This window comes from Stenotrophomonas sp. STEN056, assembly GCF_056759635.1.
This window is the reverse complement of record NZ_JBRRDL010000001.1, coordinates 219,039-275,526: the sequence shown is the minus strand read 5'-3', so window position 1 is coordinate 275,526 and position 56,488 is coordinate 219,039. Positions and strand designations below refer to the sequence as shown.

The following is a 56,488-nucleotide window of genomic DNA, read 5'->3' as shown; positions in this document are numbered from 1 at the left end:
GCGCGCGACGGCCGTGCAGGCCGCACATCAGGTGCAGGTTTTCCAGGGTCCCCAGGTCCTGCTTGAGTGCGGTGAGGTGGCTCAGGTAGGCCATGAAACGGGAGCGTTCGTGGCTGTTGGCAGGGCGGCCGTCAATGTCGATCTGGCCCTCGTCCGGCCGCAGCAACCCGGCCAGCACGCGCAGCAGTGTGGTTTTGCCTGCGCCGTTGCCGCCTTGTACCAGCAGTGCCTCGCCGGCATCCACGTGCAGATCCAGCGGGCCGAACACCGGGTCGTCGTTGCGGGTGAAGCGCAGGGCGCGCGCGGCGAGCAGCGGCGGCGTGTTCGGGGAATCAATCATCGGATCGGCGCTTCCGTCCTTGGGAGTGGCAGCGCAGGCGGGCTGGCGCATGGGACGGCGCATTATAGACCGGGCGTTGCCGGCTTCATGGCAGCAGGCGCGCTGCCCCCTTGTTGCCTGCTTTGCGTACACTCGCCGGTCTCCTCCCCCGCGTGTAGATGCCGATGCAACCGCAGACCAAGCTGCCCAAGGTGGGCACCACCATTTTCACCGTGATGTCGCAGATGGCCGCCGAGCATGGCGCCGTGAATCTGGGGCAGGGTTTTCCGGATTTCCCCGCGCCGCAGCGCCTGATCGACGAAACCGCCAAGGCCATGCGCGAGGGGTTCAATCAGTACGCGCCGATGACCGGCGTTGCCCCCTTGCGGCAGGCCATCGCGCAGAAGGCGCTGGACTGTTACGGCGCGCAGGTGGATGCGGACAGCGAAATCACCGTCACCTCCGGTGGCACCGAGGCCATCTTCAACGCGATCCATGCCGTGGTACGCGCCGGTGATGAAGTGATCGTGCTCGACCCGGCCTACGACTGCTACGAGCCGGCCATCGACCTGGCCGGCGCGCGCGCGGTGCATGTCGCGCTGGACCCGCAGACCTTCGCGGTGGACTGGGACAAGGTACGCGCGGCAATCACGCCCAGGACCCGCATGTTGATGGTCAACACACCGCACAACCCGTCCGGCGCGATGCTGTCGGCGCAGGACATGCAGGCGCTGATCGAGGTGCTGCGTGGCACCGACATCTATCTGATTTCCGATGAGGTGTACGAGCACATCATCTATGACGGCGTGCGTCATGAGTCGGCGCTGCGCTACCCGGAACTGCGCGAGCGCGCCTTCGTCATTTCCAGCTTCGGCAAGACTTACCACTGCACCGGATGGAAGATTGGCTACGCCATCGCACCGTCGGCGATGACCGCCGAGTTCCGCAAGGTGCACCAGTACAACACCTTCACCACTTACAGCCCGGCGCAATATGGCTTTGCCGCAATGATCCGCGACGAACCCGAGCACCACCTGGAGCTGGGCGCGTTCTACCAGGCCAAGCGCGACCGCTTCCGCGAGCAGCTGCTGACCACGCGGCTGAAGCCGCTGCCGGTGCCGGGCGGCTATTTCCAGTTGGTGGACTACTCGGCGATCAGTGACCTGCCGGATCACGAATTCGTGAAGTGGCTGACCATCGAAAAGGGCGTCACTGCCATCCCGCTGTCGCCGTTCTACGAAACCCCGCCGGCCGGGCAGCGTCTGGTGCGGCTGTGCTTTGCCAAGAACGATGCCACGCTGGACGCGGCCATCGAGCGCCTGCAAAAGCTCTGATGGCACGCTGTCGATGAGCACGAGCCAGTTGTGTCTGGGCATCGCGCTGGCAGGTTTTGCGGTTGCCCTGGCGGCCAAGGTCTGGTTGTTTTTCTCGGTGGTGCAGGAGGGGCTGCGCCATCGGGGTGTTTCGGTGGACGATGGCCACTTTGCATTGCGTGGCAGCTTCGGCCGCTATACCCGCATGTACCTGGCGCTGCTTGATGCTGACGAGCGGCGCCAGCCCCGCAATCGATGGGTCGCACGCCTGCAATGGCTGGTGCCGTTGCTGGGTGCCGGCATAGCACTCAGTGTGATCCTCGCCAACTTGCTTACAGGACAATGAAACCCATGCAGGACCTTCGCATTTCTCTGGTTCAGGGTGACACCCGCTGGCATGACCCGGCCGGCAATCGCGAGCACTACGGCGCCCTGCTGGCGCCGCTGGCCGGCACGACCGACCTGGTGATCCTGCCGGAGACCTTCACCAGCGGTTTCTCCAACGACGCCATCGACAAGGCCGAGGGCATGGATGGCCCCACCGTTGCCTGGATTCGCGAGCAGGCGCGCGCGCTGGGCGCGGTGGTGACCGGCAGCGTGCAGCTGCGCGTGGGCGAGGGCGTCTACAACCGCCTGCTGTGGGCCACGCCGGACGGAGAGCTGCAGCACTACGACAAGCGCCATCTGTTCCGTTTCGCGGGTGAGCACAAACGCTATGCCGCAGGAGAGGAACGCCTGTGTGTCGAGCTGAAGGGTTGGCGTATCAATCCGCAGATCTGCTATGACCTGCGCTTCCCGGTGTTCTGCCGCAACCGCTTCGATGTGGAACGGCCCGGACAGATGGACTTCGACCTGCAGATATTCGTTGCCAACTGGCCCTCGGCACGCACCTATGCCTGGCAGACGCTGGCACGCGCACGCGCCATCGAAAACCTCTGCTATGTGGCCATCGTCAACCGCGTTGGCGTGGACGGGAACGGCCTGCATTACTCCGGCGACAGTGCGGTGATTGATTTCCTTGGCCAGCCGCAACTGGAAGTCCGGGAGCGCGAGCAGGTGGTCACCACCACCATTTCAGCGGCGGCACTGGCGGCGCACCGGGAGCGCTTCCCGGCCATGCTGGACGCCGATGCATTCACGCTTTCCGGGCCGGTAGTAGCTCGCTGAACCTCAGCCCGGTGTGACGCGGGCAATGGCGTTGCAAGCCCGTGCCGGGCTGTTAGGCTCGGCATCGGTTTCCCTGCGCAGGAGGTTGTAACCATGAAATCCATGAGGATCATGTGGGGCGTGCTGGCGGCGATGGCGCTGGTGCCGTCCGCACAGGCGGCAGGCAACATCGATTGCGAACTGCGCTACAACCTTTCCGGCTGGTCGGCGTTCTACAAGACCGCCGAAGGTAGCGGCACGATCACCTGCGACAACGGCGCCAGCATTCCGGTCAAGATCACCGCCAAAGGCGGCGGCCTGACGGTTGGCCGCACCACCATCACCGATGGGCACGGCAAGTTCAGCGGTGCATATTCGACCAATGACCTGCTCGGTACCTATGCCGCGGCCGAAGTGCATGCCAGCGCCTCGCGCGCCAGTGGTGCGCAGGTGATGACCAAGGGCGATGTGTCGCTGGCACTTGCAGGCACCGGCCGTGGCTGGAGCCTGGGCGTGGGTTTCGGCAACTTCGTGATCGAGCGGCGCTGAAGCAAGGCGTGAGATTGAAAGCCTTGGATTTGGAGTTTTGGATTTAAAGCCCCTCTCCCGCTTGCGGGAGAGGGGTTGGGGTGAGGGCGCTTTTAAAGACGGGAATAGTCAAAAGCGAAAGCTCCCCTCATTCGCCCCAGCAACAACAGCAACAGCAACAGCAACAGCAACAGCTGCCCCGTCACTCCCCCGCGACGACCGGGAACGCTTCCAACGCTGCCCACACGATTGGCTTTGCCCACTCCGGCACCTGTGCAAATTCCTCCTGCGTGGCCGGGCAGAGAATCCGCCCCCGCTCCAATTCCAACACCAGCAACGGTTCCACTTGTCCGTCAGCATCGGCGGGAAGGCTGTTGTCGTAGACGTGTAGCGTCGTCAGGTGGGGCAGCAGTTCGATCAGGTTGAGTCGCGAGCTGTCAAAGCGCTGGCGGATCTTTGTCTCGGGGATGTCGTGGCCGCCTGTGGCAACGCGCTCGGCGACACGCTGCAGATGCAGCTCGACGTTCTCCAATCCGCAGAACCAGATACTGACTTCGTGCTGCTGGCAGGCGTCGCGCAGCAGCGCGGGAATCGTGTTCGCGCCCAGCGTGGTTTCAAAGGCGTAATCATGGTTTTCGATCATGGCTTCGCGCAGGCGGCGGGTGCCTTCCTGCCAGGCGGCCGCGTTGGCTTCTTCAAGCGGCCAGCCGTGTTCCACCAGTTGCCGGGTGAAAGCGTCGGGGTTGAACCAGGTAGCACCGTCTTCGCGCAGCATCATGCCGAGCAGCGAACTTTTACCGGCACCGTTGACGCCGGCCAGCACCAGAATCTGTGCCATCGCTTACAGCGACGGGCCGAGTGAGATTTTTTTGCCGCGCCGGGCAGGGCGGCTCAAGACCTTGGACAAGCCATCGTTCTTCAACGAAACAAGATGTGCATCAAACGCATCCTGCAGTGCCTTGAGTGACTGCGCGCGCTGTGCCGCCGTCGAGGTGCTGTTGGCCTGCGCGACCAGGCGCTCGTATTCCTCGGCCGAGACCACGACCGCCTGCGGATGGTTGTGGTTGGTCACCACCACCGCGCCACTCCGGGCCACCTTGCGCATCAGCTCCGGCCAACCCTTGGCCTTGACGTCGCTGGCGGGCGTCCGCTCCAGGTCAAGCAGGTTCAACGAAAAGTCCATGGCAGGTCTCCGGTGGCAAGTTGTATCGAACGCTACTCCAAAATTCCCATTTTGGGAAATTTGTCCATTATTTACATTTTTATGAGCGCAAAAAAACGCCCGGTATTGCACCGGGCGTTGGGGTTTCAGCGTGTGGCCGGGTGATCAGCCGCCACGTGGGCCGCGGTTGCCGCCGCCACCGGGACGGCCACCGCCGCCGGGACGACCTGCACCACCGGGGCGATTGCCGCCGGGGCGTGGGCCACCGGAAGGACGGCCGCCCGGGCCACGGTTGCCGCCACTCGGGCGGCTGGCCGGACGTGCGCCATACGGGCTGAAGCTCGGGGTGGCGTGGTCAGACGGGAAGGTCGGGGCATTGCCCGGGTGACCGTACGGGTGCTTGCGCTGGCCCTGGCCGGCACCTGCGCCGCCGGTGCCCTGCGAACGGCCCTGGCCGCCTGCACCGTAGCCACCGCCCTGCGAACGGCCGTGGCCCGGGCCGCCGCGGCCTGCGCCAGCAGCGCCGCCGGGCCGCGGCTTGCCGTACGGGCGAGCCTGGCCTTCACCGCCGGGGCCACGGCCTGCGCCACGGTTGCCACCCGGGCCGGCGTTGCGGTGGCCGCTCGGGCCGGTGCTCACGCCGTCGGGCACATACCAGGTGCGGAATGCGGCGGGGTTGCCATCGGGCAGGCTGCGGTCGCCGGCCGGCTTGCGCTGCTTGAACGGCTTTTGCGACTGCTTGGCCGCGGCTTCACCGCTGACCGTCAGGCCACCCTTGAAGCCGCCGCCCTTGCCGCCGCGACCACGGCCGCGGTCTTCGCGCACATTGTCGAAACGACGCAGTTCGCGGCCTTCGTCAGCGGTGTTGTGGCCGTTGACGTATGCATTGCCACGGCCGCCATCACGCGAGACACGCACGGTGGTCTTGGCGGCCTTGCGCTGGCCGATCACCGGCTGCAGGGTCAGGGCCGAGGGGGTGCCTTCTTCCAGCTTCAGCTGGGCGCGCAGCGCCTCGACCTGCGGGCTGGTCAGTTCCACCGACTTGCCACGAACCAGTTCGCGCGGCAGTTCGATCTTGCCGTAACGGGTGCGCTTCAGGCGGCTGACCTGGCAGCCCTGTGATTCCCACAGGCGGCGCACTTCGCGGTTGCGGCCTTCCTTGACGACCACGCGGAACCAGTCGTGCGAATCGGTGCCGCCGATGCGTTCGATTTCATCGAACTTGGCGCCGCCGTCTTCCAGCAACACGCCACGGCTGAGCCGCTCGATGATGGCGTCGGAGACTTTTTCCTCGCCTTCCGGGGCGCGCACGCGCACCACGTACTCGCGCTCGACTTCGAAGGACGGATGCATCATGGCGTTGGCCAGTTCACCGTCGGTGGTTGCCAGCAGCAGGCCGGTGGTGTTGATGTCCAGGCGGCCGATGGCGATCCAGCGCGCGCCCTTGAGCGGCGGCAGCGCTTCAAACACGGTCGGGCGGCCTTCAGGGTCGTCACGCGTGGTGACTTCGCCTTCGGGCTTGTTGTAGATCAGTACGCGCGAGGGGTCGGTCAGGGCGCTGGCCACAAAGCTGCGGCCGTCCAGGTCGATCTTGTCGCCACTCTTGACCGACATGCCGACCTGCGCGGTTTCACCATTGACCTTGACCAGGCCGTCGGCGATGCGCTGTTCCAGCGCGCGGCGCGAGCCCAGTCCGGCCTGGGCCAGGACCTTGTGCAGGCGCTCTTCAAGCTTGGGCTGCTCGGTGTTGCCGGCTTCGCGCTTGAGCGAGAGCTTGTTCAACGACAGCTTGCGAGGGGTGTCACTCATCTGTTTTGCTCCGGCCGGCGTTTTCCGCGTCGGCCTCATGGTCGGAATCGGCTACGTCAACAGCCACGGTCGTCGTCGCGACGGCGTTGTTTTCGGTTTGTTCCACTTCCGCCGCGCGCTCTCCCGGCGCGGCGTCGGGTTCGCCCGTGAGGACGGTGTTGGGTGCAGGGGCTTGCGAATCCGTGGATTCTTCGCCTGCTGCGGTATCTGTGTTGCCTGCTTCGCCCGGCTCGGTGCCAGCATCGGCTGTGCCGACGCCAGCGGTCAGCGGGGCTGCGGGTTGGCCGTCGCCATCCAGCGGCAGTTGTGGTTCCAGCTCGCCGATGTCACGCAGTTCGGACAGTGGCGGCAGTTCGTCCAGGCGCTTGAGCCCGAAGTAATCCAGAAAGCCCTTGGTGGTGCCGAACAGGGCCGGCTTGCCCGGTACGTCGCGGTGGCCGATGACCCGGATCCACTCGCGCTCTTCCAGTGCTTGGATGATGTTGCTGCTGACCGCCACGCCGCGTACCTGCTCGATCTCGCCGCGGGTGATGGGCTGGCGATAGGCGATCAGCGCCAGGGTTTCCAGCGTGGCGCGGGTGTAGCGGGTCTTGCGCTCGGTCCAGAGCCGGGACACCCAGCCGTGGACTTCGCCGGTGATCTGGTAACGGAAGCCGGAAGCCACCTCGACCAGTTCCACGCCGCGCCCGGTGCAGGCTTCGCGCAGCAGTTCCAGTGCGCGCTCCACGCTGCCGGGGGGCGCGGGCTCGTCTTCCGGAAACAGGCCCTGCAACTGCGACAGCGTCAGCGGCTGGCTGGACGCCAGCAGGGCACCTTCGACAATCCGGTTGATCAGCGGTTGATCCATGCGTTGGTCTGGTTGCTCAGGCGGGGTCGGTTGCGTCGGCGTCATCGAACTCGCTGGAGAACGCCAGCGGTGCGTTGGTGTTGCCGGCTGCCAGGGATTTCACGTAGATCGGGGCGAGCGGGGCTTCCTGCACGAGGTCCAGCAGTTGCTCCTTGGCCAGTTCCAGCATGGCCAGGAAGGTCACCAGGACGCCGAGCTTGCCTTCTTCGGCGCTGAACAACGTTTCAAAACGATAGAACTTGCCGTCTTCCAGCTGGCCAAGAATGTCACCCATGCGCTGGCGCACACTCAGCGCCTCGCGTTTGATGGCATGGCCGCTGAACAGCTCGGCGCGCTTGAGTACGTCATGCAGCGCCAGCAGCATTTCCTTCAGGTCTACCGGCGGCGGCAGTTTGATGGCTGCGCGTTCCGGCACGAATGCATGGGCCAGGCTGGTGTCGCGGTCCTGCCGGGGCAGGGTGTCGATGTCCTCGGCGGCCTGCTTGAAGCGTTCGTATTCCTGCAGCCGGCGTACCAGTTCGGCGCGTGGATCGGCTTCATCGCCTTCCACCGTGGCCGGGCGTGGCAGCAGCATGCGCGATTTGATCTCGGCAAGCATGGCCGCCATGACCAGGTATTCGGCTGCCAGCTCGAAGCGCAGCTCCTGCATCACGTTGATGTACTGGACGTATTGCTTGGTGATCTCGGCAACCGGGATGTCCAGGATGTCCAGGTTCTGCCGGCGGATCAGGTACAGCAGCAGGTCCAGTGGGCCTTCGAAGGCGTCCAAAATGACTTCCAGCGCGTCCGGCGGGATGTACAGATCCTGTGGGATCTGCAGCACCGGCTGGCCATGCACCATCGCCAGCGGCATTTCCTGCTGCTGCGGTACGTGGGGCGGCATTGGCGGGTTCGCGTCGTGCGCGAGTTCGGAAGTCATCAGGTCGACATCAGGTATTGCGAGCCGTACGCGTCCCGGTTTGCCAACCGGGTAGGGTTCTGCCCTGGTATTGCGATCCATGCGCACTTGTCAGGCGCGCTTCTTCCACACATGAACAACACAACGCGCCGCGAGGGGGCGGCAGCGTCAGTACGAGGAGGTCGTCTACGCGGTCCGGGAAGTGATGGGCTTCGGTGAACCGGCGGGGCCTGGGCCTGCCGCCGAACCGAGCCGCTACAGGCCGGCTGCGTGCAATGGTGCAAAGAGTAATGGCCCGAACCGGGCGATGTCCAGCCTTGTGCGGCTAGACTTGTCGCCCATCCATTCAGCGGACAAGGAGAAATCGGCCCGTGTGGTACGTGATTGAAGGCTATGACGGCGCACAGGCGCTGGCTGCGCGCATGCAGGCCAGGGCGGCGCACCTGGACCGGCTGAAGGCATTGCTTGACCAGGGAAGGCTGCTTTTGGCCGGCCCTTGTCCTGCCATTGACGCTGAAGACCCGGGCGAGGCCGGATTCAGCGGCAGCGTGGTGATTGCCCAGTTCCAGGACCTGGCTGCGGCCCGCGCCTGGGCCGAGGCCGACCCCTATGTGGCCGCCGGCGTATATGAACGCGTGGATGTGCGGCCGTTCCGCAAGGTCCTGCCATGAGCCGGGTGGAGCGGATCCGCGAGGCGCTGCAGGCGGTGCTTGCGCCGCAGTTGCTGGAAGTGGAGGACGACAGCCATCGCCATGTTGGCCACGCCGGTGCCCGCGATGGGCGCGGCCACTTCAATGTGACCGTGGTCAGCGATGCGTTCGCCGGCAAGGCTCCTTTGGCCCGTCACCGTGCCGTGTATGCAGCGCTCGGGACGATGATGGAGACCGACATCCACGCGCTGTCGATCAAGGCGCTGACCCCTGCGGAGCATGCGGGCGGGCGCTAAGCCGACTGCCTGTCCGCTGTTCAACGGGGACAGGCGATGTCCGGTCATGGCTCAGTGCAGCATGACAAGCGGTTTACAGATGTATTTGAAAACGTTTACATTCCGCGCAACCGTGCTGCGGAGGGCATGACGGTGGCAAAAGCGGCAATCACCATCAAGGATGTTGCCCGTGAGGCGAACGTCTCCGTTGCTACCGTTTCCCGTGCCCTCAATGGGCATCACAACGTCGCCGAGGCAGTGCGTGCCCGGGTGCTGGAAGTGGCCAACCGGCTGCGCTACACGCCCCACGCTGCCGCCCGCAGCCTGAGCAGCCGCAGTACCCAGACCATTGGCGTGGTGCTGCCGGACCTGCACGGCGAATTCTTTTCCGAATTGATGCGTGGCATTGACGGCGTGGCCAGCGCCCATCGTCGGCATCTTCTGGTGTCCAGTTATCACGGAGACCTGCAACAGCAGCGTGCTGTATTGCAGGCCATGCGCGGGCGCGTGGATGGCCTGTTGCTGCTCTCGCCGTATGCCGGCGATGCCGACCATCTGCTCGAAAGCCTGCCTGCGGCCATTCCAACGGTGCTGATCAACACACCACTGGCCGCCAGCCCGCATCCGGTGTTCAGCATTGATGACCATGCCGGCGCGGTGGTGATGACCGAGCATCTGCTGGCGCAGGGGCATCGCCGCATTGCCTTCATCGGTGGCCCGGCCCAGAACCACGATGCCCAGGAGCGCCTGCGTGGCTTCCGTGATGCCATGGCGGCGCAGGCCGGTGGCAGCGAGGGTATCGAGCTGCCCGGCGAGTTCGATGAGGCCAGTGGCCACCGTGCCGGCAAGGCCCTGCTCAAACGTGAGCACCTGCCCGATGCGGTGTTTGCCGCCAACGACATGATGGCGCTGGGCTGCCTGTATGCGTTTGCGCAGGTAGGCATACGCGTGCCTGACCACATTGCGCTTGCCGGCTTCGATGACATTCCACTGGCACGCTTTGTTCACCCCTCTTTGACGACGATGCAGGTGAGCATCGCGGAGCTGGGAGAACGGGCAATGCAGCAACTGCTACAGCAGATCGACGACGAAGCGGCCGGCCAGAGCTCTGGCATCACCTTGACTCCCAGCCTGGTCGTGCGTGATTCGACCGCAGCGCGTGGTACTTCCTGAGCCTGAGAACGTACCGGGGAACACATCAAATTCCTGGCAGTCCCTGATTGCCGTCGTGGAGAGAGTTGAACTATGAGAATTACCCCCCTGAAGAACGCACCCCCGCGCACCTTGCTCTGCTGCGCGCTGGCTGGCTGCCTGTTGCTGGGCGCCGCTCCGGTTTTTGCACAAAGCACGGGTGCCACCATCCGTGGCCAGGTGACCGCCGATTCGACGCCTGCGGCGCAGGCCAGGGTCACGGCGACCAATACCGCCACCGGCCTGAGCCGCAGCGTGCAGAGCACTGACAACGGCAGTTACTCGCTGGCCGGCTTGCCGCCGGGCACCTATCGCGTTGACGTTGATGCGGCCGGCAAGACCAGTACCCAGAACATCACCGTGCAGGTTGGCCAGACCGCCACCGTGAACCTGGGTGTCGGTGGCGTGGCTGAAACCGCCGGTGGTGCGGCGACCACCCTGGATGCGGTGCAGGTCACCGCGCAGGCGGTGGTGGAAACCAAGACCTCGGAGATCGCCACCTACATCACCCCGCAGCAGATTCAGGCGCTGCCACAGGGCACGCGCAACTTCCTGGCCTTTGCCGACACCGTGCCCGGCATGGCCTTCGAGCAGAATCCGGGCAACGGCTCGACCAAGCTGCGTGGTGGCGTGCAAAGCGCCAACAACGTCAATGTGTACATCGATGGCGTAGGCCAGAAGAACTACGTTACCCAGGGCGGCATCACCGGCCAGGATGCGAGCCGCGGCAATCCGTTCCCGCAGTTGGCCATCGGTGAGTACAAGGTCATCACTTCCAACTACAAGGCCGAGTACGACCAGATCAGTTCGGCGGCGGTCACTGCAGTGACCAGGTCGGGCACCAATGAGTTCAAGGGCTCGTTCTTCTGGGATTACACCAACCAGGACTGGCGCGAGCCGCGCGAGAGCGAGAAGAATGGCGTCGGCAAGACCCGTTCCGGCGACAAGCAGTACGGCGCATCGTTCGGTGGCCCGATCGTCCAGGACAAGGCGCACTTCTTCGTCACCTACGAGGGCAAGGAATACAGCGCGCCGCGTGACCTGAAGCCTGGCGAAGGGCGCCTGCCCGGCGACCTGCCGCAGGCCTGGCGGGATGAACTGGGTGCGACGGCCACGCCGTTTAAGGAAGACTTGTATTTCGGCAAGTTGGACTGGTCGATCAACGAAGAGAATCTGCTTGAGTTGACTTACAAGCGTCGCGAGGAAAGCGAGATCGGCAACGTCGGCGACCAGAGTGCGCGTAGCTACGGCACTGATACCGGCGTGGAAGAAGACCGCTATGACCTGCGCTGGCAGTACTCCAATGCCAATTGGCTGAATGACGCCCACCTTACCTACGAAAAGGCGTTCTGGACCAAGGCGCCGATCAATTTTGGCAACGGCCGTGTACTGACCGATGGCAGCGGTGATGACGGCAAGCAGATCTACCGTATCGGTGGCGGTGACGGTGGCCTGCAGGACAAGGGGCAAAAGGGCTGGTCGTTCCAGAACGACACCACGTTCTTTGGCTGGGAAGGCCACACCCTCAAGTTTGGTGTGAAGTACAAGCAGGTTGATCTGGATACGGTTGAGCAGCAGCCTTACAACCCGCAGTTCTACTACGACATCCATCAAGGCGGCGATGTGCCGTACTTTGTGCGCTTCGGCAGTCCGGCCGTGGGCACCGGCGGTGGTTCGGTCACGTCAAAGAACAAGCAGTTCGGCATCTATATCCAGGACGACTGGGATGTCACCGATCGTTTGACGCTGAACCTGGGCCTGCGCTGGGACTACGAAAAGACCCCGTCGTACCTGGACTACACCACCGCCCCTGACGTGCTGGCGTCGCTGGCGAGCGTGGATACCAATCCCGGGGCTGCGCCGGGCCAGACCTATGCGCAGACGCTTGCGCTGGGCGGTATCGATATCAATCGCTATATCAGCACCGGCGGCAACCGTAAGGCTTTCAAGGACGCCATCCAGCCACGCATCGGTTTTTCCTATGACCTGACGGGCGACGAGCGGCATGTGATTTTTGGCGGCATTGGCCGGTCCTATGACCGCAACCTGTTCGACTATCTGCAGCTTGAGCGCAGCAAGGCTTCGTTCCCGACTCGCCGCTTCAAGATCAATTCGCCGGGCCACGCCTGTGCGGTGGGCGGCGATTGCCTGGATTGGACGCCGCAGTTGCTGGACCGCGATTACCTGATGTCATTGGTCAACTCGACCGAAGCGGGCCGCGAAGTGTGGATGTTCGACAATGAACTGAAGACGCCGTATTCCGATCAGATCAGCCTGGGCATCCGCAATAGCTTCAACCTGGGTGGGCTGGACTGGAACAGCTCCACAACTCTCCAGCACACCCGTTACAAGGATGGGTTGTTGATCAACCGCGGCAACCGCTATGGCGATGGTGGGATCTATGCGCCGAACGGCAGTCCATGGAATGCGCCGGGACTGCCGAACCTGGGCGCGCTGATCGTGGCGACCAATGGGTTTGAATCCAAGAACACGGCCTTGTTGCTGAGCCTGGACAAGCCGTATACCGCCGAAAGCCCGTGGAACCTCAACGTGGCTTACACGCTCACCGACGCCAAGCAGAACATCCATGAGAAAGACCCGGTGTTTGGCTGGTACTTCCATCGTGGTGGTTGGTACGACGGCGCATGGGCGCCACGGCATCGTCTGGTGGTCAGCGGTTTCACCGACCTGCCGTGGGGCATGAGCGTCTCCGGCAAGTTGACCCTGGCCAGCATGATCAAACGCTGGGATATCGATGGCACCGCTGCCTACGGTGGCTATGAGCGCCCCCACAGCTGGAAGCCAGATGGTTCGCTGGGCTTCAAGCAATTCGACATGTCCTTGACCAAGACCTGGGATACCGGAACCGACCTCAAGCTGAAAGTGCGGGCCGACGTGCTCAATGTTTTCAACTGGACCAACTGGGAAGGCTACGGCATCAACTGGGACACCAACGTTGTCAACAGTTGGAGCCAGTACCAGACCCGTACCTTCAAGCTGTCCTTCGGTCTTGATTGGTAAGTGTGATGCCCCGGCCGCCGGCAACGCGGCCGGGGCATGGCTATGCAATGTTCCTTGTCACCTAGTGGTGGCAGTCTGATTTCTTACCCATGGATCTCGCCTTGAGCAAGTCACGTACCCCCCAGTTGTTGGCCTGTGTCCTTGCCGGTTTTGGGCTGGCGCTGTTGGCGGGCTGCGGCAAGGCGCCAGAGCCGCCGATGCCCAAGGTGCTGCCACAGGTGATCCTGATCGAAGCGGACCTGCCGCCACGGCCGATGAAGCCGGAACTGCCGCCGTTGTTCGATGACATCGAACGGCGCACATTCCAGTTTTTCTGGGACACCACCAACGAACAGAACGGGCTGACCCCGGACCGCTACCCATCGCGGCCGTTTGCCAGCATCGCCTCGGTGGGTTTTGCGTTGACTGCCTATCCGATTGGTATCGAGAACGGTTGGGTGAGCCGCAACCAGGCGGTGGAGCGCACGCTGACCACGCTGCGCTTCTTCCGCGACCTGCCGAGCGGGCCGCAGCGCACGGGCAAGGGCGCGTACAAGGGCTTCTACTACCACTTCCTGGACATGCAGGAAGGGCGTCGTTACGACAGCTGGGTGGAGCTCTCCAGCGTGGATACCGCGCTGCTGTTGATGGGTGTGCTGTTTGCACAGAGTTATTACGACCAGGACGATCCGCGCGAGAAGGAAATCCGGCAGATCGCCGACACCATCTACAAGCGCACCGACTGGCAGTGGCTGCAACGCAACAAGCCATTGGTGTCGATGGGCTGGTTCCCGGAGAGTGGCTTCATCCAGCACGATTGGATGGGCTACAACGAGGCCATGATGTTGTACATCCTCGCCCTGGGCTCGCCCACCCATCCGGTGGAGCCGGACGCGTGGACGGTATGGACACGCACCTACGACAACGACTGGGGCGTGTACGAAGGGCAGGAATACCTGGCGTTCGGGCCCTTGTTTGGCCACCAGTACAGCCATGTCTGGATCGACTTCCGTGACATCCAGGACCCTTACATGCGCGAGCGCGGCATCGATTACTTCCTCAACAGCCGCCGCGCCACGCTCGCCCAGCGCGAGTACGCCATCGAAAACCCGATGCAGTGGCGCGAATACAGCGCCAACGTCTGGGGCCTGACCGCAGGCGACGGCCCGCAGAACACCACCCAGGAATACCGCGGTGAGCAGCGACAGTTCCGCCACTATTCGGCGCGCGGCGCCGGCCTGCGCGAGAATTTTGACGACGGCACCATCGTGCCGTCGGCGGCCATTTCCTCATTGCCGTTCGCGCCCGAAGTGGTGATCCCGGCCACGGTGGAGATGCACAAGCGCTTCGGCGATTACCTGTATTCCAGCTACGGCTTCCTGGATTCATTCAACCCCAGCTTCAATTACGACATCCCGCTCAAGACCGGCCGCCTGATTCCCGAGCGTGGCTGGGTGGCCAGCGATTACATCGCCATCGACCAGGGCCCGATCCTCACTGGCATTGCCAACTACCGCAATGAATTTGTGTGGGACGTGATGAAGAAGAACCCGTACATCCGCAAGGGCCTGGAGCGCGCCGGTTTCACCGGCGGCTGGCTGGCACCGGAAGACAGTTTCCAGCCGCTGCAGAAGGACGAGAAAGCCGCCGCCGCACGTGCCGCCGGCATCGCCGAATCGCGTGCGGCAGCGGCTGCCGAGCAGAAGGCGGCGACCGTCGTGCCGCCTGCTTCCAAGCCGAAGCAGTGAGCGCCTGATGATCCGCGCGCTGGCCACCGTGGTGTTGTTGCTGGTGTTGGCCGGCTGCGCCAAACCGCAGGAAGGCACCACGCTGCGTTTCTGGGCGATGGGGCGTGAAGCCGAGGTGGTGGGTGAACTGATCCGCGAGTTCGAGGCGGAGAACCCGGGCATCCGTGTCGAAGTCCAGAACATTCCGTGGACGGCCGCGCACGAGAAACTGCTCACTGCCTATGCGGCCGATGGGCTGCCCGATGTCTGCCAACTGGGCAATACGTGGATCGCCGAGTTCGCCACGCTGCAAGCGCTCACGCCGCTGCAGCCGTATGTGGATGCGTCGTCGGTGGTGAAGCCGCTGGATTATTTCCCGGGCATCTGGGCCACCAACGTGGTGGATGGGCAGTTGGTGGGCGTGCCGTGGTACGTGGACACGCGCTTGCTGTTCTATCGCAAGGATCTACTGCGGCAAGCCGGCTTCGATCACCCGCCGCGTACCTGGGCCGAATGGGAACAGATGAACGCCGCATTGAAGGAGTTGATGGGGCCGAACCGTTACCCGGTGCTGTTGCCCCTCAACGAATTCGAGCCGCAGTTGTCCTTCGCGCTGCAGCAGAGTGATCCCCTGCTGCGCGAGCAGGACACGCGGGGTAATTTCCGCAGCCCCGGTTTCCGCCGCACGCTGGCCTTCTACGACAACATGTTCGAGCAGGGCTGGGCGCCGAAGATGTCCGAGACGCAGATATCCAATGTCTGGGACGAATTCTTCCGTGGCTTCACTGCGTTCTATCTGTCCGGCCCGTGGAATATCCGCGAGTTCCGCCAGCGCCAGCCGGCCAGCCTGGAAGGCGAGTGGGGCACCACCGCATTGCCGGGCCCCAATGGCCCGGGTGCGGGCATTGCCGGTGGTACCAGCCTGGTGGTGATGCGCTCTTCGCAGAAGAAAGAAGCGGCCTGGAAGCTGATTGAGTTCCTGTCGCGGCCGGCCATCCAGCAGCGCTTCTACGCCATCATCGGCGACCTGCCACCGCGCCGCAGTGCCTGGGATTCGCCGGAGTTGACCCGCGATCCACTGACGGCCGCGTTCGCCGACCAGCTGGAGCGGGTCAAGCCCACGCCCAAGGTGCTGGAGTGGGAGCGGATTGCCCAGCAGATGCGCATCGTCACCGAACAGGTGGTGCGGGGAGGGTTGCCGCAGGACACGGCGGTAGAGCAGTTGGACCAGCAGGTCGATGACATTCTCGCCAAGCGGCGCTGGATGGTCGAACGACGCATCGAGGCAGCAGAGGCTGCATCGGCGGAGGGTGAGCAATGAAACAGCGCTCGCTCGCCGGCTGGTTGTTCGCGGCCCCGGCCTTGATTGTGATTGGCGTGTTCTTCGGCCTGCCGGTGCTGTCGGCGCTGGCGCTGAGCCTGACCGACTTCGACCTTTACGCGCTGGCCGATTCGCACAACCTGCGCTTTGCTGGCCTGGGCAATTACATCGACCTGCTGCAAACGCCGATGTTCTGGAAGGCGCTGGGCAATACCGCGTATTTCGTTGCGGTGGGCGTGCCGCTTTCCGTCGGTTTGTCGCTGGGCGCGGCGATGCTGCTCAATGCGCCGGCTGCCCGTTTCAAGGCCTTGTTCCGCACGGCCTTGTTCGCGCCGGTGGTGACCACGCTGGTCGCGGTGGCGGTGATCTGGCGCTACCTGTTCCACACCCGCTACGGGCTGGTGAACTGGGGGCTGGGGCAGGTGGGCATTGATCCGGTGGATTGGCTGGGCGATCCGCACTGGGCAATGCCGACCATCATTGGCTTCGCCGTGTGGAAGAATTTTGGCTACAACATGGTGATCTTCCTGGCCGGGTTGCAGGCCATTCCAAAGGATCTGTACGAAGCCGCACGCATTGACGGTGCCTCGCGCTGGCAGCAGTTCCTGCACATCACCTTGCCGATGCTGGGGCCGGTGTTGCTGGTGGTCGGCGTGATTACCGTGTCCGGTTATTTCCAGTTGTTTGCCGAGCCGTACGTGATGACGCGCGGCGACCCGCTGCAAAGCACGGTAAGCGTGCTGTATTTCATGTTCGAGGAAGGCTTCAAGTGGTGGAACCTGGGGCGTGCCTCCGCGGTGGCGTTTCTGTTGTTCCTGATCATCCTGGCGGTGACCACGCTGATGTTGCGCTTCGGCAAGCGCAAGGAACTGGTATGAAAACGCGTTCACGCTCCTGCTGCGCTCACCCTGCGACCCGCGTGCGGTGCTCGCAATGCTCACGTATCGCCCATACGCTGCGCTTGCTCCGCTCCGCCACGGGCCGCAGGCCATCGCTCGCGACGGAACGTGAAAGCGTTTCACGCCGTGAGATCGGACAATCGCGTTGGCATGCGTGGTGGGTGAACGGTGGCCTGGGCCTGTTGGCGCTGGTCAGCCTGGCGCCGCTGCTGTGGATGGTGTCGGTGTCGTTCATGCCCAGCGGGCAGGCCTCGCAGTTTCCGCCGCCGCTGCTGCCGGCGCAGACCACACTTGCCAACTATCAGGCGCTGTTCGCGCGCACGGGCATGGGCGCCAACTTCATCAACAGCGTGTTGGTGTCGGTGGGCATCACCCTGGGCTCGTTGCTGTTCAACACGCTGGCCGGTTATGCCTTCGCCAAGCTGCGCTTTGCCGGCCGCGAACGGCTGTTCCAGGTGCTGCTGGCAGCCCTGGTGATTCCGGCACAGGTGGCGATGTTGCCGCTGTTCCTGCTGATGAAGCAGATGGGCCTGGTCAACAGCTTTGGCGGCGTGGTGATTCCGGCCTTGGCCAGCGTGTTCGGCATTTTCCTGGTGCGCCAGTACGCGCGTTCCATTCCCGATGAACTGCTGGAGGCGGCGCGTATCGACGGTGCCAGCGAGGCACGCATCTTCTTCCAGATCGTGCTGCCGATGCTCAAGCCGGTGCTGGTGACCCTGGCCATCTTCACTTTCATGGGCGCATGGAATGACTTCATGTGGCCGTTGATCGTGTTGACCGACCAGGAGCATTACACCTTGCCGGTGGCGCTGGCCAGCCTGTCGCGTGAGCACATCATGGATGTGGAAATGATGATGGCCGGCGCGGTGGTTACGGTGTTGCCGGTGCTGCTGCTGTTCCTGTTGTTGCAGCGTTACTACATCCAGGGTTTGCTGCTGGGCAGCGTCAAGGGATGAATGGGCCAGGTTGCATCGGTGTGGCCGTGGTCTGTTGTCCGCACGATCAAACAACCGCTACGCAGGGCGCCGTTCTCTGCGAAAATCCGGCCCGGGTTGTTGGGCATGAATCGAGATGCTGGTGATGAGCAAGCGCGTTGTCTGTCTGCTTTTTTCTGTGTTGCTGAGCATGGCCTTGCCGGCGACGGCGGCGGTCCTGGCGAAGTTCGATGACGTCAGTGCGTGGCAGCTGGTCACCTCGCCGCAGGTCAGCGGTTCGCTGCGGCCGGTCAGTGGCAACAGCGGGCGTGCGCTGTGCCTGGACTATGACTTCCACGAGGTGTCCGGCTATGTCGGCATCCGTCGTCAGATGGATATCACCTGGCCGGAGAACTACCAGGTCTCTTTCGAGCTGCGTGGCGATTCGCCGGCCAATGACCTGCAGTTCAAGTTGATCGATGCCAGCGGTGACAACGTGTGGTGGGTCAACCGCACCGGCTATCAGTTTCCCAAGCGCTGGACGCGCGTGGACTACCGCAAGCGCCATATCGAAAAGGCGTGGGGCCCGGGTGAGGACAAGACGCTGCGGCGCAGTGCGGCGGTGGAGTTCACCATCTACAGCAAGGTTGGCGGCCGTGGCACGGTCTGCTTTGACCAGCTGACCCTGCAGCCGCTGCCGAAAGAGGACACCACCGCGCTGACCACCGCGGTCATCGCCGACACCGCCACCGCCCTGCAGCAGCGCATCGCCGACGGCAAGCCGGATACGTTCTGGATCAGTGGCGGCGTCAAGCAGCAGACCATCAGCCTGGATCTGGGCAAGGTGCGTGAATTCGGTGGCGCCGTGGTGCAATGGGTGCCGGGCCTGGAAGCGTCACACTATGTGGTGAAAGCCTCACACGATGGCCGTGATTGGCAGAAGCTGCGCGAAATCACCACCGGCAGCGGTGGGCGGGATTGGCTGGCGCTGCCGGAGACCGAGGCGCGCTACCTGCGCTTCGATCTGGTGGATGGCCCCAGCTGGCGCTATGGCATCCGTGACATCAGCCTCAAGCCGCTTTCGTTTGCCAATACGCCCAACGACTTCATCCGCTCGGTCGGGGCCGACCTCCCGCGCGGTTCATTGCCACGCGGCTTCAGCGGCGAACAGCCGTACTGGACGCTGCTCGGCCTGGATGGTGGCCGTGAACAGGCATTGATGAGCGAGGATGGCGCACTGGAAGTGGCCAAGGCCAGCTTCAGTGTCGAACCGTTCGTGGTACTCGACGGCAAGGTGCTGGGGTGGGCCGATGTGCGCACCACGCAGTCGTTGCAGGATGGTTATCTGCCGATTCCTTCGGTTGACTGGAAACACGACCAGTTCGGCCTGCAGGTGACCGGCTTTGTGCAGGGGCAGCCGGATCAGGCGCAGTTGGTTGCACGCTATCGACTGACCAACACCGACAAGGTGGCGCACGAATACACGCTGGCCCTGGCCGTGCGTCCGTTCCAGGTCAACCCGCCCAGTCAGTTCCTCAACACCGTGGGCGGCGTCAGCCGCATCGAGCGGTTGGCGATGCAGGACGGGCGTGTAGCGGTGAACGGCCAGCCGCGTGCGTTCGCACTCACCCGGCCAGACCAGACCTTCGCCAGCACCTTCGACAGCAAGCTGGAGGTCACGCACCTGACCGACAAACAGTTGCCCGGCACGCATGAAGTAAGCGACCCCACCGGGCTGGCATCCGGCGCGATGCTGTACACGCTGAAGCTCGACCCGGGGCAGAGCAGGGAAGTGGCGCTGGTGCTGCCGCAGACGGGGGAATGGCGCATGCCAGCCGCGTTCGATGCAGCCAAGGCGCAGCAGCAGGTTGCAGCGATGTGGCGGCAGAAGCTGGGGCAAGTGCAGTTGCAGGTGCCTGATGCCGGCAAGCCGCTGGCCGACACGCTGCGCACGGCGCTGGCGCACATGCTGATCTCGCGCGTCGGCCCCAGCCTGCAGCCGGGTACACGTTCCTACGCGCGCAGCTGGATCCGCGACGGCGCGATGATTTCAGAAGGCCTGCTGCGGATGGGCCGTGACGATGCGGTGCGCCAGTACGTGGACTGGTACGCGCCGTACCAGTTCGAGAGCGGCATGGTGCCGTGCTGCGTGGATGCCCGCGGCAGCGATCCGGTGCCGGAGAACGACAGCCACGGTGAACTGATCTACACCATCGCCGAGTACTGGCGGCATACCGGCGACCTGGCGTTCCTGCAGCAGATGTGGCCGCATGTGCAGGGCGCATGGAAGTACATGGAAGCGCTGCGTTTGAGCGAGCGCACCGAGGAGAACCGCGCGCGTCACCCGGGTTTCTACGGAATGATGCCGGTGTCGATCAGCCACGAAGGCTATTCGGCCAAGCCGGTGCATTCGTACTGGGATGATTTCTGGGCGTTGCGTGGTTACAAGGACGCGGCCGACATCGCCGCCGCCCTGGAGCTGGAAGAAGAAGCATTGGCGATGGCGGCATCGCGCGACGAGTTCCGCCAGGATCTGAATGACTCGCTGTTGGCGACCATGCGTTCGCACAAGATCGATTTCCTGCCCGGCTCGGTGGAACTGGGCGACTTCGACGCCACCTCAACCACGATTGCCCTGGCGCCGGGCGGTGAGCAGGGGCGTCTGCCGCAGCCTGCGTTGAACAACACCTTCGAGCGGTACTGGGCGCACTTCGTAGAGCGTCGCGATGGCAAGCGCCCGTGGAAGGACTACACGCCTTACGAATGGCGCAATGTCGCTGCCTTCGTGCGCCTGGGCTGGCGCGCACGCGCCAATGAAGCCAGCGATTACTTCTTCAAGGATCGCGCCCCGCAGGGCTGGAACCAGTGGGCTGAAGTGGTGTCTTCAACACCGCGTAAACCGTTCTTTGTCGGCGACCTGCCACACGCCTGGGTGGCATCGGATTTCGTCCGCTCGGCACTGGACATGTTTGCCTACGAGCGCGAAGTGGACAGTGCCATCGTGTTGGCGGCTGGCGTACCCGCGGCATGGTTGACCGGCAAGGGCATCGCCATTGATGGCCTGCATACCGCGCACGGGACAGTGAAGTACAGCCTGGTACGCAGCGACAAGCAGCTGACTTTGCAGGTTCCGGAAGGCCTGCAACTGCAGGCCGGAGGACTGGTGCTGCCGTGGCCGTACGAAGGTGCGCCGGGTGCGGCAACCGTCAACGGCGAGCCGGCCGAATGGATGGCCAACGAGCTGCGCATCACGACCTTGCCGGCCAGGGTGGAGATCGAGATTCCGTCTGAACTGCGGCGCAGCGAGCGGGGCAGGCGCTGATAGGGCGGTCTGGCCCCCTCTCCCCAACCCCTCTCCCGCGAGGGGAGAGGGGCTCTTGATCCTGGCAAGTTGAAACGGTGCTCGCAATTGCAGCTTCCAGAGCCCCTCTCCCCTCGCGGGAGAGGGGTTGGGGAGAGGGGGCTGGCAAGCAGCACCCACCAACAAAGCCCCAAATAAAAACTGCGCCTCGAACTTCGAGGCGCAGCAAGGTAGACGCAGGGGGAGGTTATCTGTCGTCGTACTTGGGAAAACTCAGCCCGCGCGGGCCTGGCGGACGATGGCTGCGGCGGTGGCAGCGGACTGCTTCACCGCGTTCCAGTCGCCGGCCTTGATCCAGGCGTCCTGCACCATCCACGAGCCGCCGATGCACAGCACGTTTTTCTGCGACAGATAGTCGCCTGCAGTTGCTTCGGTGATGCCGCCGGTGGGGCACAGCTTCAATTCCGGAATCGGCCCAGCAACGCCCTTGATCATTGCCAGCCCGCCCACGGCAGTGGCCGGGAACAACTTGCAGATGCGGAAACCGCGCGCGACCAGTGCCAACAGCTCGGTCGGCGTGGCAGCGCCGGGGACCACCGGCAGCGGCGCGTTGGCCAGTGCGTCGGCCATGTGAGCGGGCGTGCCCGGCGTCACCAGGAAATCCGCGCCGGCATCGATGGCGCGCTGCATCTGCTCGACGGTCAGCACCGTGCCAGCACCGACCACCACGTCCGGCAGTTCGCGCTTGAGCATGGCCAGTGCTTCCATCGCCACCGGCGTGCGCAGGGTCAGCTCGATGGCCGGCAAGCCACCTTCCAGCAAGGCACTGCTGACCGCGCGGGCCTGGTCCAGCGTGTGCACGGTGACCACCGGCAGGATGCCTGCGGCGGTGAGAAGCTGCTCGGCGCGGTCCTGGTGTTGGGCAATGCTCATGGTGTTCCTCTGTTGATGCAGTAAGCGCGCCGCGCTGGGCGGCGCGCGGGGATCATGCGTCGTTTGCTTCGTGCGGTGCGCCAGCGGCGGCCGCATCGTGGCCGAGTTCGTACTCGGCGTCGTATTCCCACACGCTGCCGTCCGGGCGCGCCGGGCCGCAGGAAATGGACACTGCACCCTGGTCGGCCGGGCCGACCATGCGGCGGTTCATGGCGAACAGGTTGCGGCCCATGTCGTTGCCGGCCGGCGCGGTGTTGGCGGCGATGCCGCGCGATGCCCATTCGGCGGGGTCGACCAGCACTTCCAGGGTGCCGGCTTCACCGTCCAGGCGAATGATGTCGCCTTCGCGCACGCGGGCGATGGAGCCGCCGCGCGCCGCTTCCGGAGTGACGTGGATGGCGGCCGGGATCTTGCCCGATGCGCCGGACAGGCGGCCATCGGTGACCAGCGCCACGCGCCGGCCCTGGTTCTGCAGCAGGCCCAGCAGCGGTGCGAGTGAATGCAGTTCCGGCATGCCGTTGGCGCGCGGGCCCTGGTAACGCACCACGGCCACGAAGTCGTGCGGAAGGGCGCCGGCTGCGTGCAGCTTGTTCAACACCTGCGGCGCATCCACCACCACGGCCGGGGCCTCGATGGTGCGGTACTGCGGCTTCACTGCCGACAGCTTGATCAGCGAGTTGCCGATGTTGCCCTTGAGCAGGCGCAGGCCGCCCTGTGCCTCGAACGGGTTGGAGGCCGGGCGCACCACGTCCTCGTCGGCGCTCTCGGCCACGGCGGGCACGTAGCTCACCTTGCCGTCGATCAGGCGCGGCTCCTGTGCGAAGGCGCGCATGCCGCCTTCGGCGATGGTGACCAGGTCGTCATGCATCAGCCCGGCGTCCATCAGCTCGCGGAACACGAAGCCCGGGCCGCCGGCAGCGGCAAAGCGGTTCACGTCGGCCTCGCCGTTCGGGTAGACGCGGGCCAGCAATGGCACGATCTGCGACAGCTCGTCCATGTCGTCCCAAGTCAAGACGATGCCAGCGGCGCGCGCGACAGCGATCCAGTGGATGGTGTGGTTGGTGGAGCCGCCGGTGGCCATCAGTGCGACCACCGCGTTGACGATGGCGCGTTCGTCGATCAGGTGGCCGAACGGGCGGAAGTCGTCACCCAGCGCGCAGATTTCCAGTGCGCGCACTGTGGCGGCGCGGGTCAGCGCATCGCGCAGCGGCATTTCCGGGTTGACGAACGACGAGCCCGGCAACTGCACGCCCATCGCTTCCAGCAACACCTGGTTGGAGTTGGCGGTGCCGTAGAAGGTGCAGGTGCCCGGGCCGTGGTAGGAGGCCGATTCGGCTTCCAGCAGTTCTTCGCGGGTAGCTTCGCCGGCGGCGTAGCGCTCGCGCACTTCGGCTTTTTTCTTGTTGGGGATGCCCGGCGTCATCGGCCCGGCCGGCACGAACACCGCCGGCAGGTGGCCAAAGGCCAGTGCGCCGATCAGCAGGCCCGGCACGATCTTGTCGCACACGCCCAGGTAGACGGTGGCGTCGAACATGTCGTGGCTAAGACCAATCGCGGTGGCCTGGGCAATGATGTCGCGCGAGAACAGCGACAGCTCCATGCCGCCGCGGCCCTGGGTGACGCCATCACACATGGCCGGCACGGCGCCGGCGACCTGTGCGGTGGCGCCCACTTCGCGTGCGGCCTGGCGCATCAATTCGGGGTAGTGCTCGAACGGCTGGTGCGCCGACAGCATGTCGTTGTAGGCGGTAATGATGCCCAGGTTCGGGGTGACGTCACCGCGCAGCCGGCCCTTGTCGGTTGGCCCGCACGCGGCGAAGCCATGGGCGAGGTTGCCGCAGCTCAGGCGCGAGCGGAACGGACCCTCGCGCAGGGCGGCATCAATGCCCGCCAGATAAGCCGCGCGCGACGGCGCGCTACGCTGGCGGATGCGTTCGGTGATGACGTGGATCTTCGGATGCAGGTTCATTGGCTTTCAGGCTGGGAACGGGGAGTAGGGAACCGGAAAACACGGTTCATGCATGCTGCGGGCGTTGCTGCTGGCTTGGCGTTGATCTGCCGGTAAAAGGGAACGGCAGGCGTCTTCCATTCCCCGTTCCCGATTCTCCAGTCCCGGCTTTTCAAGGTGCCCAGTGCACGCGGAGTTTGCTTCCTGGTGCGTTGACTGCAGCCAATACCGGGTAGGTATGCACGTCGCCGGAGTCGAGCGCGGCGTTGAGTATGTCCAGTTTCTGGTGGCCGCGCAGCAACAGCAGGCGGTTGCTGATGGGGGCAAGACCATGCGGCGTCAGGGTGATGCGCAGGTGCCAGTCCTTGGCCACCGGGCAGCCAGTGGCATCCAATGATGCATAAGGCTGGTTGCTCTGCAGCACGCGGTCCAGGTCGCGCGAGCCCGGGAACAGCGATGCGGTGTGGCCATCGTTGCCCATGCCCAGCACCACCAGGCATGCCGGCTGCGAGTGTGCGGCCAGCAGGTTGGCGTTGTGCACGCACTCGGCAATGGGCAGGCCCACGCGTACCAGCGGATCGAAGTGCGCACCTTCGGCCAGGTTCATGAAGCTGTTGCGCACCAGCCAGGCATTGCTGTCCTGGTCCTGGGGCGACAACCAGCGCTCGTCGGCCAGGCCCACTTCGATGCGTGCCCACTCCAGTGGTTGCTCGGCAAGCCGCTCATAGATGTGCGCAGGGGTGGTGCCGCCGGAGAGCAGCATGCGCGCGCGACCACGCTCCTGGATTTCCCGGGTGAGGATCGTCTCCATCTCCTTGGTCACGTCTTCGATCCATTCGGCCTCGTTGGCGTGGCGAATGAGCGTGATGCGGTCGGATACGGCGGCGGTCATTGGGTTACTCCAGAGGCGACCCGCTGCATGTCCACCGCGTAGGCGGCGGCACCGAGCAGTCCGGGGCAGGGGTGGATGATGGCCATGGACGGAATCTGCGACATGGTCGCGGAGAACCGGCCCTTGCTCTCGAAACGTTGGCGGAAGCCGGAATGCTGCAGCTCATGCAGCAGGCGCGGGACCAGCCCGCCGGTCAGGAATACGCCGTCCCAGGCGCCCTGCACCAGTACGGCGTCGCCGGCGACGGCGCCGAATACTTCCAGGAACACTTCCACGGCGCGTGTGGCCACTGCATCGCCCTGCGATGCGCGGGCGGTGACATCGGCCGGCTGCAGGTGCCCCGGGTCAGTGCCTGCGATTTCGCTCAGGGCGCGGTGGATGTTGACCAGGCCGGGGCCGCAGACCAGCCGCTCGTTGGAGACGCGGCCGAACTGCGCCGAGAGGATTTCCAGAATGCGGATCTGCTCCGGCGAGGCCGGCGCGAAGCTGGCGTGGCCGCCTTCGGTGGCCAGCGGATAATTGCGGCCATCACGCGCCACCAGGCCGCCAACGCCAAGGCCGGTGCCCGGGCCGAGCACGCAGTAATTGCGCGGCTCGCCGTGGGGCGCAGGTGCCCAGCTGGCGCCGCCGATCTGCACCACATCCTCCGTCCCGAGCAGGGCAATGGACATGGCCTGGGCAACGAAATCGTTGATCAGGTACAGCTGCTCGAAACCCAGCTGCGCGGCGGTGCGTGAGCGCGAAATAACCCACGGATGATTGGTGATGCGAGCCTCGTCGCCCTCCACCCGGCCAGCCACGGCAAAGACGCCACCGCTGGCGGTTGCGCCTTGTTGTTGCAGGTAATGCGCGGCGGCATCGGCCAGTGAGGCGAACTCGGTGACCGGGTATTTTTCGATGCTGCCCTGGTCCAGCGGAACACTGGCGGCAAGGTCCGCCAGTGCAAAGCGTGCGTTGGTGCCGCCGATATCGGCGACCAACACCGTGTTCGCCGCTTGCTTCACGGCGTGGATTCCGCGCGGTTATCCGCCACGATGGCGGCGGGCAGGAACTGGTGGGCCTGCGACGGGCCCCAGCCACCGGCCGGGTAGGGTTCCATCGGCAGGCTGCTGGCCTTCCATGCGTCGCTGACGCTGTCGATCCAGGCCCAGGCCGCGCGCACTTCGTCATCGCGGACGAACAGCGCGTGGTTGCCGTTGAAGGCATCCAGGAACAGGCGCTCGTAGGCAATGCGGCGGTGCAGGCCGGTGGGTACCGACAGCTCCAGCTCCAGCGGCTGCAGCTCCAGCGCGCCCCATTCCGGGCCGGCCAGCGAACTCATCAGGCCGAGCTGGATGTTCTCCTGCGGCTGCAGCTGGAAGGTCAGACGGTTGGGCGTGGCAGCCTTGCGGTCGGGCCGCTCGAACAGCCAATGCGTCACCGGCTTGAGGTTGACCTCGATGCGCGTGGTGCGCTCGGGCAGGCGCTTGCCGGTGACCAGGTGGAACGGCACCCCGGCCCAGCGCCAGTTGTCGATATGCGCGGTGACGCCGACAAAGGTTTCGGCCTCGCTGCCTTCCGGCGGCTGGTAAGCCTGTGCCGGCTGGCCGTTGATGGTGCCGGCGGTGTAGCGGCCGCGCACCGAATCCTTGGCCGCATGCTTGGCGTCGAGCGGGCGCAGTGCGCGCAGCACCTTCACCTTTTCATCGCGGATGCGGTCGGCCTCCAGCGAAGCCGGCGGCTCCATTGCCACCAGACACAGCAGCTGCAGGATGTGGCTCTGCACCATGTCACGCAGCGCGCCGGAGCGGGAGTAGTAGGAGTCGCGGCCGTCCACGCCATCGCTCTCGGCCACCATGATGTGCACCGACTCGATGAAGTTGCGGTTCCAGACCGCCTCCAGCAGCGTGTTGCCGAAGCGCAGCGCCATCAGGTTCTGCACCGCGGCCTTGCCCAGGTAGTGATCCAGACGGAACACGCGGTCCTCGTCGACCAGCTTGCCGATGGACTGCAGGATCTCCTCGGCACTGTCGCTGTCCGAGCCGATCGGCTTTTCCAGCATCAGGCGGTTGGGAGCGGTCAGCGCGCCGCCCAGGGCCAGGCCTTCACAGGTGGAGATGTACAGGCCCGGCGGGATCGCCAGGTAGCTCACGCAGCGGCGGTGCACCAGGTCCTTGACCGCTTCGGCCACCGATTCGGCATTGCGCAGGTCCACCGAGCGGTAGTCGATGCGGCGCAGCAGGTTGTTGATGTCTTCCTGGCTGGCCTGCGGCATGGCCTGTTCAAGCCGGGGCCGCAGCAGGTCGCGGAACTTGTCGGTGTCATGCGGCGACAACGCCAGCGCACGCACGCGGAAGTCTTCCGGAAGCAGGCCATCGCCGAGCAGGCGCAACAGGGAGGGGAACAGATAGCGCTGGGCCAGATCACCTGTGGCACCGAACAGGAAGAGGGTGTCGTGCATGGTTCGAGTTTCGTGTGCTGGTGACATCGTTGTCAATTGCTCGTCATCGGGCGCAAAGCCAGTGGGCGGCGTATGTTCGGGTAGTGGCGGGGCCGGGTGCCGCCTCGGTAGGTGTCTGCAGTTCGCAAGGCGGCAGCGCGGGGAGCTTTCGACTGTCCCCGGCCGCTTGGGCCATCTTTAGAATGCAAGGGCGATGGTGCCATATGAATATGCTTACCGTGCACTCGGTTTCCGATGTATACGATTGCAGTGTTTCGATGACAGTCGCCAGATCATTGCAATGACGGCAATTGCGGGTCGGTGTCGCGCGATGTTGAAGAGGTGAAGATGGCTAAGGTTCGTTTTGACGGGGTGCGCAAGGTCTACGACAACGGCCAGGTCGCCGTGCAGGGGGCAAGTTTCGACATCGCCGACGGCGAGCTGGTAGTGCTGGTGGGGCCCTCCGGCTGCGGCAAGTCCACGCTGCTGCGCATGGTGGCCGGGCTGGAGGAGATCAGTGCGGGCACGCTGAGCATCGGCGACCAGGTGGTCAATGACGTGGCGCCGAAGGACCGCGACATTGCCATGGTGTTCCAGAACTACGCGCTGTATCCGCATATGACCGTTGCCGGCAACCTTGCCTTTGGCCTGAAGCTGCGTGGCCTGGGCAAGGCCGAAGTGCAGCGACGGGTGCACGATGCTGCCGAGGCGCTGGGGCTGACCTCCATGCTCGACAAGCTGCCGCGCGCCATGTCCGGCGGCCAGCGTCAGCGCGTTGCCCTGGGCCGGGCGCTGGTGCGTGAGCCGGAGGTGTTCCTGCTGGACGAACCGCTGTCAAACCTGGACGCGAAACTGCGGCACTCGGTGCGTACCGAAATCGCGCAACTGCACCGCAAACTCGGCACCACCATGATCTACGTCACCCACGACCAGGTCGAGGCAATGACCCTGGGCCAGCGCATCGTGGTGCTCAACGAGGGTGTGATCCAGCAGATCGACACACCGATGGCGCTTTATGACCGGCCTGCGAATCTGTTCGTTGCCGGTTTTCTGGGCAGCCCGGCGATGAACATGCTGCGCGGTGTCGCCCGGCGCGGCGATGACGGCGAAGTGTTGTTGCGGCTGGAGGGCGGCCAGGATGTCCCGCTGGGCCCTGCTGCGGTGCCGGAGCACGGGTTGGGGCGCGAGCTGGTGGTCGGCGTGCGTCCGGAACACCTGCAACCTAGCGTCGGCAATGCATCGTTCCGCGCACGGATTGAAGGGCTGGAGCCGGTGGGTAATGAGATCTTCGTGAATCTGAGCCTGGCCGGGCAGGCGCTGGTGATGCGGGTGCCGCCGCAGGCCTTGCCGGCACTGGGGCAGGAGATTGCCGTCGCCGTTGCACCTGCCGCCCTGCATTTCTTCGATCCGGCCAGCGGGCAGCGGCTGGAGGGCTGAGTACCCGGAGGGCGGGGCGGTGCCCCGCCAGTGCATCAGCGGCTCAGCGGGCCAGTCCGTCCAACAGCGGTTCGATCCGCGCAGGATTGCCATCCACCTGCAGTTCGGCTTCGGCCAGTTCCAGCGGCAGCACGGCAAGTGCGAGGCCGCCGGCGCTGCTTGCGATGGTGCCGATGTTGCTGCCGTTCTGGGTGACTGAGGTGCCCGCTACCGGCTCCCCGGGCATGTGCAGCAGCGCAACCGAACGCTTGGCCTTGCCTAGGAAGTGGGTGCGGGCAACGATTTCCTGCCCGGGGTAGCAGCCCTTCTTGACGCTGTATGCCGCGAGCCGGTCCAGCCCCAACTGCTGCGGTGTCCACGCCTCGCGCTGGTCTTCCACCAGGCGGGGCAGGCCGAAGCGGAGGTCGCTCTGGCGCCAGGCAAGGTCAGTGGCCGGATCGTGAGCCTCATCCGCTGCCGGGCCGATGTGGAGCGTGCGTGCAAGCGCGGGGCTGCCGACGTCCAGCTCGATTACGCCACCTTCCAGCACGTGCATGGTTGCGCCACGCGCAGTGGTTGGCGCAACAAAGGCGCCGCGTGCCACCAGCGCGGTGGCGTGGCTGACGCTGAGCTTGCGCCGGAACACAAAGCGTCGCAGTTGCTCGGCCATGGCCTCCGCGCCGCCATCGTGGCAGACCAGCAGCAGGTTCTGCGCGTCCACCCGCAACAGCTGGAAGATAGACAGCACGCGGCCCTTGGCGTTGAGCCAGGTGCTCCATTGCCAATGATTGTCAGCCAGGCCCGGCACGTCGTTGGAGAACTGCGCCTGCGCGAATGCGACGCAATCCGGCCCGGAAAGGCTCACCAGCTGCGGTGAGGACAATGTGCGGAAACCGCTGAAAGCAGGGGCGAGGTTGTCAGACACGAGTGTGAGGACTAAAATTTGTGCGTTGCGAGACCGACAATGATAGGACAAACAACCCCCACTCCCGAGACCGAAGCTGAAGCCCCGCTGGCCCCCGAGAAGCAACCGCTTCCCGAGGCCGGAACGGTGCCGGAGGAATTCGGTGGTCGCGGCGGACTCGATCCGGTGCGATATGGCGATTGGGAGAAAAACGGGCGCTGCATCGATTTTTGAGCAGCGTTGAGCCAACGCGGCGTCGTGCCGCCCAGCCGAGATAACGAGTCAGCGAATGGCGAACAGACCCCGCCCCCTTTCTCCGCACCTGCAGGTGTACCGCTGGCAGATCCAGATGGCCACCTCGATCCTGCATCGAGCCACCGGCATCATTCTGGCTGTCGGCGCCCTGATCATCGCGGGCGGTTTGCTCGCCCTGATGATGGGCCCTGAGTCCTGGAACTGCTTCACCACCCACGCCAGCGCCTGGTACGGGAAGGTGATCCTGTTCGGTTGGACCTGGTGCTTCGCCTACCACCTGTGCAATGGCATCCGCCACATCGTGCAGGACTTCGCCATTGGCTACGCCAAGGCTACCTTCATCCGCAGCAGCTGGATGTCGGTGATTGCCTCGCTGGTCATCACCGCGCTGATCTGGGCCTATGTCTGCATGGGAGCGACCGCATGAGCAAGTTCCGTACCCCGCTCAAGAATGCACGCGGCCTGGGCAGCTCCAAGTCCGGTACCGAGCATTTCATCCACCAGCGCCTGACCGCCACCGCGCTGGTCGCACTGACCATCTGGTTCCTGTGTCTGGTGCTGAGCCTGATCGGCGCCAATTACGTCACCGCCGTGGACACCCTTTCCAAGCCGTGGAACGCAATCCTGCTGGTTGGCTTCCTGGTCGCCATGTTCTGGCACGCCCAGCTTGGCCTGCAGGTGGTCCTTGAGGACTACATCCACAATTCGCTGATGGCCCTGGCCCTGCAGACCACGGTCAAGTTCATTGCCGTGCTCGGCGCCATCGTCAGCATCTTTGCGGTCGCCCGCATCGTGTTTGGGAACTGATACATGTCCGCTTACAACATCACTGAACACAAGGTCGACATGGTGGTCGTCGGCGCCGGCGGCGCTGGCCTGCGTGCGACCTTCGGCCTGGCCCAGAAGGGCCTGCAGACCGTCTGCATCACCAAGGTCTTCCCGACCCGCTCGCATACCGTTGCAGCGCAGGGTGGCATTTCCGCCGCGCTGGCCAACATGGGCGAGGACGACTGGCGTTACCACTTCTACGACACCATCAAGGGTTCGGATTGGCTGGGCGACCAGGACGCCATCGAGTACATGTGCCGCGAGGCCATCCCGGCCATCATCGAACTGGAGCACTACGGCGTTCCGTTCTCGCGTACCGAAGAAGGCAAGATCTACCAGCGTCCGTTTGGTGGCATGACCACCAAGTACGGGGAAGGCCCGTCCGCGCAGCGTACCTGCGCCGCGGCCGACCGTACCGGCCACGCCATCCTGCACACCCTGTACCAGCAGTCGCTGGCACACAACGCGCAGTTCATGATCGAGTACTTCGCACTCGACCTGATCTTCGACGACGAAGGCGTCTGCCGTGGCGTGCTTGCCCTGGACATGGCCGAAGGCACCCTGCACCTGTTCCGTTCGCAGGGCGTGGTGCTGGCCACCGGCGGTTACGGCCGCGCCTACTTCAGCGCCACCTCGGCGCACACCTGCACGGGTGACGGCGGTGGCCTGGTGGCCCGTGCCGGCCTGCCGCTGCAGGACATGGAATTCGTGCAGTTCCACCCGACCGGCATCTACGGTGCCGGCTGCTTGATCACCGAAGGTGTGCGAGGCGAGGGCGGCATCCTGCGCAACAGCAGCGGCGAGCGCTTCATGGAGCGCTACGCACCGCACTACAAGGACTTGGCATCGCGTGACGTGGTTTCGCGTTCGATGACCATCGAAATCCGCGAAGGCCGCGGCGTCGGCGAGCACAAGGATCACATCCTGCTCGACCTGACCCACCTGGGCCCGGGCGTGATCGACGACAAGCTGCCGGGTATCGCTGAAAGCGCACGCATCTTCGCGGGCGTGGACGTGCACAAGCAGCCGATCCCGGTCATCCCGACCGTCCACTACAACATGGGCGGCATTCCGACCAACTACCACGGTGAAGTGGTGCGCAAGGTCGGCGACAACCCCGATGCAGTGGTGCCGGGCTTGTACGCCATCGGCGAAGCGGCCTGTGTGTCCGTGCACGGTGCCAACCGTCTGGGCTCCAACTCGCTGCTCGACCTGGTGGTGTTCGGCCGCGCCGTGGCCAACCGCTGCGCCGAGACGATCAAGCCCGGTGCCGCGCACAAGACCCTGCCGTCGGACGCCTGCGACAAGGCGCTGGGGCTGCTGGACAAGCTGCGCCACGCCAATGGCGATACGCCGACCTCGGTCATCCGCGACAACATGCAGCGCACCATGCAGAACGATGCTGCGGTGTTCCGCACCAGCAAGACCCTGGAAGAGGGCTGCCAGAAGATGGCCCAGGTGTTCGATTCGTTCCAGGACGTCAAGGTTTCCGACCGCTCGCTGGTCTGGAACTCGGACCTGATCGAAACCTACGAGCTGAACAACCTGCTGCTCAACGCCGTGGCCACCATCAACTCGGCCGAGCAGCGCAAGGAAAGCCGCGGCGCGCATGCGCACGAGGACTACCCGGACCGCGACGACGTCAACTGGCAGAAGCACACGCTGGTCACCGTCGATGACAAGGGCAAGTGCAGCTTCGATTACCGCCCGGTGCACATGTACACGCTCAGCGATGACGTGTCCGTGGTGCCGCCGAAGCCGCGCGTCTACTGATCCGGGGAACCTACGAACATGGCTGAATTTGCACTTCCGAAGAACTCCCGGTTGACCAAGGGCAAGCACTTCCCCGCCAAGAGCGGTGCGAAGAACACGCGTACCTTCAAGATCTACCGCTGGAGCCCCGACGACGACCAGAATCCGCGTACCGACACCTACGAGATCGATCTCGATGCGTGCGGCCCGATGGTTCTGGACGCGCTGATCAAGATCAAGAACGAAATTGATCCGACCCTGACCTTCCGCCGCTCCTGCCGCGAAGGTATCTGCGGTTCGTGCGCGATGAACATCGACGGCACCAACACCCTGGCCTGCACCCGCGCCATTGCCGATTGCGGCAAGGCCGAAGTGCCGATCTACCCGCTGCCGCACATGGACGTGGTCAAGGATCTGGTTCCGGACCTGACCCACTTCTATGCGCAGTACGCATCGATCAAGCCGTGGATCCGTACCCAGACCCCGGCACCGCCGGACCGTGAGCGCCTGCAGTCGCCGGACGACCGCAAGAAGCTCGATGGCCTGTACGAGTGCATTCTGTGCGCCTGCTGCTCGACCAGCTGCCCGAGCTACTGGTGGAACGGCGAGCGTTACCTGGGCCCGGCAATCCTGCTGCAGGCGTACCGCTGGATCATCGATTCGCGTGATGAAGACACGGGTGCGCGCCTGGACGATCTGGAAGATCCGTTCAAGCTGTACCGCTGCCACACCATCATGAACTGCGCACGCACCTGCCCGAAGGGCTTGAACCCGGCACTGGCAATTGCCGAGATCAAGAAGCTGATGATGGCGCGCCGCGCTTAAGGCGCGGTTGCTCCGGTGCAAACCGGGCTGCCCGCTTTTGATTTGCGGTTGATTTACCTTCTCCCGCCTGCGGGAGAAGGTGCCCCGAAGGGGCGGATGAGGGGAGCTTTTGAAGTTGCCTCTTGCTGGACTCCGAGTGCTGTTCTGGAATTGCTCCATGAGCTGCCCTCACCCCAACCCCTCTCCCGCCTAGCGGGAGAGGGGCTTAAGCTCAGAGCCATGCAGACCGAAGACGACATCCTGTTGAAGAAGCTGCGCTGGCGCTGCCGTCGCGGCATGCGTGAGCTTGACCAACTGTTCGGCCGTTATCTTGACCGCCGTTGGGCGGAAGCACCTGAGGCCGAGCGCGCGATTTTCCTGCAGTTGCTGGGCACCGAAGACGATAAGTTGTGGCGCTGGTCGATGGGCTACGAGGCTTGTCCGAATGCACCGCAGGCACAACTCCTGGAATACATCCGCTCCCTTCCGGTGTGACTGGCAGCCCTCGCGCTGGCTGATCAGTGCACTCATCCTGCTGGGAGTGCTGGGCGCCATTGCCGCCTTCAACTGCGATCTTGAACCGAGCCAAGCCTGGCCACTGGCAGTGGCGGCAGTGACGTGGGCAGGGCTGCTGGCGCGCAAGGAGCATCGTCGGCCTGCGTGCAGCCTGCTGGTTCCCTCGCCACCGGGTACGGCCCGGCTCGACGGCGAGCCGCTGGAAAGCATGGAGCTGCTTGAGCGCGGGCCACTGCTGATGTTGCGCTGGCGCACCCTCAAGGGCCGGGGAGTGCTGCTGTTCTGGCCGGATACCCTGCCAGCGATGCGCAGACGTGAACTGCGTCTGGCCGTTCGTGCCCATGCCGTTTCCCGCAAAGCGGAGACAATGGCACCATAGCCGCAGTCCACGGGCACACGCGCATGTTCAAACCCTTACCTGTAGCAATCGGCCTGCGTTACCTGCGCGCAAAGCGCCGTAACGGTTTCATCTCCTTTATCTCCATGGCATCCATTCTCGGCATCGCGCTCGGGGTGACGGTGTTGATCACCACCTTGGCGGTCATGAGCGGCTTCCAGAAGGAGATCCGTGATCGTCTGCTGCAGATGTCCGCGCATGCCACCGTCAGTGCCGACGGCGAGCCGATGAGCAACTGGCAGCATGCAGTGGATGTGGCGATGAAGGATCCGCGCGTCGCCGGCGCCGCTCCATATATCGAGATTCAAGGCATGTTGGCCGGCCCGCGTGTGCAGGGCGCCATCGTGCAGGGCGTCGATCCAGCACAGGAGCCGAAGGTGTCGGTGCTGGGCGAGAAGATGACGAAAGGTTCGCTCGACAGCTTGAAACCGGGTGAATTCAACATTCTGCTGGGCAAGGAACTGGCCATCTGGCTGGGCGTGGACGTGGGTGACAACGTGGTCGCCACGCTGGCCGAAATCCAGGGCACGCCGGTTGGCGCGATGGCGCGCACCAAACGTTTCAAGGTGAGCGGCATTTTCGAGGCCGGCTCCAACGAAGTGGACCGTGGCGTGGCCTTCGTCAACATGAGCGACCTTGAGCGCGTGCTGCGCGTGGACGGCGTGACCGGCGTGCGTTTGAAGATGCACAACATGGACCAGGCCTACACGGTGGCGCGCGATCTGGCGCTCAACCTCAATGGTTACTACCGGGTGAGTGACTGGACCCAGGAAAACGCCAACCTCTATCACTCGTTGAAGATGGAAAAGACGGTGATGGGCATTCTGCTGTCGCTGATCATCGCCATGGGCGCGTTCAACCTGGTGTCCTCGCAGGTGATGCTGGTCACCGACAAGCAGGCCGACATCGCCATCCTGCGTACGCTGGGGCTTACGCCGGGCGGTGTGATGCAGGTGTTCATGGTGCAGGGCACGTTGATTGGTGTGTTCGGCACGATTGCCGGCGTCATTGGTGGCATCACCCTGACGCTCAACCTGGAGCGCATCCTTGGGCTGATCGAATCGGCCTTCAACATCACGCTGCTGCCGGAGGATGTGTACTACATCACCGGCCTGCCGACCGACATGCAGACCAGCGACATCGTCGTCATCACGTTTGTTGCGTTGCTGATGAGCTTTGCAGCCACCTTGTACCCGGCCTGGCGTGCGGCCCGTACCCAGCCGGCAGAGGCGCTGCGTTATGAATGAGAACTCCCCGATGGAAGTGGTGATCAGCGCCGAAGGCCTGGGCAAGACCTACGCCGAAGGCAAGATGCATACGCCGGTGTTTGATGGTTTGGATCTGCGCGTGGAAGCCGGTGAAACCGTGGCCATTGTGGGCGCGTCCGGCGCAGGCAAGAGCACGCTGCTACATCTGCTGGGGGGCTTGGATACGCCAACGGCCGGTGAGGTGTATGTCGCCGGTCACCGCATGTCGGCGCTGTCCGATACCGAGCGCGGCCGGCTGCGCAATCGCTCACTGGGTTTCGTCTACCAGTTCCATCACCTGCTGCCGGAGTTCACCGCACTGGAAAACGTGATGATGCCGGTGATGCTGGGCGGCGCCAATGCGGAGGGCGCCAGCCGCCGCGCCAAGACGCTGCTGGAATCGGTTGGGCTGGGGCATCGGCTTGAGCACAAGCCGGGCGAACTGTCCGGCGGTGAACGCCAGCGTGCGGCAGTCGCGCGCGCACTGGTCAATCAACCAGCCTGCGTGCTGGGCGACGAGCCCACCGGCAACCTGGACGACAAGACCGCTGCGGTTGTGTTTGAACTGATGCTGGAATTGAACCGCGCCCAGCGCACCAGCCTGGTCCTGGTGACGCATGACCGTGGCCTGGCACGCAAGCTGGACCGCGTGTTGGAGCTGCGTGAGGGCCGGCTGCACCAGTTGCAGCGCAACGAGGTCTGAGCACGGCCGTTGCTGCTCACCACATTGCCCTGGAATTCACCCGGGGCGGCGGATGATTGACAGGTTCCCGGCAGTGCCCGGGTTTTCCAGGCCAGGAGGAGTGGTGTCATGAAGAAAGTGCTTCTTGCATTGATGACTGCTGCAGCACTGGTGGGTTGTGCCACGACCGGCAAGTTGAGCAGCGACGAACGGCTGGCGCTGTACCGCGCCCATGCGGGCGCCCCGGTGAAGGATTTCAGGTATTTCGGCTCGCTCAACGGCTGGACCGAACTGGGCGACAGTGCGCTCGCTGTTTGGACCAAACCCAGCGAGGCCTGGTTGTTGAGCCTGAGTGGGCCGTGCCTGGATCTGTCGTTTTCGCCGGCCATCACCGTGACCAACATGATGGGCCAGGTGTCGGCCAAGTTTGACCGGGTAATCGTGCACGGCAGCGGCCCGATGGCGCATGTTCCCTGTCGCATCGACACAATCCAGCCGCTGGACGTGAAGGCGCTGCGGGCGTCGGAGAAGGAACTGCGCGAAGCCAAGGTTTCCGAACGGGCTGCCGATCAGGCTGGCGAGGCGAACTGATTCAAACCCGGCGGAGTGCAGCCAGACGCCGCCGGGGTTTCATTGGTGTTGCCGGGCGCGGCCAGGCACCCCGGTGCCTGCTGTCAGTCCGCGTCCGGTGCGACGTAACCGGCCGGTTTTTCCGCACCGCCGGAGAACAGGTACTTGACCAGTTCCTCCTCCAGGAATGCGCGGTGCTTCGGGTCGCGCGGCGACAGACGGTTCTCGTTGATCAGCATGGTCTGGTGCGCCAGCCATGCCGCCCAGGCCGGCTTGCCGATGTTGGCAAAGATGCGCTGGCCCAGTTCACCGGGGTAGGGCACGAAGTCCAGGCCTTCGGTTTCGCGTTTTTCGTACTGGCAGAAGACGGAACGGGGCATGCGGTAGTCCTGTGGTTTCAATGCGCGTGATGGCGCTCAAGCAGTTTGCGGATGGGGGCGGGCAGGCCGATGTCGTTCAGCTCCGCACGGGAAACCCAGCGCATGTCGGCATTGTCGCCAACCTTTGCACGCAACGCGACCTTGCGCGCATGCAGCGGCTGCAGGTGCAGGCGGTAATGGCTGAAGGTGTGGACGATCAGCGGCAGTTCGTCGGCGTTGTCGTAGTTGCCTTTGATGTTGCCGTCGAACCATTGGCGCATTTCGCCGTCGGTGTCGGCCTGCGGCAGTGTCCACAGCGAGGCCCAGATGCCGGTCGGTGGACGTTTGAGCAGCAGAATGCGGCCCTGCGCATCTTCCAGCAGCAAGGCGGTGGCTTCGCGCTCGGGCAGGGTCTTGCTGGGCTTGGGCGTTGGCAGTGAATCCACCAAACCCTGCGCGTGTGCGACGCAGCTGGAGTGCAGCGGGCACAGGATGCAGGCCGGTTTTGCACGGGTGCACAGCGTGGCACCGAAATCCATCTGCGCCTGCGTGTAGTCGGCCATGCGCCCGCTTGCTACCTGGGCGACGTGTTCGGCAGCCAACGACCACAACTGCTTTTCGATGGCCGGCTGGCCGGGGAAGCCGGCGATGCCGTGATAGCGGGTCAGCACACGTTTGACGTTGCCATCGAGGATCGGGAAGGGCTCGTTCCACGCCTGGCTGAGGATTGCGCCGGCGGTACTGCGGCCGATGCCGGGCAGGGCAAGCAATGCATCGAAGTCGCGTGGCAGGTCGCCGTTGTGCAGCTCCACGCACTGCTTGGCGGCAGCATGCAGATTGCGGGCGCGGGCGTAGTAACCAAGCCCGGCCCAGTTGGCCATCACCGTGTCGTTGTCGGCATTGGCCAGGTCGGCAAGGGTCGGAAAGGCCTGCATGAAACGCAGGAAGTACGGGATGACCGTGGCCACCTGGGTCTGCTGCAGCATGATTTCCGACAGCCAAACCCGGTACGGCGAGCGCGGATGCTGCCAGGGCAGATCGTGGCGGCCGTGCTGGTCGAACCAGGTAAGGAGTTGGCTGGGGAAGTTGGGCATGGGCTCGCGAAGGCCGGCGGCTGTGGTGTTTCTCTTCTCCCGTTTACGGGAGAAGGTGCCCCGCAGGGGCGGATGAGGGGAAGCTTGCTGCGGGTCGTTATCAAGGCGCGTGGCGACGCGTTCTCCATCGCTACGGCGGCAGGACGTTCGAGGCCCCCCTCACCCCAACCCCTCTCCCGCTTGCGGGAGAGGGGCTTTGAGCGCTTAAGCGGCCTGGCTGCCCAGCGCCTGCGGCAGCAGTGCGTCGACGAAGGCTTCCGGGTCGAACACGCGCAGGTCTTCCGGGCGCTCGCCGATGCCGGCAAAACGGATCGGAATGCCGAATTCACGGGCCAGTGCGAACACCACGCCGCCCTTGGCGGTGCCGTCCAGCTTGGTCACCACCAGGCCGGTGACGCCAGCGGCGGCATGGAACTGGCGCAGCTGCGAGAGCGCGTTCTGGCCGGTGGTGCCGTCGATGACCATCAACACTTCGTGCGGTGCGGTGTCGTCGATCTTGCCCAGTACGCGGCGGATCTTGCTCAGCTCGTTCATCAAGCCGGTCTGCGTATGCAGGCGGCCGGCGGTGTCGGCGATCAGCACGCTGGTGCCGCGTGCCTTGCCGGCCTGCAGTGCATCAAATGCCACCGAGGCGGCGTCGGCGTTCTGGCCCTGCGCGACCACGGCTACGCCATTGCGTTCGCCCCATATCTGCAGCTGTGCCACCGCAGCGGCACGGAAGGTGTCGCCAGCGGCCAGCATCAGGCTATGGCCTTGATCCTTGAAGCGCTTGGCCAGCTTGCCGATGGTGGTGGTCTTGCCGACGCCGTTGACGCCGACGGTGAGGATCACGAACGGCTTGGCGGCGGGGTCGATGACCAGCGGCTTGGCCACCGGCTGCAGCAGGGCGATCAGATCGGCACGCAATGCCGCAAGCAGTGCGTTGGCGTCGGCGAATTCGCGCGACTTCATGCGCTTGCGCAGGTCTTCGATCAACGCCGTGGTAGCCGGCACGCCGACGTCAGCGGTGATCAGTGCGGTTTCGATCTCGTCGAGCAGGTCGTCGTCGAGTTTGGGGTTGCGCGAGAACAGGCCCCCAAAGCTGCGGGCGAAGGTGCTGTTGCGCAGGCGCTCGCGCCAGCCGAGCTTGCCGGAGGCAGCGGCCGGGGCGGCGTTGGCGGGAATGAGTGCATCGTCGGCTTCTGCCGTTGCTGCCGTTTGCGCCGGAATGACCTCAGCAACCAGGGGGACGACAGGTGCTGGCGCGATGATTGCGGGCTGCGCTTCTGCCTGGGGGGCAGGCGCGGCTTCAACGACTTCAATCGTGGTTTGGACCTCGGCCACGGCTTGCGGCGCTTCAATCACCGCTTCGGCGACGACCGGGGCGGGCGAGGGTTCTTCCTGCACGACGCTGCTGGCAGCAGGCGTTGTTTCGACGACAGGCTCGGCAGCCAGCGTTTCAACGGCCGGCGGTGTGAACGCTTCGCTGAGGTCGACCTGCGCTGCGGCCTCGGACGGGGCTTTCGGGAACGCGGCGGCCAGCTCTTCCGCGCTCAGCGTGGACGGCTTTGCAGCCTGTTGGGCGTCGTCGGTCTTTTTGCGGCGGAAAAAGCTGAACATGGAAGGAAATGGCCTGAAATCAGCTGCATATGCTAACACCGGCGGTATGGCAGCCGCGGGTGGAGCAATGCGGTAGGAGCGACCGCGGTCGCGAAGCCATGGAACGTCCCCGAGGCGCTTTACGTACCCGGGACGTCCGGGTTTGCAGGTTTCGCGGCCGAGGCCGCTCCTACGGGTGTTGCGGCGGTAGGAGCGACCTTGGTCGCGATGCTGTGAAGCGTCCCGGCTACGCTGCGAGCGCACCGGGATGCATTCCGGCCATGTCGTCAGGCCGACAGTTCCAGCAGCAGCTTGTTGAGGCGGCGCACGTAACCGGCCGGGTCCTTCAGGCTGTCGCCGGCGGCCAGTGCGGCCTGGTCGAACAACACATGGGCCAGGTCGTTGAAACGGTCCATGTCGGCTTCCGCATCCAGCTTTTCGATCAGCGGGTGGGCCGGGTTGAACTCGAATACCGGCTTGCTGTCCGGCACCTTCTGGCCGCTGGCTTCCAGGATCTGGCGCATCTGCAGGCCCAGGTCCTGCTCACCGATGGCCAGGATGGCCGGCGAATCGGTCAGGCGGTGCGAGACGCGCACTTCGGCGACGTCTTCGCCCAGCGCGGTCTTCAGGCGCGTGACCAGGGCTTCCTTGGTCTTGGCGACTTCTTCCTGCGCCTTCTTGTCTTCCTCGGTTTCCAGCTTGCCCAGGTCCAGGTCGCCGCGCGCGATGTCGACGAACGACTTGCCGTCGAACTCGTTGAGATAGCTCATCAGCCATTCGTCGATGCGGTCGGTCATCAGCAGCACTTCGATGCCCTTCTTGCGGAACACCTCCAGATGCGGGCTGTCCTTGACCTGCTGGAAGCTCTCGCCGGTCAGGTAATAGATCTTGTCCTGGCCTTCGATCATGCGGCCGACGTAATCGGCCAGCGCCACGCTTTGCTCGCCGCTGCCGTCATGGGTGGAGGTGAAGCGCAACAGGCCGGCGATCTTCTCGCGGTTGTTGAAGTCCTCCGCCGGGCCTTCCTTCAGCACCTGGCCGAAGTTCTTCCAGAAGCCTGCGTACTGTTCCGGTTGGTCCTTGGCCAGCTTTTCCAGCATGTCCAGCGAACGCTTGGTCAGCGCCGACTTCATCGAATCGATCACCGGGCCGGACTGCAGGATTTCGCGCGACACGTTCAGCGGCAGGTCGTTGGAATCGACCACGCCCTTGATGAAACGCAGGTACAGCGGCAGGAACTGCTCGGCCTGGTCCATGATGAAAACACGCTGCACATAGAGCTTCAGGCCCTTGGGCGCGTCGCGGTGGTACAGGTCGAACGGGGCGCGGCCGGGCGTGTACAGCAGCGAGGTGTATTCCAGCTTGCCCTCGACCTTGTTGTGGGTCCAGGCCAGCGGGTCGGTCGGGTCGTGCGCGATGTGCTTGTAGAACTCCTTGTATTCCTCGTCCTTGATCTCGGACTTGGAACGGGTCCACAGCGCGTTGGCGCGGTTGACGGTTTCCCATTCCGGCGCGGCTGGCTTGTCGGCGTCCTCGCCGTGGTGTTCCTTCTGCAGCTCGATCGGCAGGCCGATATGGTCGGAGTATTTCTTGATCAGGCTGCGCAGCTGCCAGCCGTCGGTATAGCTGTCTTCGCCTTCCTTCAGGTGCAGTACGATGCGGGTGCCGCGCTCGGGCTTGTCGATGGTTTCCACCTCGAACTCGCCTTCGCCCTTGGACGACCAATGCACGCCCTCGCTGGCCGGCAGGCCGGCACGGCGGCTGTACACGTCAACCTGGTCGGCAACGATGAAGGCCGAATAGAAGCCCACGCCGAACTGGCCGATCAGGTTGGAGTCCTTCTTCTGGTCGCCGGACAGGTTCTTCAGGAATTCGGCGGTACCGGACTTGGCGATGGTGCCCAGGTGGGCGATGGCTTCATCGCGGCTCAGGCCGATGCCGTTGTCGTCGATGGTCAGGGTGCGCGCGGCCGGGTCGGCCTCGATGCGGATGCGCAGCTCGCCGTTGCCTTCCAGCAGGTCCGGCTGGGTCAGCGCCTCGAAGCGCAGCTTGTCGCTGGCGTCGGCGGCGTTGGAGACCAGCTCGCGCAGGAAGATTTCCTTGTTCGAGTACAGCGAGTGGATCATCAGGTGCAGCAGCTGCTTCACCTCGGTCTGGAACCCGCGGGTTTCCTTGTGGCTTTGTGCGTTCATCGGTCGGTCGTGCTCCGTGGCTGACGTGCCGCGCCCAGCGCGGCGGCTGACACAGGGGTAGGGGTGAACCGGCTGATTTCAAGGTGTGCCCAGCGCGGTGGGGCGCTGGTCTATCATTTGCGGCCTGTTCCGATTGCTACCGGGTGTCTTGCGGATGTCGTTGATTTGCCAGCTTTTGTTGAAGGCTTTGCCGGGCGTGGCGGCATGAGCCGCAGGTCGGGTGGTGCGCCGGCAGGCACCGGCCAGGTCCGCATCATTGGCGGGCGCTGGCGCAATACGCGGCTGGAAGTGCCGCAGTTGCAGGGCCTGCGGCCCACCAGCGACCGTGTCCGCGAGACCTTGTTCAACTGGCTGATGTCCAAATTGCCCGGTGCACGGGTGCTGGACCTGTTCGCCGGCAGCGGTGCGCTGGGCCTGGAGGCAGTGTCGCGTGGCGCGGCGTCGGCGCAGATGGTCGAGCGCGATCCGGCGCTGGTGGCAGCGCTGCGCGGGGTGGTCGGCAAGTTGGGCGCAGCCGCGCAGGTGCAGGTGGCGCAGGGCGATGCGGTGCAGTGGCTGGACACTGCTGCACCTGCACAGGCCGACCTGGTGTTCCTGGATCCGCCTTTTTCCGCCGGGCTGTGGGAGCAGGTGATTGAACGGCTGCCGCGTCATCTGGCCCCTGACGCCTGGCTTTACGTGGAGGCGCCGTCGGGGGCCGCGCTGCGATTGCCGGCCTGCTGGAGCCTTCACCGCGAGGGAAGTACCCGCGATGTCAGCTATGCCCTGTATCGACAAGCCGCTGCTACACTTCGCGGCGACATGAACGCGACTGAACCCGCATGACCACAGCCAATCGCCGCATTGCCGTTTATCCGGGCACGTTCGACCCGATCACCAACGGTCATATCGACCTGGTGAACCGGGCCGCACCGTTGTTCGAGAAGGTGGTGGTGGGCGTGGCGCAGAGTCCTTCCAAGGGCCCGACGCTGCCGCTGGAACTGCGCGTGTCGTTGGCCGTGGAAGCGCTGAAGCACCACGACAACGTGGAAGTGGTCGGGTTTGACACCCTGCTGGCCCATTTCGTGCGTGCCTGCCACGGCGGCGTGTTGTTGCGTGGGCTGCGCGCGGTGTCCGATTTTGAATATGAGTTCCAGATGGCGAGCATGAACCGGCATCTGATTCCGGAGGTCGAGACGCTGTTCCTGACCCCGGCCGAACAGCACAGTTTCATTTCCTCCTCATTGGTGCGTGAGATCGCCCGGCTGGGGGGCGATGTGTCCGGTTTCGTGCCGGCTGCCGTGCTGGAAGCGCTGCGTAAGGCCCGCGAAGCTCGCGCGGGCAAGTGAATCATCCGAACAGCTGTACAGAACCTCAAAAGGGAGAAGAAACATGAAGAACACGATGCGCGTGATGCTTGCCGCTTCGATGGTGCTGGCCTTCGCGGCCTGCAAGAAGGAAGAGGCCGCTCCGGTGGCCGAAGCCCAGCAGGCGCTGGTCGCCCCGGCCAAGGATGACGATGCGGGCTGGAAGAAGTACCTGCAGGCCGTGGCCGTGCAGAACATGGGCACCATCACCGCCAGCCCGTTCCTGTACTACCTGCCGCCGGAGTCGGACCCGGAGTTCGCCGCCAAGTACGAGCGCCAGGTCGAGAGCGCCACGCAGGCCATCGGCCGTGGCATCCAGCCGGGCAACATGCTGGCTTTCGGTTCCTCGGCCTCGGCCAAGATGGCCGACATGATCGAAGCCGCGTTCAAGGGCGTGCAGGCTGATTCGATGAAGAATGTGCGCGTGGTGTTCATCGGCGATGCCGCCGACAACGCCCGTGTGCAGACCATCGTCCAGCCGACCGGCGCCGACTACATCTTCGTCGAAGCCAAGTGACGCAATGGCGCGTGGCCGCATGCGGCCACGCCTTTGCCATTGCGTCATCCCCGCGAAGGCGGGGATCGGTTGCTCTGGCTTCGGCTTCGGCTGTTGCCACAGCGTCATCCCCGCGCAGGCGGGGATCGGTTGCTCTGGCTTGTGTCGTTGAATGATCCCCGCGAAAGCGGGGTTCGGATGGGGCCGCACAGCGGCCCTGTCCTGCTTTTCAAGGCTGTTGTAGGAGCGGCTTCAGCCGCGAAGCTGGTAGCGCTACCGGCCCCGGCCATATGCAATTGCAGGTAATTCCTTGTCGGAACCATTGTCAGCTTCGCGGCTGAAGCCGCTCCTACGAAGCGTTACAGTGCCGGTTGAAACGCCCGCCCCGACGGGAAGGCAGTAATCATGTCCCTCAAAATCAATGAGCTCTGCGTCAACTGCGACGTCTGTGAGCCCGCCTGCCCGAATCAGGCCATTTCCATGGGCGAGACGATCTACGTGATCGACCCGGCCCGTTGTACCGAGTGCGTCGGCCATTTCGATGAGCCGCAATGCGTGGTGGTGTGCCCTGTGGAGTGCATCGACCCGGACCCGGACATCCCCGAAACCCAGGATCAGTTGCTGGCCAAACTGCATGGCCTGCAGCGCGATCACCCCGAACTTTACGAACCGGAGAATCCGTCGGCATGAAGATCCTTGCCCGTTCCTTGATGTTGTTTGCGCTGGTGATAACACCGGCTGCGTGGGCGGCCGATGCGCCGCAGGCACGCGCTACGCACCCGGATGGCGCGGTGATTGCCAGCGGTCACTCGCTGGCTACCGATGCCGGCATGGAAATCCTTGCCAAGGGCGGCAATGCCTTTGACGCCGCCGTGGCGGTGTCCTCGACGCTGGCGGTGGTCGAGCCGATCAGCTCCGGCCTGGGCGGCGGCGGTTTCTTCCTGCTGCACGACGCCAAGACCGGCAAGGACCTGATGCTGGATGCGCGCGAAACCGCGCCGGAGTCGGCCACGCCGGAGCAGTTCCTGGACAAGAAGGGCGAGCTGGACCGTGACCGCTCGGTCAACGGCCCGTGGTCGGCCGGCATCCCCGGTTTGCCGGCGGCGCTGGTGCAGCTGGCGCGCGAACATGGCCGCCTGCCACTGACCGATTCGTTGGCGCCGGCCATCCGCGTCGCCACCGATGGCTTCCCGGTTTACGCGCGCATGGCGCGTGGTTACGCCTCACGCCGCGAAGTGATGGAGCGCTACCCCGGGACGCGCGAGGTGTACCTGCGCAATGGTCGCCCGATCGCCGAGGGCGACATCTTCAAGCAGCCGGAGCTGGCACATACGCTGCAGCTGCTGGCCGACAACGGCTTTGACGGTTTCTACCGTGGCGAGACCGGCCGCAAGCTGTTGGCAGGCGTGAAGCAGGCCGGTGGCCGTTGGACTGCCGAGGAACTGGCTGGTTACACGGTCAAGACCCGCGAGCCCATCGTCTTCAACTACCGCGACTGGAAGATCACCACTGCTTCGCCGCCGTCCTCCGGTGGCATTGCGCTGGCCGCGATGCTGCAGATTCTGGAAGGCTGGGACCTGAGCAAGATGGACCCGGCGCACCGTACCCACCTGGTGGTGGAGGCGATGCGCCGCGCCTATCGCGACCGCACCTTCTTCCTGGGCGACCCGGACTTTGTCGACATCCCGCAGAAGGTGCTGACCAGCCGCGATTACGCACAGGGCCTGCGTGCCACCATCCATCCGGAAAAGGCCACGCCCAGCGATATGCTGTCGGGCAACCCGACGCCGCTGGAAGATGACGAGACCACGCATTTCTCGATCATCGACAGCGAGGGCAACCGCGTCGGCGGCACCCAGACGGTGAACCTGCTGTACGGCTCGGGGTTGATCCCGGCCGGCACCGGCGTGCTGCTCAACAACGAGATGGACGACTTTGCGCTCAAGCCCGGCACCCCGAATGCATTCGGGGTGATGGGCTATGCCGCCAATGCGCCGAAGAAGGGCAAGCGCATGCTCAGCTCGATGACCCCGACGTTCATGGAGAGCGCGGACAAGGTCGTGGTGATTGGTACGCCGGGCGGCAGTCGCATCATCACGATGGTGCTGCTGGGCATCCTGGGTTACGACGATGGCCTGACCGCGCAGCAGGTGGCCGCGTTGCCGCGCTATCACCACCAGTGGCTGCCGGACCTGATTGAAGCCGAAGACGGCGCGTTCGACGCAGACACCATCAAACAGCTACAGGCGATGGGCCACAAGATCGACCTGCCGGGCGATACCGCCGCTGGCGGCCGTGGTTCCAGCCATGTGTGGGGCAACCTGCAGACGGTGGAATGGGATCGCGCCAGCAACACGCTTTACGGCGGCAGCGATCCACGCAACCCCGTGGGCAGTGCCCGGGTGGTAACGCCGGAAAAGGCCAACTGAAAGTGATTGATGAAAACCCCGCTTTCGAGCGGGGTTTTTGTTTGTGCGCTCCAATTTTCTGTAGAGCCGAGCCATGCTCGGCTGAAGCATTCTTCAGAAAGTCTCTGCCGAGCATGGCTCGGCACTACCGGGCGCCACCGGCAACTGAAAATCTGATGTGCCGTTCAGATGCGAAAGCGAATGATGGAAAGGTGTCACCGCAGGGGGAGTGTCAATGGCCTTGTGATTGTCGAATGCCCAGCAAACATTCCGTTCCATTTATCGGCGCAGGTGTCAATAAACCGGCGTTCCAGAATTGCGAATATTTAACGCTCGCCGGGTAGAATTTTTCATATGAAACTTTGGTCGATCCGCGGTAACTCGCAAAAGCTCGATGGCGGCGCAATGTTCGGCAATGCTCCCAAGGCATTGTGGGAAAAATGGTCGCCGTCGGATGATCTCAATCGTATTGAACTGGCTTGCCGGGCCTTGCTGGCCAGCCCGCTGAGCGGCAAGACGGTCCTGTTTGAAACGGGTATCGGCGCCTTCTTCGAGCCGAAGATGCGCGAGCGCTTCGGAGTGCAGGAGCCGCGCCATATCCTGATGGATTCCCTGCGCGAAGCCGGTTTCGAGCATGAGGACATCGACGTGGTTGTGCTCAGTCACCTGCACTTCGACCATGCCGGCGGCCTGCTGGCGCCGTGGTCGGAAGGGCGCGGACCGGAGTTGCTGTTTCCCAATGCCACTTTCGTGGTCGGCGCCGAGCATTGGGAGCGGGCCCGTCATCCGCATCCACGTGACCGGGCCAGTTTCATCCCCGAGCTGCCGGGCTTGCTGGAAGCCAGCGGGCGCCTGGAAGTGGTGGCCGGGCAGTACTCAAAGGCATTGGGAGAGTCGGTGCGTTTCAGCTACAGCGACGGCCATACACCGGGCCTGATGCTGGCTGAAATTGTTGGCCCGGAGCGGGTCAACGGGCAGCCGCGCGGTGGCGTGGTGTTCTGCGCCGACCTGATTCCGGGGCGCTCCTGGGTGCATGTGCCCATCACCATGGGTTACGACCGCAATGCCGAGCTGCTTATCGACGAGAAGCGCGCCTTCCTCGAAGACAAGCTGGCGCGCAATGTCCATCTGTTCTTCACCCACGACCCGGAATGCGCGATGGCGCAGGTGGTGCGCGATGACAAGGGCCGGTTCGGCACCGCCCACGAAGTGACCGAACTGAAGGCGCGCACGCTGGCGGCCTGAGCTGACCTGCGGCACTGAAAAAAACTGACTTCCGGCACTGAATTGCAGGGTCGCCGGAGAGGACATTGACGCCATCCTTTGATGCGGAGTCGATGCCTTGAACATGTCCTGCCTGATTCGCCGCGCGGCTTTCTTTGCCCTGTTGCTGGTGCCCTCCGCCGCCGCGCTGGCGGCGCCCAGCCGGGTGGAGCCGCTGCAGGTGGACCCGCAGCGTTCCACCACGATGGCGGTCTGGGAGCCGGCGCAGGTGCGTGGCGTTGTGCTGTTTTCCACCGGCCACGGTGCCTGGCCCGAGCGCTACGAGCGCCTGTTCCAGTCCTGGGTGGAGGCCGGCTTTGTGGTGCTGGCGCCCGTCCATGTGGATTCGATGAAGTACCCCGAGCGCGACAGGTTCACCCTGCAGCAGAGCCTGGGGGAGCGTTTCAGCGACATGCGTGCCACCCGTGCCTATGCGACGGCGCATTGGCCGGGCAAGCCGATGGCCGCGGCCGGGCACAGCCTGGGCACGCTGATATCGGCCACGCTGGGTGGCGCGCTGGCAACGCTGGGGCCGCTGCGTGATCCGTCCGTGGTCGCGGTGCTGGGCTTCTCATCGCCGGGGAAGATTCCTGGGCTGGTCGGGCCGGACGCCTACACCTCGCTGGCGGTCCCGCTGATGGTGGTCACGGGCGACAAGGACGTGGTGCCGGGCTTTGTGAGCAACCCGGCTGATCATCTTTATGCGGTGGAGTCCGCGCCGGCCGGCGACAAGACCGGCGTGGTGCTGGCCGGTGGCGGCCATGACCTGATCGGCGGTGAGCCGGAGGCGTTGTTCGAGCGGGCGCGGCAGCTGGGGACGGCGTTCCTGCAGGCGGAGCTGCTGGATGATCCGCAGGCCCGGGCCGTGCTGGCACAACCCGCACCTGCCGACGAACAGTGGCTGCGCCGTTGACAACGGTGCGAACGGCAACCTTGCCCCCGCAGTTGCGGGGGGCAGGGCAAAGGCATCAGCCGACGCGGGTACCGAAGATGCGGTCACCGGCATCGCCAAGGCCCGGCAGGATGTAAGCCTTGTCGTTGAGGCGTTCGTCGTTGGCGGCGGTGTAGATCTCAACGTCCGGAGGGGCGGCTTCCACCGCCTGCAGGCCTTCCGGGGCGGCGACCAGGAAAATGCCCTTGATGCGGCGGGCGCCGGCGCGCTTGAGCATGTCGATGGTGGCGATCAGGGTGCCGCCGGTGGCCAGCATGGGGTCCAGGATCAGGGCGTCGCGCTCTTCCAGACGGCCGGTCAGGCGCTCGAAATAGGGCACCGGCTGCAGGGTTTCTTCATCACGCTGCAGGCCGACCACGCTCACGCGGGCGGCAGGGATCAGCGACAACACGCCGGTCAGCATGCCCAGCCCGGCGCGCAGGATCGGCACCACGGTGATCTTGGCGCCGGCAATGCGCTGCACCTGCACCGGGCCGGCCCAGCCCGCGGTGGTGTGGGTCTCGGTGTCCAGGTCGGCGGTGGCCTCGTAGGCCAGCAGGGTGCCCAGTTCGTTGACCACCTCGCGGAAATCCTTGGTGCTCATGGCCGCATCGCGGAGCAGGCCGATCTTGTGCTGGACCAGGGGGTGACGGACTTCGACGATTTTCATGGTGGAGGTGCTACTGAGGAGATACGACAGTTTGCCGTAGGGCTTCTGTACTCGGCCAGTACAACGCCGAAATATTCCCGCCGCCGCGCTGTCATGGCGGTGCAACCCAACGGACATAACGTGCGCACCCATCTTTTACATGGTTCCGGGGGCAAGCGTGCGCAAGAGCGTGTTGGTGGTGGCGGTGACGACGGCGGTGGCCTGCATGGCCGCCGTGCCGGCAGGGGCGCAGCAGGTGGCCCCGGATGGTTCGGCGGTGGCTGCCGCAGCCGCTGGCGCGGTGGATCTGGAGCGCATCGAAGTGCGCGCGCAGCTGGAAGCGCAGATCCGTGCGGTGGAGCTCAAGCGCGATGCCAACGGCATCCAGGACGGCGTTGCATCCGATTCCATGGGCGACTACCCCGACATGAACGTGGCCGAATCGCTGCAGCGCCTGCCGGGCGTCAGCGTCACCCGCGACCAGGGCGAGGGCCGCTTCGTGGTGGTGCGTGGTCTGGACGCGGCGCTCAACAGTGTCAGCATCGACGGCATCGCGGTGGGCACCCCGGAGGACTCTTCGCGCGGCGCGCCGCTGGACGTGATTCCCACCGATTCCACCGAACGCCTGCGGGTGGTCAAGTCGGCGACCCCAGACATGCCCGGCGATGCCATCGGCGGCAGCGTGGTGGTGGAATCGGCCTCGGCCTTCGACCGTGACGGCCGCTCGCTGAAAGGCAAGATCGAAGCCAGCCATCAGCAGCTGTCTAGTGAAACCAGCCCCAAGGCGGCGTTCAACTACAGCGAAGTGTTCAACGACACCTTCGGCGTGGCGCTGGGCGTGAACTACCAGAAGCGCACGTTCGAGTCCGACAACACCGAAGTGGCCTACGACACGTACGACAAGAAGAAGCCGGACGACCTGGTCGCCACCGAGATCCAGCGCCGCAAATACACCATCGAACGTGAGCGCGCCGGTGCCAACCTCAATTTCGACTGGCGCCCGGATGCTGACAACCGCTATTACCTGCGCACGCTCTACAGCCGTTTCGACGATGCCGAGACCCGCCAGCGCACCGTGTTTGGCCTGGAAGACGGCAGCATCAGCGCGCTGGGCGGCAACCGCTACCAGGTGGATGAACTGCCGGCCGATGCGATCAGCAAGCGCATGCGCTATCGCACCAAGGAAGAGGACACCTTTGCCGCCAGCATCGGCGGCGAGAACCGCCTGACCAATGCCGTGCTCGACTACCGCCTGGGTTACACCAAGACCCGCGAGCGCGTGAACGACGAAATGGAAACGCGTTTCAAGCACACCGGCGGCGACCTGTCGGCAACCATCGACCAGAACAGCGGCATCCCGGGCCTGAGCCTGAGCAATGACCGCTGGATGGACAGCGCCAACTACAAATTCGACCGCGTCATTCTTGCGCCCAAGCAGGTGGACGACAGCGAGCGCAGCGCGCAGGTCAACATCCGCTTTGACGGTGACCATGCAAGCTACAAGTTCGGCCTGCTCGGCCGCTGGCGCGAGCGTGCGGTCAACGTGGACGAAGCCGAGCTGCGCAAGGGCCCGGCGGTGGATCTGACGAGCTGGAATGGCGAGACGCTCGACCATCGCGGTGGTCCGTTGGGGCAGGGCATGAGCTCGGCGGCGATGCGCAGGTGGTGGGCCGCCAATGGCAGCCTGTACAGCGCACGTCCGCAGGAGGTTGCGGGCAACGTGATGACCTCGCTGGAAGAGGACTACACCGCCAACGAAGACATCCTTGCCGCCTACGCGATGGGTACCTGGGACATTGGCGCGCTGCGTGTGATCGGTGGTGTGCGCGTGGAGAACACCCAGTTCGATGCCACCGGCAACCAGGTGGATATCGACGCCGATGGCGAGAACGCAGTTGTCACGCCGCGCACGGCCAGCAACAGCTACACCAATGTGCTGCCGGGCCTGCACCTGCGCTATGACACCAGCAACAACTGGGTGCTGCGCGGCTCGGCCAACAAGACCGTGGCACGGCCATCCTTTGGTGATGTATCGCCACGCCTGGGCGTGAACCGTGATGACGAGGAAGTGCGCATCGGCAACCCGATGCTCGACCCGTATGAATCCACCAACCTGGATTTCTCGTTCGAGCGCTACCTGGGCGACAGCGGCATCGTCTCGCTGGGCCTGTTCAACAAGTCCATCGACGGCTACATCGTGGAAACCATCACCGATGAAGATGCCGAATATCCTGGCTTCGACGTGACCCGTTCGATCAATGGCGACAAGGCCAAGGTATTTGGTGCCGAGTTCAATTGGCAGCAGCAGTTGGCGTTCCTGCCGGGTGCATGGTCGGGCCTGCTGGTCGGCGCGAGTGGCACCTGGCTGGACACCGATTACGACCCCGGCCTTGCCGGCCGCGAGAACGATGACTTCACCCTGCCGCGTGCGTCCAAGCATGTGTACAGCGCGCATGTCGGCTACGAATGGGCGGGCTTCAGCACGCGCCTGGCCGGTGTGTACCGCAGTGAATACCTGGACACCATCGGCAAGAGCAGTGCCTACGACATCTACGTCGCGCCGCACACACAGCTGGATTTCAGCCTGGACTACAAGTTCAGCAAGCGCATGAGTGTGTACTTCGAGGCTTCCAACCTGCTCGACGAGCCGCTTGAGCTGTACCAGGGCGTGCGTTCGCGCACGTTGCAGAACGAAGAATACGGCCGCACCTACGCCGTCGGCCTGAAGGTGGCACTGTGAGAGCCGCGCTGCTGGGCGCCGCCGTCGCGCTGGCGCTGACGGCTTGCCAACCCGCCCCCAGAACCGCGCATCCGCCAAGCGCGGAAGACATCGCCGAAGGCGCCGCGCCGGTACGTGCGGTGCGGGTGAGCGAGGCGTTCCTGACACCGATGACGCCGGCCGACAACATCGACTCGCCGGCAAGCTGGCGCGCGCCGGATGGTCAGCTGTGGCTGATTGCCACGGCCAAGGCCACCGACAAGCTGGTGGTCTATGACGGCCAGACCGGCAAGCGCCAGCGTGACGTGGGCAGCACCGGCACCGCGCCGGGCCAGTTTGATCGCCCCAACGGCATTGCGGTGAGCGGCGACCTGTTGTTCATCGTTGAACGCGACAACCACCGTGTGCAGGTGCTGCAGCTGCCGGATTTCACGCCGCTGGGCGTGTTTGCCGCGGGCGATCTGCGCAAGCCATACGGCCTGTGGGTGAATCCGGCGAACGGGGGCTACGACGTCTACGTCACCGATTCGTACGACGACGGTGAGGATGCGGCCGGCAATGACATCCTGCCGGCGCTGGAGCGTTTGAACGAACGTGTGCGCCGCTACCACGTCAACGTTGACGGCAGTGGTGTAAAGGCCGAACTGGTACGCAGCATCGGTGACACCACGCCGAAGGGCGCACTGCGGGTGGTCGAGTCGATCTGGGGCGACCCGGCCAATGATCGCCTGATGGTGGCCGAGGAAGACGAAACCTACGCCAGCGAGTTCAAGGTGTACACGCTGGCCGGCGACTTCACCGGCACCACGTTCGGCAATGGCATGTTCAAGGCGCAGGCTGAAGGCGTGATGCTGCGTACCTGCGGCGAGGGTGGCTGGTGGATCACCACCGAGCAGGGCAAGGACCGCAGTGTGTTCCATCTGTTTGACCGCAGGACGCTGGCGCCGGTGGGCGCGTTCCATGGCAACACGGTGGCCAACACCGACGGCATCTGGAACAGCCAGCAGTCATCGGCGCGCTTCCCGCAGGGGGCGTTGTATGCGGTGCATGACGACCAGGGCGTGGTTGCGTTTGATTGGCGCGATATCGCCAAGGCCTTGTCGCTGCCGCAGGACTGCGCGCTGTGAGGTTCAGGGGTAGGAGGCAGTGGCTGCTGTTGGCAGCCATGGTGACGGCGGCCGGAGCGATGGGGGTCGCTCCGGCCGCGGAGCCGAACACGCAGGTGCCGGCGGGGAGCCGGCATTACGCGGCGACCGGGTTCCCGGACCGCGTCGTGGCCTCGCCCGCACAGGATGCGGCCACGGGCTTTGGGGTGGCGTGGCGTACATCGGTGCTTGCTGCGTCGCCGCTGCTGGAATTGGCCGTTGCCGGTGATTCACCGGACATGGGCAAGGTGCGGCAGATAACCGCGCGCAGCCGTCAGCTGCAGAGCGAGAACGGGACCTCGCAACATCACCGCGCCGAGATCGACGGACTGCAGCCGGACACGCTGTACGCGTATCGCGTGCAGGGGCAGGGCACCTGGAGCGCGTGGCATCATTTCCGCACTGCCGGTGCTGCGGGGCAACCGCTGACGCTGCTGTATTTCGGTGATACGCAGAACAAGAACCTCAGCCACGTCAGCCGGGTGATCCGCCAGGGCTGGCAGACCGCGCCAGACGCACGCCTGGCACTGTTTGCCGGTGACCTGGTCAGCGGCGGCGATGGTGAGGATGACAGTGAGTGGGGCGAGTGGTTTGCAGCCGGCGGCTGGTTGCTGCCTGGCATGGCGGTCGCACCGGCGGCGGGCAACCACGAGTACTTCGAGGAGTTCGAGGACACGCCGCAGGAGCGTCGCGTGCTCGGCGGGCATTGGCCGGTGACTTTCGCGCTGCCGGGCAACGGTGCACCGGCCACCGCCGATACCACCTATTGGTTTGACTACCAGGGCGTGCGCGTGGTGATCCTGGATGGCACCTCGGCATTGGACCTGGGCACCGCGCAGGCACAGGCGCAGTGGCTGGAAGGCGTGCTGGCGGGCAACCGGCAGCCGTGGAACATCGTGGTGGTGCACCAGCCGCTGTATCCGCTGCGTGCCGAGCGCGACACCTCGGTGCTGACCACGCAGATTCGCCCGGTGCTGCAGAAGCATCAGGTTGATCTGGTGCTGCAGGGCCACGACCATACCTATGGCCGTCGTGCCGATGACAATGCAGCGCTGCCGCAGTACATCTCGTCGGTGGCCGGGCCCAAGCAGTACCGCTTGTCGGCGCAGGCGCGGGCGACGATGCAGCCGGTGGCCGAGGACACGCAGTTGTTCCAGGTGCTACATGTCGACGGCAAGCAGCTGCGCTATGAAGCACGTACCGCAACTGGGCGCCTGTATGACGCTTTTCAGATCAACCGCGACGAAAACGGCGGCAAGCGCTTTGAAGAGCTGCGCGAGGGCCGCATTCCACAGCGTGATTGCCCACGGCCGGTGTCACCCAAGGGCCGCGATGACCGTTGCTGGGAATGACCACCATGCCCGGGGAATGCAAATGAAACTGCGGGTCATCGCTATGGCGTTGTGCCTGCTGCCGGGTGCAGCAGGTGCGACAGGGCCGGTGCTGCATCCGTTCACGTTGGCGCAACCGGCCAACGCACCGGACGAAGTGCTGTTGACGGTGGAAATACCGGCCGGTGGCGCCGTCAAGTACGAAATGGGTGAGAGCGGTGAGTTGCGGGTGGATCGCTTCTTGTCCATGCCGGTTGCCTACCCGGCCAACTATGGCTCGATGCCACGCACCCTGGCCGGCGATGGTGATCCGCTGGATGCACTGGTGTTGACGCGCTTTCCCGTGCAGCCCGGTGCGGTGATCCGTTTCCGCCCCTTGGGCGTGCTGCGCATGGTGGACCGTGGCCAGGCGGATGAAAAGATCGTCGGCGTGCCGGTGGATGCGGTCGATCCGACCTACCGTGACCTGCGCAGCCTGGAGGATCTTCCGGCAATGGAGCGGCAGCGCGTCGAGGCGTTCTTCCGCGTCTACAAGCAATTGCCCGAGGGCGGCGACATCCAGCTCAATGGCTGGGGAGACGCCGCCGAGGCGCGGCAGATCATCCGCCGGGCGCTGCAGCAGTACCCGCAGAAGCGGCCTTGAGGCTGGCGGGAACCTGACCGAAGCGAGGGCCGTTTCACGGCAGGAATTCAGCCAAGCACCTATACTCCGGACGGTCGCCGAGTGCTGGGGAGTTGCTGCGGTGGAGCTGGCCGGGCTGTTTTTCCCGGTTCTGGTGACGGCACGCTGCAGATTCCAGGTAACGGCGAAAACCCCATTCATCATCCCGGCGGAAATGGCGCGGGATGGTCATCACGGAGGATAGTCATGCGAGCAGGCAAGGTTTTGGTGAGGGTTGGCGCGGTGATGTTGCTGGCCGCGGTTTCCTGGGGTGCAACGGCGCAACAGGCGCCGCTGCAGGAGGAACTGGTCAACCCGAGCGAAGTGGTGTTCGAGGGCGGGCAGGCGTACGCCGATGCCGGTGGTGGCCGACTGGAACGCCTGCACAGCCGCAAGCAGGGCGGCGAGACCATTTACTACCGCATGGTTCGTTATGACGACGAAGGCGGTTATGTCGGCAACGACGGCGGCGCCGTTGCCTTGCAGGGTGTAGGCAGCACGGGATCGCTGGGCGCCACGCCCTATCGCTATTACGGCAACGGCAACCTGTCGCGTCCGGATTTCTACAACAGCCCGTACAACCGCGACGCGCGCCAGCGCTATTGGGGGCCGGGCTACTTCGGCAGCTGCAGCCGTTATGACGGTTGCCGCGAGGTGCAGTACGTGCCGCTGGTGCCGGTTGTGCCGTACTACCGCTCGGGTTACTGAGCAGCGGTTCGCACTGTTTGATGCATACGAGAACGGCGGCCATTGGCCGCCGTTTTTGATGGAATGCCGCATCACCTGTGCACGGCTTGCTCAGGCGTTGAGCACTTCCAGCACGCGGCCGTTGGGCAGCTTCAGGCCCTGGGGGCGCTGGGTGTCGATCAGCTCTGCAAGGCGGCCGGCGTTGGGGCATTGCAACATCATGTAGTTGACGTCGAAGTTGAGCTTGTCGACCAGGAAATCGATGAAGGCGCGCACCTTGGGTGAGACCAGCCCGCCGCCGGCAAACACGGCGTTGAAGTCGTATTCCGGCCCGGTCCAGCCGGCCAGGACACGGCGCAGCATGCCCGATTCGACGAAAGGCTTGGCCATCACGTCGCTGCTCAGCATCAGGCCTTCGCCGGCAACGAGCATGGTGTTCAATGCGGCCGGGTCGTTGGCCACCAGGGCCGGGTTGACCATGAATTCCTGCATCTCGCCGCCGGCTTCGGCCAGCGTCCAGCTGAAGCGGTTGTTCTGGTTGTGGGCCTTGCGCACGGCCAGTGTGCGGTGGAACTGCAGTTCGCTGGGGTGGCGTGGTTCGCCATAGCGCTTGATATAGCCGGGGCTGGCAAAGACCTGGGTGCGCAGGCGGCCCAGTTTGCGTGCAACCAGGTTGGAGTCGGGCAGTGGCCCCACGCGCAGTGCCAGGTCGGCCTCACCGGCGATGAGGTCCAGGTTCTCGTTGCCCAGGTGCATGTCCACGCGG

General features: G+C 64.6%; 54 protein-coding genes (2 of these 54 only partly in view). 36 read left to right on the top strand and 18 right to left on the bottom strand.

Going from position 1 to position 56,488, the window contains the following annotated elements; all coding sequences use genetic code 11:
* Positions 1-340, bottom strand: partial view of a heme ABC exporter ATP-binding protein CcmA gene (gene ccmA, locus ACVOLO_RS01385; RefSeq protein ID WP_481568472.1) — the 5' portion only. It extends 320 nt beyond the left edge of the window; only the first 340 of its 660 coding nucleotides appear in the window; its start codon is at positions 338-340; the stop codon falls past the left edge of the window.
* A 164-nt stretch (positions 341-504) separates the two neighbouring features.
* Here ccmA and ACVOLO_RS01380 point away from each other — a divergent pair, with 164 nt between their 5' ends.
* The 4 genes from ACVOLO_RS01380 to ACVOLO_RS01365 all read left to right on the top strand — a co-directional run bounded on the left by ACVOLO_RS01380 (position 505) and on the right by ACVOLO_RS01365 (position 3,327).
* The gene (locus ACVOLO_RS01380; RefSeq protein WP_481568471.1) at positions 505-1,653 is read left to right on the top strand and encodes a pyridoxal phosphate-dependent aminotransferase; all 1,149 of its coding nucleotides are present in this window, start codon (positions 505-507) and stop codon (positions 1,651-1,653) included.
* A gap of 13 nt (positions 1,654-1,666) precedes the next feature.
* On the top strand, positions 1,667-1,978 hold the full coding sequence (locus tag ACVOLO_RS01375) for a hypothetical protein (RefSeq protein ID WP_481568470.1): 312 nt from the start codon (positions 1,667-1,669) through the stop codon (positions 1,976-1,978).
* A 5-nt stretch (positions 1,979-1,983) separates the two neighbouring features.
* Complete coding sequence (locus ACVOLO_RS01370) at positions 1,984-2,799, top strand: amidohydrolase (RefSeq protein WP_481568469.1); 816 nt, start codon at positions 1,984-1,986, stop codon at positions 2,797-2,799.
* A gap of 93 nt (positions 2,800-2,892) precedes the next feature.
* Positions 2,893-3,327: a hypothetical protein gene (locus ACVOLO_RS01365; protein ID WP_481568468.1), complete on the top strand. Its 435-nt coding sequence runs from the start codon at positions 2,893-2,895 to the stop codon at positions 3,325-3,327.
* Positions 3,328-3,508: 181 nt separating this feature from the next.
* On the opposite strand, the gene ACVOLO_RS01360 is transcribed toward ACVOLO_RS01365, so the two are convergent.
* The 5 genes from ACVOLO_RS01360 to ACVOLO_RS01340 form a co-directional block, all read right to left on the bottom strand.
* The gene (locus ACVOLO_RS01360) at positions 3,509-4,144 is read right to left on the bottom strand and encodes an ATPase (protein WP_481568467.1); all 636 of its coding nucleotides are present in this window, start codon (positions 4,142-4,144) and stop codon (positions 3,509-3,511) included.
* A 3-nt stretch (positions 4,145-4,147) separates the two neighbouring features.
* Complete coding sequence (locus ACVOLO_RS01355; protein ID WP_481568466.1) at positions 4,148-4,489, bottom strand: type II toxin-antitoxin system Phd/YefM family antitoxin; 342 nt, start codon at positions 4,487-4,489, stop codon at positions 4,148-4,150.
* A gap of 144 nt (positions 4,490-4,633) precedes the next feature.
* Positions 4,634-6,277, bottom strand: coding sequence for a pseudouridine synthase (locus ACVOLO_RS01350; protein WP_481568465.1), 1,644 nt, complete (start codon positions 6,275-6,277; stop codon positions 4,634-4,636).
* A complete protein-coding gene (gene scpB / locus ACVOLO_RS01345) occupies positions 6,270-7,124 on the bottom strand; it encodes an SMC-Scp complex subunit ScpB (RefSeq protein WP_481568464.1) in 855 nt (284 codons plus the stop codon). Before scpB ends, ACVOLO_RS01350 begins: the two co-directional genes overlap by 8 nt.
* A 16-nt stretch (positions 7,125-7,140) precedes the next feature.
* Entirely contained in the window at positions 7,141-8,043 is a 903-nt protein-coding gene (locus tag ACVOLO_RS01340; RefSeq protein ID WP_481568463.1) for a segregation and condensation protein A, read from the bottom strand.
* A gap of 350 nt (positions 8,044-8,393) precedes the next feature.
* Here ACVOLO_RS01340 and ACVOLO_RS01335 point away from each other — a divergent pair, with 350 nt between their 5' ends.
* The 9 genes from ACVOLO_RS01335 to ACVOLO_RS01295 all read left to right on the top strand — a co-directional run bounded on the left by ACVOLO_RS01335 (position 8,394) and on the right by ACVOLO_RS01295 (position 21,321).
* The gene (locus ACVOLO_RS01335; RefSeq protein ID WP_481568462.1) at positions 8,394-8,693 is read left to right on the top strand and encodes a YciI family protein; all 300 of its coding nucleotides are present in this window, start codon (positions 8,394-8,396) and stop codon (positions 8,691-8,693) included.
* The gene (locus ACVOLO_RS01330; RefSeq protein WP_481568461.1) at positions 8,690-8,968 is read left to right on the top strand and encodes a BolA family protein; all 279 of its coding nucleotides are present in this window, start codon (positions 8,690-8,692) and stop codon (positions 8,966-8,968) included. Before ACVOLO_RS01335 ends, ACVOLO_RS01330 begins: the two co-directional genes overlap by 4 nt.
* Before the next feature lie 132 nt (positions 8,969-9,100).
* A complete protein-coding gene (locus ACVOLO_RS01325) occupies positions 9,101-10,120 on the top strand; it encodes a LacI family DNA-binding transcriptional regulator (protein ID WP_481568496.1) in 1,020 nt (339 codons plus the stop codon).
* Positions 10,121-10,192: 72 nt separating this feature from the next.
* Entirely contained in the window at positions 10,193-13,159 is a 2,967-nt protein-coding gene (locus ACVOLO_RS01320; RefSeq protein ID WP_481568460.1) for a TonB-dependent receptor, read from the top strand.
* A gap of 197 nt (positions 13,160-13,356) precedes the next feature.
* Positions 13,357-14,886 (top strand): glucoamylase family protein, encoded by a 1,530-nt coding sequence (locus tag ACVOLO_RS01315; protein WP_481568495.1) that lies wholly within the window; start codon positions 13,357-13,359, stop codon positions 14,884-14,886.
* Between the two features lie 10 nt (positions 14,887-14,896).
* Entirely contained in the window at positions 14,897-16,186 is a 1,290-nt protein-coding gene (locus tag ACVOLO_RS01310; RefSeq protein WP_481568494.1) for a sugar ABC transporter substrate-binding protein, read from the top strand.
* The gene (locus ACVOLO_RS01305) at positions 16,183-17,064 is read left to right on the top strand and encodes a carbohydrate ABC transporter permease (protein ID WP_481568459.1); all 882 of its coding nucleotides are present in this window, start codon (positions 16,183-16,185) and stop codon (positions 17,062-17,064) included. The genes ACVOLO_RS01310 and ACVOLO_RS01305 overlap by 4 nt, the downstream gene beginning before the upstream one ends.
* Positions 17,065-17,216: 152 nt before the next feature.
* Positions 17,217-18,041 (top strand): carbohydrate ABC transporter permease, encoded by an 825-nt coding sequence (locus ACVOLO_RS01300; protein ID WP_481568493.1) that lies wholly within the window; start codon positions 17,217-17,219, stop codon positions 18,039-18,041.
* Between the two features lie 124 nt (positions 18,042-18,165).
* Positions 18,166-21,321, top strand: a complete 3,156-nt coding sequence (locus ACVOLO_RS01295) for a discoidin domain-containing protein (protein ID WP_481568458.1) — start codon at positions 18,166-18,168, stop codon at positions 21,319-21,321.
* Positions 21,322-21,573: 252 nt separating this feature from the next.
* Here the strand turns inward: ACVOLO_RS01295 and eda are convergent, their stop codons facing one another.
* The 5 genes from eda to zwf all read right to left on the bottom strand — a co-directional run bounded on the left by eda (position 21,574) and on the right by zwf (position 27,513).
* The gene (eda, locus tag ACVOLO_RS01290; RefSeq protein WP_481568457.1) at positions 21,574-22,233 is read right to left on the bottom strand and encodes a bifunctional 4-hydroxy-2-oxoglutarate aldolase/2-dehydro-3-deoxy-phosphogluconate aldolase; all 660 of its coding nucleotides are present in this window, start codon (positions 22,231-22,233) and stop codon (positions 21,574-21,576) included.
* A gap of 52 nt (positions 22,234-22,285) precedes the next feature.
* Positions 22,286-24,202, bottom strand: a complete 1,917-nt coding sequence (edd, locus tag ACVOLO_RS01285; RefSeq protein WP_481568456.1) for a phosphogluconate dehydratase — start codon at positions 24,200-24,202, stop codon at positions 22,286-22,288.
* A 151-nt stretch (positions 24,203-24,353) separates the two neighbouring features.
* A complete protein-coding gene (gene pgl, locus ACVOLO_RS01280) occupies positions 24,354-25,073 on the bottom strand; it encodes a 6-phosphogluconolactonase (RefSeq protein ID WP_481568455.1) in 720 nt (239 codons plus the stop codon).
* Positions 25,070-26,077, bottom strand: coding sequence for a glucokinase (glk, locus tag ACVOLO_RS01275; protein ID WP_481568454.1), 1,008 nt, complete (start codon positions 26,075-26,077; stop codon positions 25,070-25,072). The genes pgl and glk overlap by 4 nt, the downstream gene beginning before the upstream one ends.
* Positions 26,074-27,513: a glucose-6-phosphate dehydrogenase gene (zwf, locus tag ACVOLO_RS01270; RefSeq protein WP_481568453.1), complete on the bottom strand. Its 1,440-nt coding sequence runs from the start codon at positions 27,511-27,513 to the stop codon at positions 26,074-26,076. Before zwf ends, glk begins: the two co-directional genes overlap by 4 nt.
* A gap of 327 nt (positions 27,514-27,840) precedes the next feature.
* Between zwf and ACVOLO_RS01265 the strand changes: the two genes are divergently transcribed.
* Complete coding sequence (locus ACVOLO_RS01265) at positions 27,841-28,929, top strand: ABC transporter ATP-binding protein (protein ID WP_481568452.1); 1,089 nt, start codon at positions 27,841-27,843, stop codon at positions 28,927-28,929.
* A gap of 43 nt (positions 28,930-28,972) precedes the next feature.
* Here ACVOLO_RS01265 and ygfZ read toward each other — a convergent pair whose 3' ends face one another.
* Complete coding sequence (gene ygfZ / locus ACVOLO_RS01260) at positions 28,973-29,833, bottom strand: CAF17-like 4Fe-4S cluster assembly/insertion protein YgfZ (RefSeq protein WP_481568451.1); 861 nt, start codon at positions 29,831-29,833, stop codon at positions 28,973-28,975.
* Between the two features lie 39 nt (positions 29,834-29,872).
* On the opposite strand from ygfZ, the gene ACVOLO_RS01255 reads away from it, so the two are divergent.
* From ACVOLO_RS01255 to ACVOLO_RS01210, 10 genes are all read left to right on the top strand, one after another.
* Positions 29,873-30,046 carry a DUF1674 domain-containing protein gene (locus ACVOLO_RS01255; protein WP_431596116.1) on the top strand — a complete coding sequence of 58 codons (174 nt, stop codon included), beginning with the start codon at positions 29,873-29,875 and terminating at the stop codon, positions 30,044-30,046.
* Between the two features lie 55 nt (positions 30,047-30,101).
* Positions 30,102-30,494: a succinate dehydrogenase, cytochrome b556 subunit gene (sdhC, locus tag ACVOLO_RS01250; protein WP_481568450.1), complete on the top strand. Its 393-nt coding sequence runs from the start codon at positions 30,102-30,104 to the stop codon at positions 30,492-30,494.
* The gene (gene sdhD, locus ACVOLO_RS01245) at positions 30,491-30,874 is read left to right on the top strand and encodes a succinate dehydrogenase, hydrophobic membrane anchor protein (RefSeq protein ID WP_481568449.1); all 384 of its coding nucleotides are present in this window, start codon (positions 30,491-30,493) and stop codon (positions 30,872-30,874) included. Before sdhC ends, sdhD begins: the two co-directional genes overlap by 4 nt.
* Before the next feature lie 3 nt (positions 30,875-30,877).
* Positions 30,878-32,668: a succinate dehydrogenase flavoprotein subunit gene (gene sdhA, locus ACVOLO_RS01240; protein ID WP_481568448.1), complete on the top strand. Its 1,791-nt coding sequence runs from the start codon at positions 30,878-30,880 to the stop codon at positions 32,666-32,668.
* Positions 32,669-32,686: 18 nt separating this feature from the next.
* Positions 32,687-33,472 (top strand): succinate dehydrogenase iron-sulfur subunit, encoded by a 786-nt coding sequence (locus ACVOLO_RS01235; RefSeq protein WP_481568447.1) that lies wholly within the window; start codon positions 32,687-32,689, stop codon positions 33,470-33,472.
* A gap of 219 nt (positions 33,473-33,691) precedes the next feature.
* Entirely contained in the window at positions 33,692-33,946 is a 255-nt protein-coding gene (locus ACVOLO_RS01230; protein WP_481568446.1) for an FAD assembly factor SdhE, read from the top strand.
* A gap of 46 nt (positions 33,947-33,992) precedes the next feature.
* On the top strand, positions 33,993-34,346 hold the full coding sequence (locus ACVOLO_RS01225; RefSeq protein WP_481568445.1) for a hypothetical protein: 354 nt from the start codon (positions 33,993-33,995) through the stop codon (positions 34,344-34,346).
* 23 nt (positions 34,347-34,369) lie between these two features.
* Positions 34,370-35,611 (top strand): lipoprotein-releasing ABC transporter permease subunit, encoded by a 1,242-nt coding sequence (locus tag ACVOLO_RS01220; protein ID WP_481568444.1) that lies wholly within the window; start codon positions 34,370-34,372, stop codon positions 35,609-35,611.
* A complete protein-coding gene (gene lolD / locus ACVOLO_RS01215) occupies positions 35,604-36,314 on the top strand; it encodes a lipoprotein-releasing ABC transporter ATP-binding protein LolD (RefSeq protein ID WP_481568443.1) in 711 nt (236 codons plus the stop codon). The genes ACVOLO_RS01220 and lolD overlap by 8 nt, the downstream gene beginning before the upstream one ends.
* Before the next feature lie 108 nt (positions 36,315-36,422).
* Complete coding sequence (locus ACVOLO_RS01210) at positions 36,423-36,884, top strand: DUF6491 family protein (protein ID WP_481568442.1); 462 nt, start codon at positions 36,423-36,425, stop codon at positions 36,882-36,884.
* A gap of 83 nt (positions 36,885-36,967) precedes the next feature.
* Here the strand turns inward: ACVOLO_RS01210 and ACVOLO_RS01205 are convergent, their stop codons facing one another.
* From ACVOLO_RS01205 to htpG, 4 genes are all read right to left on the bottom strand, one after another.
* The gene (locus tag ACVOLO_RS01205; RefSeq protein WP_481568441.1) at positions 36,968-37,243 is read right to left on the bottom strand and encodes an oxidative damage protection protein; all 276 of its coding nucleotides are present in this window, start codon (positions 37,241-37,243) and stop codon (positions 36,968-36,970) included.
* Between the two features lie 17 nt (positions 37,244-37,260).
* Positions 37,261-38,316 carry an A/G-specific adenine glycosylase gene (mutY, locus tag ACVOLO_RS01200; RefSeq protein WP_481568440.1) on the bottom strand — a complete coding sequence of 352 codons (1,056 nt, stop codon included), beginning with the start codon at positions 38,314-38,316 and terminating at the stop codon, positions 37,261-37,263.
* 204 nt (positions 38,317-38,520) lie between these two features.
* Positions 38,521-39,915: a signal recognition particle-docking protein FtsY gene (ftsY, locus tag ACVOLO_RS01195; RefSeq protein WP_481568439.1), complete on the bottom strand. Its 1,395-nt coding sequence runs from the start codon at positions 39,913-39,915 to the stop codon at positions 38,521-38,523.
* 266 nt (positions 39,916-40,181) lie between these two features.
* Positions 40,182-42,086: a molecular chaperone HtpG gene (htpG, locus tag ACVOLO_RS01190; protein WP_481568438.1), complete on the bottom strand. Its 1,905-nt coding sequence runs from the start codon at positions 42,084-42,086 to the stop codon at positions 40,182-40,184.
* A gap of 204 nt (positions 42,087-42,290) precedes the next feature.
* Between htpG and rsmD the strand changes: the two genes are divergently transcribed.
* The 7 genes from rsmD (at position 42,291) to ACVOLO_RS01155 (ending at position 48,512) form a co-directional block, all read left to right on the top strand.
* A complete protein-coding gene (gene rsmD, locus ACVOLO_RS01185; protein WP_481568437.1) occupies positions 42,291-42,911 on the top strand; it encodes a 16S rRNA (guanine(966)-N(2))-methyltransferase RsmD in 621 nt (206 codons plus the stop codon).
* Positions 42,908-43,414, top strand: coding sequence for a pantetheine-phosphate adenylyltransferase (gene coaD, locus ACVOLO_RS01180; protein WP_481568436.1), 507 nt, complete (start codon positions 42,908-42,910; stop codon positions 43,412-43,414). The genes rsmD and coaD overlap by 4 nt, the downstream gene beginning before the upstream one ends.
* Before the next feature lie 43 nt (positions 43,415-43,457).
* The gene (locus ACVOLO_RS01175) at positions 43,458-43,949 is read left to right on the top strand and encodes a hypothetical protein (RefSeq protein ID WP_481568435.1); all 492 of its coding nucleotides are present in this window, start codon (positions 43,458-43,460) and stop codon (positions 43,947-43,949) included.
* Between the two features lie 384 nt (positions 43,950-44,333).
* The gene (locus ACVOLO_RS01170) at positions 44,334-44,618 is read left to right on the top strand and encodes a YfhL family 4Fe-4S dicluster ferredoxin (RefSeq protein ID WP_057631846.1); all 285 of its coding nucleotides are present in this window, start codon (positions 44,334-44,336) and stop codon (positions 44,616-44,618) included.
* Complete coding sequence (gene ggt, locus ACVOLO_RS01165; RefSeq protein WP_481568434.1) at positions 44,615-46,357, top strand: gamma-glutamyltransferase; 1,743 nt, start codon at positions 44,615-44,617, stop codon at positions 46,355-46,357. The genes ACVOLO_RS01170 and ggt overlap by 4 nt, the downstream gene beginning before the upstream one ends.
* Positions 46,358-46,690: 333 nt before the next feature.
* Positions 46,691-47,581, top strand: a complete 891-nt coding sequence (locus tag ACVOLO_RS01160; RefSeq protein ID WP_481568433.1) for an MBL fold metallo-hydrolase — start codon at positions 46,691-46,693, stop codon at positions 47,579-47,581.
* Between the two features lie 103 nt (positions 47,582-47,684).
* Positions 47,685-48,512 (top strand): alpha/beta hydrolase family protein, encoded by an 828-nt coding sequence (locus tag ACVOLO_RS01155; RefSeq protein WP_481568432.1) that lies wholly within the window; start codon positions 47,685-47,687, stop codon positions 48,510-48,512.
* Positions 48,513-48,567: 55 nt separating this feature from the next.
* On the opposite strand, the gene upp is transcribed toward ACVOLO_RS01155, so the two are convergent.
* Positions 48,568-49,200 (bottom strand): uracil phosphoribosyltransferase, encoded by a 633-nt coding sequence (gene upp / locus ACVOLO_RS01150; protein ID WP_481568431.1) that lies wholly within the window; start codon positions 49,198-49,200, stop codon positions 48,568-48,570.
* 205 nt (positions 49,201-49,405) lie between these two features.
* Here upp and ACVOLO_RS01145 point away from each other — a divergent pair, with 205 nt between their 5' ends.
* The 5 genes from ACVOLO_RS01145 to ACVOLO_RS01125 all read left to right on the top strand — a co-directional run bounded on the left by ACVOLO_RS01145 (position 49,406) and on the right by ACVOLO_RS01125 (position 55,743).
* The gene (locus tag ACVOLO_RS01145) at positions 49,406-51,919 is read left to right on the top strand and encodes a TonB-dependent receptor (protein ID WP_481568492.1); all 2,514 of its coding nucleotides are present in this window, start codon (positions 49,406-49,408) and stop codon (positions 51,917-51,919) included.
* Positions 51,916-53,025: a phytase gene (locus ACVOLO_RS01140; RefSeq protein WP_481568430.1), complete on the top strand. Its 1,110-nt coding sequence runs from the start codon at positions 51,916-51,918 to the stop codon at positions 53,023-53,025. The genes ACVOLO_RS01145 and ACVOLO_RS01140 overlap by 4 nt, the downstream gene beginning before the upstream one ends.
* Before the next feature lie 38 nt (positions 53,026-53,063).
* The gene (locus ACVOLO_RS01135) at positions 53,064-54,395 is read left to right on the top strand and encodes a purple acid phosphatase family protein (protein WP_481568491.1); all 1,332 of its coding nucleotides are present in this window, start codon (positions 53,064-53,066) and stop codon (positions 54,393-54,395) included.
* A 22-nt stretch (positions 54,396-54,417) separates the two neighbouring features.
* The gene (locus tag ACVOLO_RS01130) at positions 54,418-55,017 is read left to right on the top strand and encodes an inorganic diphosphatase (protein WP_481568429.1); all 600 of its coding nucleotides are present in this window, start codon (positions 54,418-54,420) and stop codon (positions 55,015-55,017) included.
* A 225-nt stretch (positions 55,018-55,242) separates the two neighbouring features.
* The gene (locus ACVOLO_RS01125) at positions 55,243-55,743 is read left to right on the top strand and encodes a hypothetical protein (RefSeq protein ID WP_481568428.1); all 501 of its coding nucleotides are present in this window, start codon (positions 55,243-55,245) and stop codon (positions 55,741-55,743) included.
* A gap of 90 nt (positions 55,744-55,833) precedes the next feature.
* Here the strand turns inward: ACVOLO_RS01125 and ACVOLO_RS01120 are convergent, their stop codons facing one another.
* Positions 55,834-56,488, bottom strand: the 3' portion of a protein-coding gene (locus ACVOLO_RS01120; RefSeq protein ID WP_481568427.1) for a LysR family transcriptional regulator. The gene runs 365 nt beyond the window's last position; the window shows 655 of its 1,020 coding nt (coding positions 366-1,020); the start codon falls outside the window, past its right edge — the gene reads right to left on this strand; it ends in the stop codon at positions 55,834-55,836.

Coding starts and splice junctions, on each gene's coding strand:
- ACVOLO_RS01380 (WP_481568471.1), top strand. CDS start 505: ATGCAACCGCAGACCAAGCTGCCCAAGGTGGGCACCACCATTTTCACC.
- ACVOLO_RS01375 (WP_481568470.1), top strand. CDS start 1,667: ATGAGCACGAGCCAGTTGTGTCTGGGCATCGCGCTGGCAGGTTTTGCG.
- ACVOLO_RS01370 (WP_481568469.1), top strand. CDS start 1,984: ATGCAGGACCTTCGCATTTCTCTGGTTCAGGGTGACACCCGCTGGCAT.
- ACVOLO_RS01365 (WP_481568468.1), top strand. CDS start 2,893: ATGAAATCCATGAGGATCATGTGGGGCGTGCTGGCGGCGATGGCGCTG.
- ACVOLO_RS01360 (WP_481568467.1), bottom strand. CDS start 4,144: ATGGCACAGATTCTGGTGCTGGCCGGCGTCAACGGTGCCGGTAAAAGT.
- ACVOLO_RS01355 (WP_481568466.1), bottom strand. CDS start 4,489: ATGGACTTTTCGTTGAACCTGCTTGACCTGGAGCGGACGCCCGCCAGC.
- ACVOLO_RS01350 (WP_481568465.1), bottom strand. CDS start 6,277: ATGAGTGACACCCCTCGCAAGCTGTCGTTGAACAAGCTCTCGCTCAAG.
- scpB (WP_481568464.1), bottom strand. CDS start 7,124: ATGGATCAACCGCTGATCAACCGGATTGTCGAAGGTGCCCTGCTGGCG.
- ACVOLO_RS01340 (WP_481568463.1), bottom strand. CDS start 8,043: ATGACTTCCGAACTCGCGCACGACGCGAACCCGCCAATGCCGCCCCAC.
- ACVOLO_RS01330 (WP_481568461.1), top strand. CDS start 8,690: ATGAGCCGGGTGGAGCGGATCCGCGAGGCGCTGCAGGCGGTGCTTGCG.
- ACVOLO_RS01320 (WP_481568460.1), top strand. CDS start 10,193: ATGAGAATTACCCCCCTGAAGAACGCACCCCCGCGCACCTTGCTCTGC.
- ACVOLO_RS01315 (WP_481568495.1), top strand. CDS start 13,357: ATGCCCAAGGTGCTGCCACAGGTGATCCTGATCGAAGCGGACCTGCCG.
- ACVOLO_RS01305 (WP_481568459.1), top strand. CDS start 16,183: ATGAAACAGCGCTCGCTCGCCGGCTGGTTGTTCGCGGCCCCGGCCTTG.
- ACVOLO_RS01295 (WP_481568458.1), top strand. CDS start 18,166: ATGAGCAAGCGCGTTGTCTGTCTGCTTTTTTCTGTGTTGCTGAGCATG.
- eda (WP_481568457.1), bottom strand. CDS start 22,233: ATGAGCATTGCCCAACACCAGGACCGCGCCGAGCAGCTTCTCACCGCC.
- edd (WP_481568456.1), bottom strand. CDS start 24,202: ATGAACCTGCATCCGAAGATCCACGTCATCACCGAACGCATCCGCCAG.
- pgl (WP_481568455.1), bottom strand. CDS start 25,073: ATGACCGCCGCCGTATCCGACCGCATCACGCTCATTCGCCACGCCAAC.
- zwf (WP_481568453.1), bottom strand. CDS start 27,513: ATGCACGACACCCTCTTCCTGTTCGGTGCCACAGGTGATCTGGCCCAG.
- ACVOLO_RS01265 (WP_481568452.1), top strand. CDS start 27,841: ATGGCTAAGGTTCGTTTTGACGGGGTGCGCAAGGTCTACGACAACGGC.
- ACVOLO_RS01255 (WP_431596116.1), top strand. CDS start 29,873: ATGATAGGACAAACAACCCCCACTCCCGAGACCGAAGCTGAAGCCCCG.
- sdhC (WP_481568450.1), top strand. CDS start 30,102: ATGGCGAACAGACCCCGCCCCCTTTCTCCGCACCTGCAGGTGTACCGC.
- sdhD (WP_481568449.1), top strand. CDS start 30,491: ATGAGCAAGTTCCGTACCCCGCTCAAGAATGCACGCGGCCTGGGCAGC.
- sdhA (WP_481568448.1), top strand. CDS start 30,878: ATGTCCGCTTACAACATCACTGAACACAAGGTCGACATGGTGGTCGTC.
- ACVOLO_RS01235 (WP_481568447.1), top strand. CDS start 32,687: ATGGCTGAATTTGCACTTCCGAAGAACTCCCGGTTGACCAAGGGCAAG.
- ACVOLO_RS01230 (WP_481568446.1), top strand. CDS start 33,692: ATGCAGACCGAAGACGACATCCTGTTGAAGAAGCTGCGCTGGCGCTGC.
- ACVOLO_RS01220 (WP_481568444.1), top strand. CDS start 34,370: ATGTTCAAACCCTTACCTGTAGCAATCGGCCTGCGTTACCTGCGCGCA.
- lolD (WP_481568443.1), top strand. CDS start 35,604: ATGAATGAGAACTCCCCGATGGAAGTGGTGATCAGCGCCGAAGGCCTG.
- ACVOLO_RS01210 (WP_481568442.1), top strand. CDS start 36,423: ATGAAGAAAGTGCTTCTTGCATTGATGACTGCTGCAGCACTGGTGGGT.
- ACVOLO_RS01205 (WP_481568441.1), bottom strand. CDS start 37,243: ATGCCCCGTTCCGTCTTCTGCCAGTACGAAAAACGCGAAACCGAAGGC.
- mutY (WP_481568440.1), bottom strand. CDS start 38,316: ATGCCCAACTTCCCCAGCCAACTCCTTACCTGGTTCGACCAGCACGGC.
- ftsY (WP_481568439.1), bottom strand. CDS start 39,915: ATGTTCAGCTTTTTCCGCCGCAAAAAGACCGACGACGCCCAACAGGCT.
- htpG (WP_481568438.1), bottom strand. CDS start 42,086: ATGAACGCACAAAGCCACAAGGAAACCCGCGGGTTCCAGACCGAGGTG.
- rsmD (WP_481568437.1), top strand. CDS start 42,291: ATGAGCCGCAGGTCGGGTGGTGCGCCGGCAGGCACCGGCCAGGTCCGC.
- coaD (WP_481568436.1), top strand. CDS start 42,908: ATGACCACAGCCAATCGCCGCATTGCCGTTTATCCGGGCACGTTCGAC.
- ACVOLO_RS01175 (WP_481568435.1), top strand. CDS start 43,458: ATGAAGAACACGATGCGCGTGATGCTTGCCGCTTCGATGGTGCTGGCC.
- ACVOLO_RS01170 (WP_057631846.1), top strand. CDS start 44,334: ATGTCCCTCAAAATCAATGAGCTCTGCGTCAACTGCGACGTCTGTGAG.
- ggt (WP_481568434.1), top strand. CDS start 44,615: ATGAAGATCCTTGCCCGTTCCTTGATGTTGTTTGCGCTGGTGATAACA.
- ACVOLO_RS01160 (WP_481568433.1), top strand. CDS start 46,691: ATGAAACTTTGGTCGATCCGCGGTAACTCGCAAAAGCTCGATGGCGGC.
- ACVOLO_RS01155 (WP_481568432.1), top strand. CDS start 47,685: ATGTCCTGCCTGATTCGCCGCGCGGCTTTCTTTGCCCTGTTGCTGGTG.
- upp (WP_481568431.1), bottom strand. CDS start 49,200: ATGAAAATCGTCGAAGTCCGTCACCCCCTGGTCCAGCACAAGATCGGC.
- ACVOLO_RS01145 (WP_481568492.1), top strand. CDS start 49,406: ATGGCCGCCGTGCCGGCAGGGGCGCAGCAGGTGGCCCCGGATGGTTCG.
- ACVOLO_RS01135 (WP_481568491.1), top strand. CDS start 53,064: ATGGTGACGGCGGCCGGAGCGATGGGGGTCGCTCCGGCCGCGGAGCCG.
- ACVOLO_RS01130 (WP_481568429.1), top strand. CDS start 54,418: ATGAAACTGCGGGTCATCGCTATGGCGTTGTGCCTGCTGCCGGGTGCA.
- ACVOLO_RS01125 (WP_481568428.1), top strand. CDS start 55,243: ATGCGAGCAGGCAAGGTTTTGGTGAGGGTTGGCGCGGTGATGTTGCTG.